The organism is Paenibacillus planticolens (genome assembly GCF_013141725.1).
Lineage (GTDB): Bacteria > Bacillota > Bacilli > Paenibacillales > NBRC-103111 > Paenibacillus_E > Paenibacillus_E planticolens.
Window position 1 is genome coordinate 1 of the sequence record NZ_WHNZ01000062.1, and the last position, 57,671, is coordinate 57,671.

At 47.0% G+C, this 57,671-nt stretch carries 43 protein-coding genes; 8 read left to right on the forward strand and 35 right to left on the reverse strand.

Features of this window, described 5'->3' with window-relative positions; all coding sequences use genetic code 11:
• Both GC097_RS27050 and GC097_RS27055 read right to left on the reverse strand, forming a co-directional pair.
• On the reverse strand, positions 1–4,010 hold a 4,010-nt coding region (locus tag GC097_RS27050), incomplete at its 3' end, for an NPCBM/NEW2 domain-containing protein (protein ID WP_171686400.1).
• 475 nt (positions 4,011–4,485) lie between these two features.
• Positions 4,486–8,958 (reverse strand): NPCBM/NEW2 domain-containing protein, encoded by a 4,473-nt coding sequence (locus GC097_RS27055; protein ID WP_171686401.1) that lies wholly within the window; start codon positions 8,956–8,958, stop codon positions 4,486–4,488.
• Positions 8,959–9,012: 54 nt separating this feature from the next.
• Here GC097_RS27055 and GC097_RS27060 point away from each other — a divergent pair, with 54 nt between their 5' ends.
• Positions 9,013–9,180 (forward strand): hypothetical protein, encoded by a 168-nt coding sequence (locus tag GC097_RS27060; RefSeq protein ID WP_171686402.1) that lies wholly within the window; start codon positions 9,013–9,015, stop codon positions 9,178–9,180.
• 48 nt (positions 9,181–9,228) lie between these two features.
• Here the strand turns inward: GC097_RS27060 and GC097_RS27065 are convergent, their stop codons facing one another.
• From GC097_RS27065 to GC097_RS27155, 19 genes are all read right to left on the reverse strand, one after another.
• On the reverse strand, positions 9,229–11,022 hold the full coding sequence (locus tag GC097_RS27065) for an S-layer homology domain-containing protein (RefSeq protein ID WP_171686403.1): 1,794 nt from the start codon (positions 11,020–11,022) through the stop codon (positions 9,229–9,231).
• A 79-nt stretch (positions 11,023–11,101) separates the two neighbouring features.
• Complete coding sequence (locus GC097_RS27070) at positions 11,102–17,401, reverse strand: discoidin domain-containing protein (protein WP_171686404.1); 6,300 nt, start codon at positions 17,399–17,401, stop codon at positions 11,102–11,104.
• A gap of 157 nt (positions 17,402–17,558) precedes the next feature.
• Entirely contained in the window at positions 17,559–18,866 is a 1,308-nt protein-coding gene (locus GC097_RS27075) for an ABC transporter substrate-binding protein (protein WP_171686405.1), read from the reverse strand.
• A 115-nt stretch (positions 18,867–18,981) separates the two neighbouring features.
• Entirely contained in the window at positions 18,982–20,622 is a 1,641-nt protein-coding gene (locus GC097_RS27080; RefSeq protein ID WP_171686406.1) for a response regulator transcription factor, read from the reverse strand.
• Positions 20,623–20,659: 37 nt separating this feature from the next.
• Entirely contained in the window at positions 20,660–20,911 is a 252-nt protein-coding gene (locus GC097_RS27085) for a hypothetical protein (protein ID WP_171686407.1), read from the reverse strand.
• 38 nt (positions 20,912–20,949) lie between these two features.
• Positions 20,950–22,746 (reverse strand): sensor histidine kinase, encoded by a 1,797-nt coding sequence (locus GC097_RS27090; protein WP_171686408.1) that lies wholly within the window; start codon positions 22,744–22,746, stop codon positions 20,950–20,952.
• A 262-nt stretch (positions 22,747–23,008) separates the two neighbouring features.
• The gene (locus GC097_RS27095; RefSeq protein WP_171686409.1) at positions 23,009–25,039 is read right to left on the reverse strand and encodes a beta-galactosidase; all 2,031 of its coding nucleotides are present in this window, start codon (positions 25,037–25,039) and stop codon (positions 23,009–23,011) included.
• 35 nt (positions 25,040–25,074) lie between these two features.
• Complete coding sequence (locus GC097_RS27100; RefSeq protein WP_171686410.1) at positions 25,075–25,956, reverse strand: carbohydrate ABC transporter permease; 882 nt, start codon at positions 25,954–25,956, stop codon at positions 25,075–25,077.
• Positions 25,953–26,837 carry a carbohydrate ABC transporter permease gene (locus GC097_RS27105; RefSeq protein ID WP_171686411.1) on the reverse strand — a complete coding sequence of 295 codons (885 nt, stop codon included), beginning with the start codon at positions 26,835–26,837 and terminating at the stop codon, positions 25,953–25,955. The genes GC097_RS27100 and GC097_RS27105 overlap by 4 nt, the downstream gene beginning before the upstream one ends.
• Before the next feature lie 207 nt (positions 26,838–27,044).
• The gene (locus tag GC097_RS27110) at positions 27,045–27,716 is read right to left on the reverse strand and encodes an HAD family hydrolase (RefSeq protein WP_171686412.1); all 672 of its coding nucleotides are present in this window, start codon (positions 27,714–27,716) and stop codon (positions 27,045–27,047) included.
• A gap of 24 nt (positions 27,717–27,740) precedes the next feature.
• Positions 27,741–28,337 (reverse strand): DUF1349 domain-containing protein, encoded by a 597-nt coding sequence (locus GC097_RS27115; RefSeq protein WP_171686413.1) that lies wholly within the window; start codon positions 28,335–28,337, stop codon positions 27,741–27,743.
• On the reverse strand, positions 28,334–29,590 hold the full coding sequence (locus tag GC097_RS27120) for an MFS transporter (RefSeq protein ID WP_171686414.1): 1,257 nt from the start codon (positions 29,588–29,590) through the stop codon (positions 28,334–28,336). The genes GC097_RS27115 and GC097_RS27120 overlap by 4 nt, the downstream gene beginning before the upstream one ends.
• A 9-nt stretch (positions 29,591–29,599) precedes the next feature.
• Positions 29,600–30,631, reverse strand: coding sequence for a zinc-dependent alcohol dehydrogenase (locus GC097_RS27125; protein ID WP_171686415.1), 1,032 nt, complete (start codon positions 30,629–30,631; stop codon positions 29,600–29,602).
• A gap of 14 nt (positions 30,632–30,645) precedes the next feature.
• Complete coding sequence (locus GC097_RS27130; protein WP_246294471.1) at positions 30,646–31,905, reverse strand: aminotransferase class III-fold pyridoxal phosphate-dependent enzyme; 1,260 nt, start codon at positions 31,903–31,905, stop codon at positions 30,646–30,648.
• A gap of 15 nt (positions 31,906–31,920) precedes the next feature.
• Positions 31,921–33,075 (reverse strand): glycosyltransferase family 2 protein, encoded by a 1,155-nt coding sequence (locus GC097_RS27135; protein ID WP_171686417.1) that lies wholly within the window; start codon positions 33,073–33,075, stop codon positions 31,921–31,923.
• Positions 33,076–33,719: 644 nt separating this feature from the next.
• The gene (locus tag GC097_RS27140; RefSeq protein WP_171686418.1) at positions 33,720–34,193 is read right to left on the reverse strand and encodes a PCYCGC motif-containing (lipo)protein; all 474 of its coding nucleotides are present in this window, start codon (positions 34,191–34,193) and stop codon (positions 33,720–33,722) included.
• A 100-nt stretch (positions 34,194–34,293) separates the two neighbouring features.
• Positions 34,294–35,250, reverse strand: a complete 957-nt coding sequence (locus GC097_RS27145; RefSeq protein ID WP_171686419.1) for an MBL fold metallo-hydrolase — start codon at positions 35,248–35,250, stop codon at positions 34,294–34,296.
• 27 nt (positions 35,251–35,277) lie between these two features.
• Positions 35,278–36,222 carry an alpha/beta hydrolase gene (locus tag GC097_RS27150; RefSeq protein ID WP_171686420.1) on the reverse strand — a complete coding sequence of 315 codons (945 nt, stop codon included), beginning with the start codon at positions 36,220–36,222 and terminating at the stop codon, positions 35,278–35,280.
• Positions 36,223–36,246: 24 nt separating this feature from the next.
• A complete protein-coding gene (locus GC097_RS27155; protein WP_171686421.1) occupies positions 36,247–37,095 on the reverse strand; it encodes an SDR family oxidoreductase in 849 nt (282 codons plus the stop codon).
• Between the two features lie 195 nt (positions 37,096–37,290).
• On the opposite strand from GC097_RS27155, the gene GC097_RS27160 reads away from it, so the two are divergent.
• A complete protein-coding gene (locus GC097_RS27160; RefSeq protein ID WP_246294472.1) occupies positions 37,291–37,656 on the forward strand; it encodes a MerR family transcriptional regulator in 366 nt (121 codons plus the stop codon).
• 170 nt (positions 37,657–37,826) lie between these two features.
• Here GC097_RS27160 and GC097_RS27165 read toward each other — a convergent pair whose 3' ends face one another.
• From GC097_RS27165 to coxB, 8 genes are all read right to left on the reverse strand, one after another.
• A complete protein-coding gene (locus GC097_RS27165; RefSeq protein ID WP_171686423.1) occupies positions 37,827–39,113 on the reverse strand; it encodes an ABC transporter permease in 1,287 nt (428 codons plus the stop codon).
• Positions 39,106–40,011 (reverse strand): ABC transporter ATP-binding protein, encoded by a 906-nt coding sequence (locus GC097_RS27170; RefSeq protein ID WP_171686424.1) that lies wholly within the window; start codon positions 40,009–40,011, stop codon positions 39,106–39,108. The genes GC097_RS27165 and GC097_RS27170 overlap by 8 nt, the downstream gene beginning before the upstream one ends.
• A gap of 166 nt (positions 40,012–40,177) precedes the next feature.
• On the reverse strand, positions 40,178–40,633 hold the full coding sequence (locus tag GC097_RS27175; protein WP_171686425.1) for a DUF420 domain-containing protein: 456 nt from the start codon (positions 40,631–40,633) through the stop codon (positions 40,178–40,180).
• A gap of 18 nt (positions 40,634–40,651) precedes the next feature.
• Complete coding sequence (locus tag GC097_RS27180; RefSeq protein WP_171686426.1) at positions 40,652–41,503, reverse strand: cytochrome c oxidase assembly protein; 852 nt, start codon at positions 41,501–41,503, stop codon at positions 40,652–40,654.
• An 81-nt stretch (positions 41,504–41,584) separates the two neighbouring features.
• On the reverse strand, positions 41,585–41,902 hold the full coding sequence (locus tag GC097_RS27185) for a cytochrome C oxidase subunit IV family protein (RefSeq protein ID WP_171686427.1): 318 nt from the start codon (positions 41,900–41,902) through the stop codon (positions 41,585–41,587).
• 1 nt (position 41,903) lies between these two features.
• Positions 41,904–42,518 (reverse strand): cytochrome (ubi)quinol oxidase subunit III, encoded by a 615-nt coding sequence (locus GC097_RS27190; protein ID WP_171686428.1) that lies wholly within the window; start codon positions 42,516–42,518, stop codon positions 41,904–41,906.
• Positions 42,515–44,347 (reverse strand): cytochrome c oxidase subunit I, encoded by a 1,833-nt coding sequence (gene ctaD, locus GC097_RS27195; RefSeq protein ID WP_171686442.1) that lies wholly within the window; start codon positions 44,345–44,347, stop codon positions 42,515–42,517. The genes GC097_RS27190 and ctaD overlap by 4 nt, the downstream gene beginning before the upstream one ends.
• A 66-nt stretch (positions 44,348–44,413) precedes the next feature.
• Positions 44,414–45,430, reverse strand: coding sequence for a cytochrome c oxidase subunit II (gene coxB, locus GC097_RS27200; protein WP_171686429.1), 1,017 nt, complete (start codon positions 45,428–45,430; stop codon positions 44,414–44,416).
• A 279-nt stretch (positions 45,431–45,709) separates the two neighbouring features.
• Here coxB and GC097_RS27205 point away from each other — a divergent pair, with 279 nt between their 5' ends.
• The 4 genes from GC097_RS27205 (at position 45,710) to GC097_RS27220 (ending at position 50,440) form a co-directional block, all read left to right on the forward strand.
• Positions 45,710–46,396 carry a YhcN/YlaJ family sporulation lipoprotein gene (locus GC097_RS27205; protein WP_171686430.1) on the forward strand — a complete coding sequence of 229 codons (687 nt, stop codon included), beginning with the start codon at positions 45,710–45,712 and terminating at the stop codon, positions 46,394–46,396.
• Positions 46,397–46,577: 181 nt separating this feature from the next.
• Positions 46,578–48,467 (forward strand): DEAD/DEAH box helicase, encoded by a 1,890-nt coding sequence (locus tag GC097_RS27210; RefSeq protein ID WP_171686431.1) that lies wholly within the window; start codon positions 46,578–46,580, stop codon positions 48,465–48,467.
• Positions 48,468–48,627: 160 nt separating this feature from the next.
• Positions 48,628–49,215, forward strand: a complete 588-nt coding sequence (locus tag GC097_RS27215; protein WP_171686432.1) for a guanylate kinase — start codon at positions 48,628–48,630, stop codon at positions 49,213–49,215.
• 79 nt (positions 49,216–49,294) lie between these two features.
• The gene (locus tag GC097_RS27220) at positions 49,295–50,440 is read left to right on the forward strand and encodes a virulence factor (protein ID WP_171686433.1); all 1,146 of its coding nucleotides are present in this window, start codon (positions 49,295–49,297) and stop codon (positions 50,438–50,440) included.
• A 511-nt stretch (positions 50,441–50,951) separates the two neighbouring features.
• Here GC097_RS27220 and GC097_RS27225 read toward each other — a convergent pair.
• Both GC097_RS27225 and GC097_RS27230 read right to left on the reverse strand, forming a co-directional pair.
• Positions 50,952–52,199 (reverse strand): M48 family metallopeptidase, encoded by a 1,248-nt coding sequence (locus GC097_RS27225; RefSeq protein WP_171686434.1) that lies wholly within the window; start codon positions 52,197–52,199, stop codon positions 50,952–50,954.
• A complete protein-coding gene (locus GC097_RS27230; protein ID WP_171686435.1) occupies positions 52,196–52,702 on the reverse strand; it encodes a hypothetical protein in 507 nt (168 codons plus the stop codon). The genes GC097_RS27225 and GC097_RS27230 overlap by 4 nt, the downstream gene beginning before the upstream one ends.
• A gap of 242 nt (positions 52,703–52,944) precedes the next feature.
• On the opposite strand from GC097_RS27230, the gene GC097_RS27235 reads away from it, so the two are divergent.
• Positions 52,945–53,727, forward strand: a complete 783-nt coding sequence (locus GC097_RS27235) for a C39 family peptidase (RefSeq protein WP_171686436.1) — start codon at positions 52,945–52,947, stop codon at positions 53,725–53,727.
• 354 nt (positions 53,728–54,081) lie between these two features.
• Here the strand turns inward: GC097_RS27235 and infC are convergent, their stop codons facing one another.
• Entirely contained in the window at positions 54,082–54,567 is a 486-nt protein-coding gene (gene infC, locus GC097_RS27240; protein ID WP_171686437.1) for a translation initiation factor IF-3, read from the reverse strand.
• Positions 54,568–54,651: 84 nt separating this feature from the next.
• Here infC and yxiS point away from each other — a divergent pair, with 84 nt between their 5' ends.
• Positions 54,652–54,960: a protein YxiS gene (gene yxiS, locus GC097_RS27245; protein WP_171686438.1), complete on the forward strand. Its 309-nt coding sequence runs from the start codon at positions 54,652–54,654 to the stop codon at positions 54,958–54,960.
• Here yxiS and GC097_RS27250 read toward each other — a convergent pair.
• The 3 genes from GC097_RS27250 to GC097_RS27260 form a co-directional block, all read right to left on the reverse strand.
• Positions 54,957–55,967, reverse strand: a complete 1,011-nt coding sequence (locus GC097_RS27250) for an LLM class flavin-dependent oxidoreductase (RefSeq protein WP_171686439.1) — start codon at positions 55,965–55,967, stop codon at positions 54,957–54,959. The genes yxiS and GC097_RS27250 overlap by 4 nt on opposite strands.
• A gap of 197 nt (positions 55,968–56,164) precedes the next feature.
• Positions 56,165–56,857, reverse strand: coding sequence for a phosphatase PAP2 family protein (locus GC097_RS27255; RefSeq protein WP_171686440.1), 693 nt, complete (start codon positions 56,855–56,857; stop codon positions 56,165–56,167).
• A gap of 42 nt (positions 56,858–56,899) precedes the next feature.
• Positions 56,900–57,565 (reverse strand): TVP38/TMEM64 family protein, encoded by a 666-nt coding sequence (locus tag GC097_RS27260; protein WP_171686441.1) that lies wholly within the window; start codon positions 57,563–57,565, stop codon positions 56,900–56,902.
• Positions 57,566–57,671: the final 106 nt, after the last annotated feature.

Here is a 57,671-nt window from a genome sequence, read left to right on the forward strand (position 1 = left end):
GTCTCACCCGAAACTGTCGTATATTTCAGCGTACCTGCTTTAAGACGCTTGCCGTTTGCTGGCGTTACGGTCACATTCACTTGTTGCCCAGGTAACGGGGATACGACATCAACGGCTACAGTCCCGCCCGTAATGCCGTTGTCAATCGAAATCGAATACATATCGGCGCTAAATTTGGCATCGGCCCAATCCGCATGGTCAGATGAATTCCCATTTCCATTATCTGTGACCTTCAACTCAATTGTGCTTGCGCCTTTAACGTCAACAGATACCGATTTTGCAACCGTGCTTCCTGTCACGACGCCGCTTGAATATTTCTGAACGCCATCTACGAGTACTAAAAATTGAACCGAACCATTTGTGCCCACTTCTTGATCTGTGCCTACAACTGCTGAGAATGTCTTGAAATTTTTCTCGGCCAAGTTATATACGACGGAAGAATTGGCATGTGTCCCAAGTCCTCTTGTATAAACAGCCGTACCGGAACTCGCATCTGATCTTAATGTTAATGGAGTCATCTCAATGCTTCTATTTTTTTGAACCGAGAACCAACCTGATGTTCCGCTTGACCATGCCATGCTGTCCGCATACGTATCCATCATACTTGGCGTGCCGTAATCCGCGCTCGGAATTGTAAACTTTGCGTCTCCCCAGGCTGCATGATCTTCAGCATTCGAACATGGGCATTGTGCGCCGTCTGTAACTCGCAATTCAATCTTTTTCTTGTTGCGTACATCAACATCGACTTGCTTAGCTACAGTCGACGGCGTCATCTGACCGCTAGCATAAACTTGTACATCATCGACCCATACTTGGAATTCAACAGAGGACAATGTCCAGGAGTTATTTTGATCAGTACCAACCGCAGCCATAAATCTGTCGAATTTCTTACCTCTCAAATCGTATACGATGGATGAATTGGCATGAACGCCAAGTCCCTTCGCATAAGTGACAATTCCACTGGCTCCTTTGAGCTTGATTGGATTCCCTTGATCGGTAGCGTCTTTCATAACTTTGCCATAGCCGGCTGAACCGCTTACCCAATTCAAATCACTGACATATTGGTCTGTTTGTGAGATGTTGAGACTATATTCTTTACTGGTCTGACCATCGGCTGAAGTTGCTTTCACTTTCTTAATATTCGGATTGGTGCTATCTGTGGCGATTTCGATCACGACATCGTTAGCAACCTTATCCACATTAATAACTGGCTCAATCGAGCCAGCGCTCCTAACAACCGTCATGCTATAGTTTGTAACTTCTGAACTGAAACTGCTTAAATTTGTTTCGTTAACTTTAATGCCGCGAATTAAAGGTGGACTGCTGGCCAAACCGACTGGACGACCATCGAGATTCCAACCGGAATCAATTGGGATTCCGAGGAAAGTTAAAGCAGTTACGACGACATCCGGTTGAATAATCCCTGTCAACGTTGTGTTAGGTGTAGTTGTATTACTCGGATATGGCGTTGAAGGAGGATTGATAACCCCTCTTGCTGCATCAGGCCCGCTTACAATCAAAAACACCTTCCGCTCTGTTTCGGAGGAACCCCCGTGCGAACCCCCGCTTCCGTTTCCGGCTACCCCGCCATGATCAGTCGTAACAATGATGAGCCAATCTTCTTGCGAGTAGGTACTTCGCGCTTTAACGGCATTCATGATTCTGCCGATTTCAGCATCTGTCTTCTCTATTGCTGACATATATTTGTCATTCTGCGGGGTAAACCCTGTAGAATGTCCGGCTGCGTCAATTTCATCAAAGTGGACGAAAGTCACATCAGGATTATCAAACTGCAGATGCTGCACAGCTTTGTTTGTTACGATATCATCCGTCTCACCTCTAAACTCCAGATCGATACCATCGATAAGATTGTCATTGATCGGCGCCCATTGCACGATAGAAGAAATATATAAATTTGGATTAACCTGTTTGGCACGCTTTAAAAGATTAGGGAAAACCGTAAAATTATTTCCGGAAAACGTGTTATTGGTAACGCCATGTTTCGCTTTCCATACACCGGTAAAAATGGATGACCACCCCGTACCGCTCCATGTGTCGCTTGCATTAGCCCACGCTGAGAAATACGAAGCACCGTCTTGAACTAATCCATCTATGTTGGGGGTATTTGCTTCCTGCAAAGCATCCTGACGTGTACCGTCCAATCCAAGTATAAGCACCTTCCTTTTCTTTGAAGCAGAGAATCCGACAGTCTGGAAAGCAGCTACTGAATTTTCCAGCTGGGCGACCATGGCATACTTGTCTGAAAGGGAAGCCGCATCAATGCCGCTTTTAAACGAAGCAAGATCCTGCTCCAGCTTGCCATAGGCGCTTGCGGGATAATCGATATGACTGTTTCGCGCATCGTTCATTACTTTTTCAGCTTTGGCAATCGTCAGTTTTGGAAGACCCGTCATATACAGTTTGTCCATTTCCGTCTGATCAATTACCCCCTTGTATACCCGAAATTCGTCAAGCTTGGCATCCTTCAGGGAAAAATCAAGATTTTTATTGCCGTCAGCCCCAATGACAAAATTAAGCGCATCAATGCTTGCATCCTTATGAGAACTGATGTCAAGTTCGCTGATTTTCACGTTATTTTGATACACTTTCAACATACCGCTTCTGTCATAAGTGTAGGTCATGAACGTCCAGCCTCTATTAGCCACAGTAGGCACCGAATATCCATCAAGTCTTGCCTTGCCCGCTGCTGTGAAATTTACTTTATCAGTCCCAACTTTCTCCCACCATGGCGTAATCGCAAATCCGGTATTTGATCCCGTCGACCAATTCTTGTTAGAAACAATATTGGAATTGGATGTATCTTTATTATCGATCCAAAAAGCAATGGAAAAGTTGGTACTGGTTCCAAATTGCAGTGTAGTCGGCTTGCCCATATCGATATATGAATTGCCTTTAAAATAGATCGCTTTTCCAAGGATCCCTTCTATAAAGGTTGGCGACCCGTATAGCATACCTGAATTTCCCTTGCCCGAACGATCTGTTACTGTATTATCATCAAAATTTAAATACAGCACGTTGGAAAACCCCGCAGCCTGAAATGCCGCCAACGATTTCTCCAGCTGAGCTACCATCGCATATTTGTCTGAAGTAGACGCCGCATCAATACCGCTTTTAAAAGAAGCAAGATCCAACTGCAGCTTGTCAAATGCACTTACCGGAAATTCTATATCGCTGTTACGCGCATCGCTCATCGCTTGTTCAACTTTGTTAATCGTTAATTTCGAAAGACCTACGATGTACAGTTTATCCATCTCCGCCTGATCGATTAGTCCCTTATATACCCGAAATTCGTCCAGTTTGGCATCCTTTAAGGAAAAACTAGTATTTTTATTTCCATCGGCCCCAATGACAAAATTAAGAGCGTCGATGCTTGCACCACTGTGGGAACTAATATTCAATTCACCGATTTTTACATTGTTTTGATACACCGTCAGCATACCATTTCTGTCATAGGTGTAGGCCATGAACGTCCAGCCTTTACTTGCCATGGAAGGCGATGCATAGTAATCAAGCCTGGTTTTGCCCGCTGCCGTGAAATTTAATTTATCCTTGCTGGCTTGATCCCACCACGGCGTAATCGCAAAACCGGTGTTTGCACCCGTAGACCAGTTCTTGTTCGAAACAATATTGGAATTGGTCGTATCTTTATTATCAATCCAGAAGGCGATGGAGAAATTAGTATTGGTGCCGAATTGCAACGCAGACGGCTTGCCCATATCAATATATGAATTACCTTTGAAATAAATTGCTTTCCCGGATATACCTTCCACAAAGCTTGGCGTGCCCGTCAAGGTGCCCGCAAGGTGCTTATCTGAGCTATCCGTGATCGTGCTATCGTCAAAATTCAAATACAATGCAAGTTCGTATGCCGCAGCTGCAGCAACTGTCCGTGTTATACCACCGATGCTCGTCAACAGCATCATCATGGCACAAAGTAAAGCAGCCACCTTTTGGAGTCTGGCCATCGTTTTATGTCTGTTCTGCCTCATGAACACTCACTCCCCATTTATCTTTTCTCCTGTTACTCCTCGAACCGCCGACTTGCTCAACATACACTTTATTTGACAATGGTCTTCTCTTCCTCTAAAGAAACTTAAAGTCGCACTACGTTTTTTATTGTTTTCCGCTGCCTCCCCCAAAATTTGTTAACGCTTTCATTTATTGAACTTAATTTAACTTCTGTGACTAGCTTTTAGCTCATTTACACAGTGTTTGTTTCAAATTACCCCTTTCTATCTCAACATTGAATGATAAATATTGTGATTTTGATTGATATAATTTGTGTTTCCGAATAAATTTGCCTAGGAAAAACTGTATAGCAACAAACCAAAAAACTTGTACCGGGTTATCAATTAGCCTTGTTCACCGTCTCTGATGGAGCTGTGATCCCTTCGTTTATGAATCACTGACCGTGTAAATGGAAGGAGAAAGGATTCACCTATCTCCTCCATTTCCGGTTATTTATTATTGCAGGATCAGCTTCGCGATACCAACGATATCCACAATGTTAATCTTGCCGTCACGATTGAAATCTGCACTTTTCGCCTCATTCCAATCGCTGCTAGCCGAAGTCTTCCCGTAATGCACGGCTGCTTTGCCTAAGTCTCCAATATCGATGGCGTTATCCTCATTGACATCTCCTGGCGCATATTCCGTAAGGATCTGCCCGCTAAAAGCTTGCAACGCCTGGTTCAACGTATTGGCCGCTTCACCCAGCTGCTGCTCCGTAGCCGCAGGATTTGATTGAATGGCAGAAGCAGCTTGGATCGCGGATAATAGCACCGCTGTAGAGCCGGCCTTATATTGTCCGACCTTGGTTCCTTCAACCGCATGATCATAAATGGACTGTGCCTGTTGGATGACCGTCTGCAGCGATGTCTTGTCTGCCGCCGTAATCGAAACCGTTAGATTAGCTGGTGTAGCATCCAACTTCTGCCCCAACCCATTGGAGACAGCTACTTGAGTCAGCACCAGGTTCGTTGTCGTGGACCGGTGATTCGGCTTCGCGATCCAATTGAATTTGAATACATCCCCGCTTGCCGTTATCGCCCCCGCATTCCCTTGGCTCACAGCGATAATCCGTATTTGACCCGGTACGTCGGTTTTGGTTTGAACCTTCGTGAATCCGGCTATTAACGGATCTATGGATACAAAATCGATGGCGCCGGCATCAAAAGTTAATGTGATATCCGCTGCATAAACCGCCGAATATACGCTGGCTGTGACGTTGTTTAAGCCGAACTGCGTCGAGAACGCAGCACCTGCTTGAACGACTGCCGGGCCCGTAAGCGTTGCCTGCGGCACTTCTGTCGGCATCTGCGTCTGACCGGTAATTACGACATAACTCGAGCCTTGAATACCGCTGCCATCCGTAGCTGTTGCTACCACTTTTACAATCCCGTTCTTCTTGGCCGTAAGCACGCCATTTGTATGGATGGTTGCTTTATCTGTTAGGTTTACGCCATCTGTTTCATAGACCGCCCATGTCAAAGACTTGTTCGTAGCATTGGCAGGGAGTACCGAAGCTTGCAATTGCAGGCTTCCGTCCTTCTCGGTAATCTTCGTCGTCGAACTTGTGACAGCGATCGACTGTACGTTCACCTGTTGGATCTTAGTAACCGTAACGTTCGCTACAGCGGGTATGACTGTGCCATCTACAGCACCATTCACGATAAAACTGCCAGCTATTGCATACTTTGACGAATCTATCGGATCCCACTGAACCGACTTATTGGCAGTTGTCCCATTGTTATACACAACTGTGACACTCGCAGGCAGAACCGGCGGAACATTCGTAGCCGTAACCACGTTTACTGGCGTAACTCCCGAAATCACTGGTGTCGCTTCAACAGTCAGCTTAGTCAGCTTCGCATCCGCCCAATCGCCGTGATCCTCGCTGTTTCCATTGCCGGAATCCGTAACTTCCAATATTAGCTCTTTATAACCTTTAACATTCACCTTCACAAATTTGGCGTTTTGCGACTCCCACATTGTGCTTCCGGAGTAAAGCGATTCAATCGTGCCATCGTTCTTCACTCCTGACACTTTAAACTGTACCGAGCCGCTGTAGCTTCCGCCGCTCACTTCCTTATCTACGCCGATAAAGGCGGAGAAGGTTTCATAATCAGCTCCAGTAAGATCATACTTAATCGTTGAATTGGCATGAGTCCCAAGACCTTTGGTAAAGGAGAGATTCTGGTCCCCATTTTTCAATACGATCGCATTGCCGTCGATGCTCTTGTCTTTCTTAACATCAGACCAGCCCGAGGTTGCGCTTAACCAGTTCAGATCGCTCAAATAGTCAACTTTAGGCAATTCTTCCTTCAGTTCGGATTTGCCTTCCGCAACTCTAAACGTTGCATTGGCCCAGCTTGCATGATCCTCGCTATTATCGTTATCGCTCTGCGTAACAACAAGTTCCACGATGCTTGCGCCAGCTACACGGACATCGACCGGTTTAGCCACGTCGGCAACCTTCATGACACCGCTCGCAAATTTCTCTACGCCGTCTACAAGCACCTTGAATTCCACATCGGCGTAAGATGGCGATTTGGCCATTTCTTGGTCGACTCCGACAAGAGCAGTGAAGGACTCATAATTTTTATCGGAAATGTCAAATATAATTCTTGAATCCGCATGTACGCCAAAGCCTTTCCCGTAAGTTACAGCGCCATTGCTGCCCATTAGCCTTATCGCATTTCCGTCCAGGCTCTTGTCTTTCTTAACCGTAGACCAGCCCGAGGATGCGCTTAACCAGTTCAGATCGCTCGCATAACGGTCCACCAGCTCAAAGTTCAGCGTGTAGACTTCTTGCGACGCTCCGCCGTTAGCTGTAGCTGTGATGGTCGTCGAGCCTGGCAAGCTGTCAGCTGGGTCGATGACCAACTGCACGTCTTCAGATGCTTTGTCCACTGTAACGGTTGGCACTTCCAGGTTTTTTTCTCTCAAAACTGTCAACGTCGCCGTCCGATTGTCGGAATTAAGGCCTTTGACCGGCACTCCGTTCACTTTCACATTCTTAATCAGAGTAGGCATGCTTTCCACTTTCCATAATTGACTGTCGCTTCCGGTATACGTGTTTTGAACAACCGGATTTCCGTCAGCGGTAGAACCGTTGCTATTTTCCAATGCCAACTGGCTGTTTACGTTGGTAATTTTGAAATAGCCGTTGCCCACATTGGAGATGGCCCACTGCTGGTTGATGGCGGAAGGAGCTGCAGCCGTTTCAGAATCTGTCCATTGAATGACTGGCTTCGCAGGCGATTTACTGGCGCCTGGAACATCCATAACCTGTCCGCTTTGCTTATTGGCAATCTTATATTTGCCCAGACCTAGATCGTCGATCACCCATTGCTGATCCAGCGCACCAGATTGGGTCCGCCCGGCAACAGCCGCACCATTCGCTGGCGAATTGCCAACGCCCAGTGCTTTGCCTGTCGCTTTATTGACGATGCGATACAACGTGTTGGCATCAAAGGAGTCAATCCCCGTCCGAGTTGGAATTGCATTGGTGTAAGATCCGACCTCCAACTCACCTGCAGCAGCGAAGCCGCCTACGGCCGAATTCACTACCATTTTGACATAGCGTGCTGTTTGGGATGGGAAGGTCACACGTTTCATGGTCTTGTCCCCGTCCCATGTGCCACTGGTAACCGAAGTGAAGTTTGTTCCATCCTCGCTCACATACAACGTATAGGATGTAATCATACCTTGTGATAAATTTTGCGAAGGCAAGTAATTCAACATATTAATGTTGTTGTACGTGTAGCCCAAATCTAGTGTAATGGATTGAGGCAGAGATGTGTTGGTTTGCCAAACAGTCTCAGAGTAAGTGCCTACATAATCCATAAGTCCATCAATCGCATTGCTCGCATTCCCGCTTGTAGCCGTTGCTGAATTAGCTGTAATCGGGTGCTCCATCACGATTGGCTGTTGCGGCAATGGAGGACGGGATTCATTCGGCGACCAAGCTTTTCCGATATCCGCCAATCGATTTACTACGTTGTTATCCAGCTCCCCATCCGGGTTCGGTGAAACGTTGAGCAAAAAGTTTGTATAACGCGGTTCCAAATAACCGAGATGATCCTGCACAATATTCTTAACGCTTGCCGGCTCTGTATTCTTCATCCAATCGTGCCAGAACCATTGACTGGAAACAAGCGGCATGCCCTGATTAGCAGCATACGAATTGTTGGAAGGTGCCCAAACACCCTTAGGTTCTTCGAAATAAATGATGTCCTCATCCCATGGCTGCGTTTGTCCATTGTGATCCACAATAAGAATATTAGGCTGCAGGCGCTTTACCAATTCACGAATTTCTTGGTATGGAACTTCATTATGACCCATCTCCCAGGCCCAGCCATCGATAATCAAAACCGGAATTTCGCCGTAATTCGTCAGCAGCTCTGTTAATTGCCCTTTAATAAATTCGATATCCGCTCTGCTGACGGATCCTTTTTGAATACCTTGCTGACGATCCCAGATGGAGAAGTATAGCCCCGGCAAAATTCCTTGAGCGCGCATGGAATCTACATATTGCCTTACGATATCTTTCTTGTAGGAGCTGTCCATCACGTTGTAATTGCCATATTTGGTTGGCCACAGGGCAAATCCGTCATGGTGCTTAGTCGTTAGAACGGTATATTTAATGCCTGCGGATTTGGCGGCTTGCGCCCATTGGTCCGTATTCACCTGCTTAGGATTAAAAGATAGCGGATCTTGTCCTGGCGTCACCCATTCCTGATCGTGATAGGTCCCCATGTTATAGTGGATAAACATACCGAACCTGAGATCCACGTAGTTTTTCTGATTCGTGTAACTATCACTTACAACGGGGCTTGTTGTGTTTTGATTATTTGTGGTCGCAAAAACGGGGGCCACTGAGACAAAAAACAGCATAAATATAAGTCCTACGCATGTTGAAATCTTCTTATACAATTAATTCCCCTCCTTTTGAGGACTTCTTCGTTTAACTCAATATCTGCTCAATATATGAATCTGCTATTACTGCTTACTTACTTGCTCTTGCTGTCGTCTGCGCTACGTCGCCAATACCATTCCTCCCATGTAACCGTTACCAATTATTGGCAGCTCCTCGTTTACAAAGCAGTTGGAAGAAGCAAGCCTGCTGACAGCAGGCTTACCATGATTTTGACGTAGACTTTTAAAAAGGGGCATATTCGATTGCTTCGTTTTCGCTTGGAGCAATTATTTATTGATCAAATTCGCATATTGCAGCACTCGTTTGATGATGACAGCCGCTTCAGCGCGAGTGGCTACATCTTGCGGAGCGAAGTCAGTTTCCGTTTTGCCCTGGATCAATCCTTGGGCAGCTGCTGCGGCTACGCTATTTCGCGCATAGTCCGATATCATAGCTTGATCAGCGAATGAGATATTCATCGAGCTAGCGTTAGATGTTGATGTTCCTTGAACGAGCCCAATCGCTTTCATCATCATCACGACCATTTGCTCTCTTGTAATCTGTGCATCCGGGTTGAATTGACCCTCCGCAACACCTTGAACCAAGCCGTACTTCGCCGCTGTATTCACTTCCGATGCATACCATTGGGTGGCTGCGACATCTGTAAACACATTCAATCCGGCCTCCTCAGGCAGTCCCAGTCCTCTTACAAGCAAGGCGGCAAACTGGGCGCGGGTGACTTGCATCTCAGGCGTATACGTACGATCCGATGTCCCGGCGATAATCAATTTGGAAGCTAATTGCTCTACATCTTGTTTCGCCCAGTGACCGATCATATCGTCGAACGTTTTCTTGTTTTGAACGATCGCGTACAAACTGTTCGTATTCCGGATGACCTTCACTTCGGTTTTGCCGTCTTTGGCGGTAAACACGGAAGGCACGAATTTCATTTCTCCTGTAGCCGGGTCATACACAACCGCAGTCGCAGCCGACGGATCTTGTATCGCTGCATCTACATGGATAACGCGTGTCACAAAGCTGCTGCCGAAGCTATGAATTTCCTCTTCTTTGTCCTTGGTCTTAAGAATGATTTTATAATCGATCATACCGCTCACACGTACCATACCCTTATCGGAGATGGATTGATCGAATTTCGTTTCGTGCAGTGACTTGGCCTTATCGATACGAATGATCAGCGTCGCTCCCTCTACGCCAGCCATGCCCGCGAAATCTGCCTGGTTCAGTATCGACATCGGAAGATCGTAAATGCCCAAGTGGCTTCGTACGCTTAGAATTGTATCTTTGTGATCCTTCAGGCTGCTGAGCAACGTTGGCAGCGGTAACTCCAAGGCATTCAAGTCACGCTCACCAGGAATCTCAAAGCTCAAAACGGTGCTGCCGCTCGTTGCTTTCAGATCTGCTAATTTCTGCTCCAGACGTTTACTGTCGATAACCGCCGTTACAGAGGTTTGACCATCTTGTCCAGCTTCTATTCGGAGCTCGGATTCTTTTAGCACATAGAGATTCGGATCTTCTTTCGTTGGCGGAGTTATCGAGCCGCCTCCTCCTCCACCGCCAGGACCAGGAACCGTCCCGTCAATTTTAACGGCAGCTTGTGCATTTACATTCCAAATAGACGGGAGCGATTGCGATGTCACTGTTGTCATCTGTTTCAATGTTACGTTAGCTTGTCCGCTCTTCTTAGCCTTGAAAATCAGCGTACAAATAGCTAGATCTCCATTTTCCCCTGTTTTATTTCCCATTTTCGAATAGGCAAATGTGATTTGATTCCCCGAATCTTGTACGATCTTATACCCTTCGAATGAGCCATACGATTTAGTGTTATCGTCTTTATTGAATTCCAGCCGATCTGTATCATAGGTTAAAACAGCTTCGTACCCATATAAATCCGTCACATTGTTACCATAGACCGTAACGACCACATTGTCGCCGACAGTTACTTGAGAAGCTTTCAGATTAACCTTGAATGAAGGGATTCCGGCACCTACAGCCGTGCCGATTGGGATAACGGTGAATAAGAGCATCATAACCGTTAAAAATAACCCTGTTTTGCGTAACATGGGGTTCACTCCTTTTGAGTATCATCCGAATATGGAAAGAGAAAGGGCTGGCCTTTCTCTTCCATTTCTGATTGATTGGTTATTGCAGGATCAGTTTAGCGATTCCTACTACATCGATAATGTCAATCTTGCCGTCATGATTGAAGTCGGCATCTTTGATTTTATTCCAATCACTGCTTGCGGACGTCTTGCCATAATTCACCGCTACTTGTCCCAAGTCTCCGATATTAATGCGTGTATCTTTATTGACATCTCCTGGCGCATAGATCGTGATGAACTGCTGGTTGAACGTTTGGATTGCTTGGTTTAACACGCTGGCTGCGTCGTCCAGCTGCTGCTGACTAGCCGCCGGGGCCGTGTTGACGGCAGCGGCTACTTGAATCGCAGCTAGCAGCACCGCTTTGGAACCAACTGAAAATTGCCCGACTTGCGTTCCTTCTACCGCACGATCATAGATGGACTGTGCCAAATTGAGGACCGTTTGCAGCGTTGTCTTATCTATAGCTACAGCCGCTGTAACAGAAACCGTTAGATTAGACAGAGACGCATCCATTTTTTGACTTAATCCATTGGAAACGGCTGCCTTGGTTAGACTCAGGTTGGTTGTCGTGGATGAAGTCAGCGGCTTCGCCTTCCAATTGATCTTTAATACATCTCCGCTTGCGGTAATAGCCCCCGCTTCTCCTTCGCTGATCGCCATAATCCGGACTTGCCCCGGTACATTCGTTATTGGCTCAACCACTGTAAAGCCGGATTTCAATGAATCCACGGATACAAATTCAATCGCATTCGCATCAAAGCTTAGTAGTATGTCTATCGCATACACGCTGGAAGATGCGTTATTCGTTACGTTCGTTAATCCGAAATTGGTCGCGAACGCAGCTCCTGCTTGAACCGTGCCCGCCCCCGTTAGCGTAGTGTGCGGCACGTCGGTCGGCGTCGGTTTCTGACCGCTGATCACAACATAATTGGAGCCTTGAACGCCGCTGCCGTCAACGGCTGTCGCCACAACTTTCACGATTCCGTCATTTTTCGCTGCGAGCAGTCCGCTAGCGTTAATCGTTGCTTTATTGGTCATCGTGATACCATCGGCTTCCCAAACGCTCCATATGACTTGACCGTTTGCACTGGAAGGCAGTACTATGGCTTGCATTTGCAGCGTGCCGCCTTGAGCCGTAATCTTATTCATGCCGCCTGCGCCGCTCACAGAAATCGATTGAACAGGGTACACATTATCGGTTACGGTCACATTCGCAACAGCAGGTATCGCTGTGCCGTCTACAACGCCGTTCACGCTAAAGCTGCCGGCTGCCGCATATTGGGACGAATGAACCGCATTCCACTGCACGGACTTCTGCGCCGTCGAATTATCGTTGTAAATAACGGATACATTGGCAGGCAATATCGGTGCGGTATAGGTAATTGTTGTCACAGTCACTGGCAATACACCGCTAATTACGGGTACAACTTGCGTCCACTTGGCATACAGCGTGATATCCGTTGCCGGGATCGTATTCAAGCCGAAATCCCAAGCTGTCGTCAACGCTTCATCTTGATACCAGCCGGCAAACGTATTTCCGAGCTTCGTCGGAGCCTCAGGCGCTGCAATCTTCGAACCAGGTACAGCTCCGTACACCGAACGAACCTCACTGCCGCCGCCACTGTTGAAGTTTACTGTCGTGCCTGTTTTAAAGTAAGAGAAATCCCACTCATCATGCCACCAGAATCCAATTGTTCTGTCTTGCGAGTTCAAATCGATCGGCAGCCATACATATCTGGAATCTTTCAGATTCGAGGCATCCCAACGATCCCCCATAAAAATGAACTTATTCGGAACGATACTTCCATTTGCATCCCTATACGGAAGCGCAAAAGTACTTTGACTGTAGAATGTCTTGTCGTTATTCCAACCCCTAGCCGGGTTGTCTTTATCTTCCCATGGACCTAAAATATTGGTCGCTGTATGATATTTGGCTGCGACTGGATTCCAGCCGTCAGTACCTGACGTAATCATATAATACACGCCGTCTTGCTTGAAGATCGCCGGAGCCTCTCGACTATGCCAGATAGCTTTAGCCCAGTGAACGCCCTCTAGCGACTGGTTATTCTCGTTCTTCGCAGGTCCGGTATAGTCATCATTCAACTGCATAACAATCTCTGTTTGGTTACCTTCGGATGCGTAGATCAGGTATGCTTTGTCGTCATCGTCGACGAACAACGTCATATCGCGCAGCATGCCCTCGCCTTCGCCACCGCCCCATCCATTATTCGGCATTCTGGATATACCCAAATATTTGAATGGCCCCGTCGGCGAATCGCTGATCGCAACGCCGCCTTCCGCCGCCCAATAAGCACCGGCGATCGGTCCGTCTTGATGCCACCACATCACATATTTGTCCGTTTTCTTGTTGTAGACGACCTTCGGACGCTCGACAACTTTATCCCAGTTGAAATCTTTATACATCGCTTGCTTCTCTGCATTCGTTTTGTCCGCATACAAGGCATTTAGCTCAGCTATGCGTTCAGGCGAATTATGTTTGCTTAACGAATTGACCGGCGATTTCATCGAACCTGTATAATCGCCATTTCGATCCGTGATATGGACAACTCGATTCGGATCGAATGGAACTCCGCTGTTCTTGTAAGTCTCAGAATTCTCATCCAAGTACATTGGCAGATTACCGCCTGGCAATACAGCTTCGCCAAGTTGCGGGTTGTTGAATACCGGCAATACAATCCCTTCGTTTTTCCAGTTGTACAAATCTTTAGAAGAGTACGCGTGAACGCCTGTTACTGGTACATAACCGGAGCCAACATTATCTTCCGATTTGTCTTCGCCATACCAGTAGTACGTTTTGTTCTTCTCGTTGTACAGAATTCCTCCGCCATGAGCCTGGATTGGAACGCCGTCTCCATCCAGCCACACTTGACCGCTTTTAATGGAATCTGTTTTACCTATGGTCTGATATAAATTGTATAAGTCCTGCAGAATTCTAGTGTAGTAAGGAATGCTTTCCTCCGTTAAGTCGCTGAGCGTACCGATCGATGCAACTTTACCTTCAATCGCCGCTGCTACTTTCGGACTAATGCTAGACGCTGTCCGCAATTGCGTAATGGCATTTTCCAAGCTTAACGTATCGAAGCCAGTGGATTTTTTCTGGCTAACAGCAATCTCTGCGGCAGTTAGCGTATTACCGTCACCGCCTGTAGAAATAGCCTGAATCGCTACATATCTGGCTTTATGCGATTTGAATGTTGCCGATTGCATGCTGGAGCTGGATGTGTCCCAAGCGCCATTCGCTGCAAAAGTGAAATTCTGGTCCAAATAAGCTTGCGTCCCATCCGCAGGTTTATTTGTTAAATCCGTCTCGCTATAGTAAACCTTAAATTGCCCAATTCTTCCGTTAGCCTTGTCCTGCCTTGGCGTAACCATCACTTTTCCAACGTCCGGCCTGTTCTGACCCAGATCCACAATGATGTAATCGCCAGATCTGTATTTTCTTCCGTTCGATGCCCAGTTGGATTCATAGAACGTTGAGTTGTTGTTATCCAGCATGAGACTGGAAGGATTTGATGCATAAGCTTCCGGTACGTAGAAGAGACTAATTCCGTCAGCCTGCTGTTCATTGCTTTGGATTTTCGCGATTTCGGCAGTGAGTCCGTTTGCCAATTTCACCATCTCTTCCTGGGTCGCCGTACTGCTGTTCAGCAGTGTTGTAGCTTGCGTGCGCAATGTTTTCAAATCATCCAAATAGGCAGGATCACTCGAAAAACCGTTAATGAACGTAGTCGCAGCAGCTATCGCACTGTTGAGTTTGGACGTATCCAAGGTAAATCCAGTCTTGCTAAAAATATTGATTTCAGCAGCAGATGCATACTGCTTGCCTGCATCGCTTTTCGAAGCAAGCGCTGTAAATTTCACATACGAAGCGCCGCGTGCGTTAAAGGTTGCCGACTTCTCCAGCTTGTCCGCATCCCATGTTCCTTCGGCAACTTTCGTGAAAGCGATACCATCGGAGCTGACGGAAATTTCAAATTTGGTCACAACACCGTTCCAATCCACATCCTGCCGTGGCACGTAGCTAAGCTTGTACACTCCGTCATACGCCTTGTTAAATTTGTAGGTTATGGAGTGTGGAAGCGGTGTATAGGAACTGTCATAGGCCGTATGCCATTTCGTGCCGGTGTCCCCATCCAACGTTTTCGCTGGTCCTTCGCCGGATGCGTAACTGGTTGAAGATGCCGTCATTTGGCTTTGCGGGATGCGTCCCGCCGAATTAAATTGTGTATTGTACTCAGCGGTAATTTTGCCTGCGATGTTAGTGATAGCTTCTTGTGTGACATAAGCGGTATCCCGAACTGCCTTGCCCTCGTTAACTAGCGATTGCAATGCCGTCAAACCGGCGTTTGCAGTCAGCAAAGCCTCTGCACTGGCAATTGTCTGGTTCAGCGTATCCTTATCTACGGTAAAACCTGGCTTTCTCAAAATTTTGATCTCGGCAGCCGAACCGAATTGTGTGCCTGATCCGTTATTCGATTGCGTCACCGTAAACTTCACATTTGTAGCGCTTACAGCAGAGAATGTAGCCGTCTTCTCCGTCTTGTCGTTGTTCCACGTTCCTTCGGCCACCTTATTGAAATTCGTGCCATCCGTGCTGACAGCGATTTCATACTTAGTCGCAACACCATTGTAGCTGCTATCCTGTCTAGGCAAGTATTTCAATTGGTACACATCGTTATAAGAGTTGCCCAAGCTGTAGGTAATGGAGTGCGGGGCAGGCGCTGGCGTGCCGGACCAAGCGGAATGCCAATTGGTTCCTGTATTGCCGTCCAACGTCTTCTCAGGTCCTTCGCCTGAGGCGGAGCTGGTTGCGGTAGCCGTCATTCCGCTTTGCGGAATCACCGTATTGCTCGTATAAGATGCTCCGTCAATCACAAACGTTGTAATTGATTTCGGGCCAACTGTCGTATTTAATGTTTTATTCATAATCGGAACATTCGCCTTCTGGGCTACATTTTCAGCAGCCGAGGAAACATATGGCGTTGCAGTCCCAGTGACAGCGTCAAACTGTGACATGTCTAATGCAATATCTTGGCTAGTGGTGTTAGCATTTCTATATACGACATAGATTTTATTCTTGGAAGGATCATAAGCGGCTAACGTGCTATCATTGTTATCTGCGATGAATCTGGAGCCTTGCGGGATAAATTTACTGAATTGTTGCATCGCATAGTACTTCTTCGTGTACCACCACTCTTGCGTATCGAAATCTGCATGAAGGAGACCCCAGTTCATGTTCTCTTTATCCTTCTGCATGTTTTTCTCGCTCTCAATCGCCTGCCACAGTACCCAACCCTTCGGTTCAAGCCATGTGATGTCCGTCATAATTCTTTCCGCTAAGGCGAGTGCCGGTTCAAAATCATCGTGATTGTGAGCAATGCCCGATGGACCAAGATCTACTTCAGACATCCATAGCGGCTTGCCGGCAGCTTTGGCTGCATCTCTGATGCCGGCACGATTATTTCCGCCATAGGAGTGGGTATTCATTTTCCCGATATTCGCTTTCGTTGCTGCATCGTACGAATTCCAATTAGTTAAAAAGGTATCCAGTATAGATTCATCCATTGCCGCAATTTTAACGGATTGAAGGCCTGCTGCATCTAGCTTCGCGCGGGTTTTGTTAATGATCTTCATTTGTGAGGCAACGTCATAGTGAGAACCTTCTTGTCCGCCGCCGAATCCCCAGTAATTCGTACTAGGTTCGTTAACCGGGGAAAGATAATTGAAATCAATATTCCAATTCTCTTTAAAATGCTTCACAACTTCCGCCATATAGGCAGCGAAATTATCATATTCGCCGGGTTTCAAGTTGTCTTTCCCAGAATCCCTATTCCCAGTTGTACTTCCGCTGACCGTCATATAGTACGGAGCAGAATTGGAGAACGCTTCCAATTGATTAGCGCCTCTTGCTTTCGCGGCTTGAAGCCACCAACGCTGGTTGGCATCCTGAGACCAATCGAACACGCCAGGGGATGGCGAGTATCCAGGAACTGCACCGCCTTGACGCATGGTATTATAGGCAGGATTCTCACCGCCACCAATATTATATCTGGCAATATTGAAATTCAATCCTTGAGGCGAATAGAGCGCATCAGCCAAAGCATTTCTCGTTGCATCGTTCCAGCCGCCTGTTATATTACCGAACCAGGCCAGCGATGTTCCCCATCCGTCCCACGATTGCTGCATATTGCTTGGATCTAATTTAATCGCAGTCGTAGCGGCACTCGCCTTGTCAGCGGTCAACCCGTAAAACGCAGGTGAAACTAATGAGAAAGCAAGGCAAGAAGCAAATATCTTTCGTCCAACTGTTGTAGACATCAAAACAACCTCCTTCTAAGATGGCATGACCACCAAAAATCATTATTTGGAACCGCTTACCAGTGCTTTCAAAAAAAACGGAAACTGATTGACATCAATTTCCTAAGATGAGGAGAGGGGATGACGAGCATCCCGCTCCTATTTTCATGCATAAACCTTACTTGCTAGCTCTTGCTTTCGTCCATTTATCATTCAGATCGTTAGCAATTTTATCAAGCGGCGTTCCGCCCATCATTTCTTGACCAAGCTTTTTCCAATCCAATTGGATGGCGTTTACATATTTGTTGAAGTTCTCTCCGCCTGGCAGAAAGCTGAACTCTTCCACTTTGTTTGCTTTGTAGAAATCATTCAAGAAAGGAACATCGGCTTTAACGCCCTCCATGACAGAGTTCGCTTGCTTCTTGTTCACATAGAAGGAGTAAGCATCCGAACTGAACATCCACTCTTGGAATTTCTTAGCTGCCTCTACATTTTTGGATTTGTTGTTAATACCAAAGAAGTTGTCCGTAAAAGTCATCACTTTCAGCGGCTCCGTCTCCGAATGACGAGTTGGCAGTGCGAATGCTGCTAAGTCATCAATGTTGCCAACTTTCGATTTGTATTGCGGCAAGTACCAAAGTCCAGCAGCAATCACCGCTGCCTTTTTCGCTTCAAACAATCCAGTCGCTTGGTCATTGCTTAAGCCAAGCGGATCAGCGCCCATTACTTTGGCATCATAGAGGGTTTGAATATCCGTGTAAGCTTTGTAGAAAGGCGTACCTTTATCAAAAGGTTTGTCCATTCCGGCAATTTTGTCGTAGTAGTTTGCGTCGCCGGATGCCAATATCGGCATGAATTCATTAAACGGATAATTCGGCCAGGAATCCTTGCCGCCCATAGCATAAGGCTGATATTTGCCGCTCTTTTTAATCTCTGTTAATACGCTTACAAACTGCTCCCAAGTTGTTGGAACGCTTAACCCTAACTCTTTAAATACACTCGGATGATAGTAAACAAGTTCAGGGAATGAGATAACAGGCAAGGCTAGAATTTTACCATCTACAGCATATTGCTTGGCTTTCGTATTTTTAGCTGTAACACTCAGGTCATTAAGTGGAAGAAGTTCCGCTTTGAAATCATTGATGAAACCAGGCTTCAATTCGATAATATCCGGAAGTTCGTTAGCCGCTAGTCTTACCTTCATCGCTTGCAAATAATCGCCATCACTTTTGAACGTTTCGACTTCCATTTTCACGTTCGGCATAACCGTTGAAAACTCTTTAACCTTTTTAGTCCAGCTATCCAGGAATTCGCTGTCGCTATCCCACATCGCGAGTTTTAATGTAACCGCATTCTCTTTCGCGCCGCTTGCTGCAGTAGGCGCAGGCGAAGAACTGTTGTTCGTAGTTGCCGTATTGGTGCTGCAACCTGCTAATCCAAACGTCAAGGCAATTGAAAGTACAGATGTTACTAATCTTTTTTTCATAGTCTTTCTTAACCCCCTCAGGAATACGTAACTTGTTATTTACACCCTTATCTTACATAAATACAGAATACGCTTTCATTGATATATTTAGTGATTCGCTTGATATATTTTGGGGTTATTCTTTTTTCTTTGAATAATTGTCCCGATATTTCTGAGGGCTCATTCCTCTGTATTTTTTAAAAACGCGGCTGAAGTGTTCCGGGTTTTCATACCCTACTCTGACACCAATTTCGTACATTTTCATGTCCGTTTCGATCAGCCTGGTGGCTTCATTGATCCGCAGCTTTGTCACATATTCAATAAAATGCTCACCCGTTTCTTTGACAAACTGTTTGCTTAAATGACTCTCGGTCACTTGCGCCCATTCACTAACCTGACCCAGTGTAATTGCATTGCAATAATTTTTCTCTACATAACGTTTGACTCTTTCAACGAGCCGCTGCGGATTCTCCTCACGAAATTTATCGGGATGCAGTAAATCGGCGAGGCGAAAAACAAGCTTTTCAATCCACTCGTGTAAATCCTCTCGAAAATTGAATTGTTCCACAATCTCATAGGGTCTGCGCCGCGTTTCAATCACATGTGTCCAGTTCATTCCTTTGGTATGCAGCAATGCGCCGATATTCCATATCAGTTCTTCATAAATCGGGAGAGAGCTTTCCAAAGTTACATTCGGCATTTCACTCAAATGAGTTAATCCTGCGGATAATTGCTGCTGCCACTGGTTGTCTCCCTTTTCCATATGAAACATCATCACGGAATAATCCCACGGTATATTCTGTTGTCTCTCTGTTACACTTACTGTTTCCGGATAATAGACCCGTCCGGGTCCTTCGGAGAACCTCATACTAGCCAAACCTTTGGCTTGATTGTACCTCAGATGCCAGGCTTTCCAGTCTGCGCACGACTCCGACACGCCGATAGACAGCGAGACATTCAGAAAGTTTTTAATCGTATTGCGCAAAGAATCCAACAGTTCCATCACGCGTCCGCGTAAATTTAAATAACTGGTCGAAGACTCCACGCACAGCATAAGCGAATACTCATCTTCTTGCGTTTGCACGAACTCATAGGGAAGTTTGACGATTTCCATTCCTTGTTTAATGATTTTGACGAGATGATCATGATGTTCGGGATCGGGTTGCGCCGTCTTGCTTCCTTCAGGAGACCGTCTATCCGGGAGCAGCGTTATAATGACATGCTGATAATTCGCATACTGGGCAACCCATTTCTGAAAAGAATCGTCCTGGGTCAAGTTAAGACTATAGATATAATCTTTATCGCATAGCAAGCCTCGGAACCACACCTCGCGCTGCTTCATATCCGCATCGTGATTCATTTTTTGCAAGGTTAGAGAAGAATCCGTTCTTTCTTTCAACTGATTGAGGGCTTTTTCAATTACCGGAACGATATGTTTGGGATCGAGGTCCGCTTTCATGATGTAATCTACGGCACCTAGCAAAAAAGCTTTACGCACAAAATTAAAATCTGAGTAGGCACTTAAAACAATACTAAGCGGCGAGTTCGTCAGATTGGCTTCTTGCAGCTTGGATAACAGCGTATTGGCATCCATAATCGGCATGCTCATATCGACGATCATTAAATCAATGTCCTGATGAATCGATATCCGCTCCCATGCTTCATGGCCATCCGCTGCTTCGGCTACTACCTCGCATCCCAAGTCTTGCCACGGAATAATCGCACCCATGGCTAGCCTTACAAGCGGTTCATCGTCGACGATCATAACTCTAAACATTTTTTCATCTCCATTCAGCTGCAAGCTGATCATCGTTCTAATCCTGAACAATCACTTGATCAAATTTGGGCTCGATAATGCCCGGAACTTCATACAGCAAATAGAAACGGCCGCTAACTTCTCCGCGAAACGATATTGGAAAAGACAAATACTCTTTCTTGGACATAATCGGAAGCACCGCGATATCAACAGACAGTCCGAATTTGTCCTTCAACGATACAGCTGTCACAAAGTCTTTTTCAATCAGGATGACCCGGTCATATTTGGTATCGTATAAGCAAAATTTCATAGAATACGACCCCCCTGTCTATTTCTCTATAAAAAAAATTAGATCGTATGCTTATCAGGATTAATCGGTAGAAACGGCAATGTCACAATGACTTCAGTACCGATCCCCGGTTCGCTATGAATTTCCAACCCGTAAGCCTCTCCGTAATTTAAGCGAATTCGATCGTTGACATTGGCAATGCCTATACCGCATAACGATTCCACTTTGTTCTCCTGCAGCAAAGCTTCCATCGTCCGCTGTTCCATTCCTTTGCCATTGTCCGTAATCGTAATGATGAGTTGATCCTCTTGTTTTTCACCTTTAATTTTGATAATCCCCATCGATTCTTTCGCATAAAATCCGTGAATGATCGCATTCTCCAAAATTGGCTGCAAGAGCAGCTTGAGAATGTAAGCATTCATTATATTTTCCTCAAAAGCATACTCCACTTTAAAACGGTCGCCATAACGGACTTTCATAATATGAATATATTTCTCTAAGCTCTGCATTTCATCAAAAACCTGGAGGTAAGATCCGCCGCGATGAAACGTTGAAGATAACAATTTGATAAGAGAATCCGTCATTTCAACCAGGTTGGTTGCTTTCGACAGCATCGCCATGATTTTGATCGCATTTAGCGTGTTCACCAAAAAATGAGGATTAATTTGAGATTGCAGCGCATCGATTTCCGCGCGGTTTTTTAGCTTTTCTTGTTCCTGCTTCTCGATGATAAGTTCCTTAATGCGTACAATCATGCTTTGAAACGTTTTTCCTAATGAATACACCTCCAGAGGGCCTGAAAGTTCCAGATCCACATTTAAAGAACCGCTTTTCATCTTATTCATTTGATAGATTAAAGATTTGATAGGACCGACGATGCTTCTTACAAGGAAGAAGGACACAATTAAAAATAGGGCCAGCCCTGCCGCCGATACGTTCATAATGAATCTATAAATTTGTCTAACCTCGGCCGTCATCTGATCATATTCCGTCATGTAGACGATTTTCCAATCCGTTCGATCCATTGTGAGAAAGGTAACAAACATCTCCTCACCGTTAACATTCGTTTTAAAGTTGCCGTTTTTCTTATCCCGGACTTGCTGGATGGTTTGTTTTTCGATGTTTTTATTTTTATCTTTGCTTGTGTCAAGCATAATGCTTCCGTTTCCGTCCAGAATAATAAAGCTTCCGATTTGGTTGGAAGTAGACTCTGCCAGGTTCTCAAACGATTTGGCTTGTATGACAAAATAGATCATTTCTACATCGCTGAATGACCTTTCATACTGAGGAGCTATCGCTGCGGATAAAATAAATTTATCATTCGATTCGATCAGCGCATTCTCTTCAGAACCAAACAAAAGTACCCGCCCTTGATTCTGCAGGGCTTTCTGGTAAAGAGGCGTTCGCTTTAATAAATCTTCGTTGATCCGTGTGTCAATGTTATGAAAATGAGTTCCCTCGAAAAAGTAGGCGCCCCCGTTGCGGTAGACGAACATCGCCGAAACGACGTCAGGCATATCGTGCAAATAATTTTTCAATTGATTTTCCAGTTGGAAAGAGTTGTAGAATAGGTCTTTGGATTCTGTGCTGCGGTGATAGGAAGTGGCAAGGGATATTAGATTGTTATCCGTGGCAATGGCGGCAATGGTTCTTATGTATCTGCTTTTTTCCTGATCAATGGAATAAGAGACTTGTTCCAAGGTTTGCATGGTGCGCGAGGTAATGTTAGCCAGCAAAATATCTGTGTAAGCTCTCAAAGACAAGGAAGCAACCAACACAATGGGCATGACAATGACAAAAAAGAACATGCCGTACAGGATCGAAGTAATTGGCCATCTTTTTTTGAAAATCCTCATTGTAATGCCCCCCACTCTCATAATGAGATGCTACATTCGCCTATCTGATGGAGAAACTGGGGCACAAGGAAATTTGTGTCAAAGTAGTTGCGCTTTCATCAAATGCAGCTCGTTATTTTGCAAGATTCGACATAATCTAACGCCATTGTAAAGTTAAAATTTGACTTCGTCAATCAGCCAAAACATACCATCCATGAGTGCCACGGATGTTCATGACGAGAGAAGGCATCTCTGCCTTCCCCCAAAGGTTGCTGCCTAATCGTTATGCTTGCACTTTATCCAAAACTTCCAAAATAGCTACCCCATGCGGCTCCAGCACCAACGTACGCTCACAGACTCGATTAGACAATAAATCCCCATAGGATCCCTCATCTAATAGAATCGCTGATTCGTAAGCATTATGATTCAAGACAAAAGTGTACCTTTTGCCGCCTTTCTGTCTGCTCCTGATCTCCACCCCGTAAGGAGCCTGATGAGCAGGGGTCAAATTCAGCCGCTCACACAGCGTTTGGCCGAACTCCTCCAAAAATCTCGAATCAGGGTCTGTTGCCACATAATACGCTTCCCCTTGTCCGTATTTATTCAGGGTGACTGCAGGCATGCCGGCGTAAAAATCGCGTCCATAGACGCCAAGCGCCTCTGCTCCCTCTAGGTGCAGCAAATCACATAATAGTCCGCATTCGTATTCGCCCTGGAGCTTCCCGAACGATTCATGCATGATAATGGCATTGGTCATTTCCGGCTGAAGCGAATCTATTTCCTCAACCCAAATACCTAGCAGATCGCGCAGCTCACCCGGATAGCCGCCAAGCGTCACAAGATCGTTCTCATTCACAATCCCGCTGAAGAACGAAGTGACGAACGTCCCCCCTTGCTTCACAAACGACTTCAGTCGTTCGCTCACTCCGGGTTTCATCATATACATGACAGGCGCGATTACTAATTCATACTTGGAAAAATCACTAAGCGGGCTAATGACGTCTATACTAACGTTGAGATCGTAGAATGCTTTGTAGTATTTCTGAGCTTGCTTGAGATAATCGAGATCAACGTTCGGCCCGCTGGTCATTTCCACGGCATTCCATGTATCAATATCAAAAAGCAGCGCTACTTTGGACTCAGTTACGGAATCCAGAAGCGTATCTCCCAACGACAGCAGCTCTTGCCCCAGTTGTGTACACTCTTTAAAAACCCTGGTGTGCTCATGACCCGCGTGAGCGATCAAAGCGCCGTGGTACTTTTCGCATGCGCCGACAGAACGGCGCAATTGGAAAAACATCACCGTATCCGCTCCGTGAGCGATTGCCTGGTAACTCCAAAGACGCATAACCCCCGGCCTTTTGAGGCTATTGTAGGGCTGCCAGTTTTGCTGGCTTGGCGTTTGCTCCATCAGCATGAAAGGTTGTCCGTCCTTTAGTCCTCTCATGTAATCGTGCCGCATCGCCACATTGCTCATCGGCTCGTTCATTTGAGGATAACTGTCCCATGAAACAACATCCATGTGCTCGGCCCATTTCTTTAAATCCAGACCGTTAAATAGCCCCCATATATTCGATGTGATTTTGATATCCGGCGTAATCGCTTTAATCGTGTCATGCTCGCCTTGGTAACACGCCAAGATAGAATCCGACATAAATCTCTTATAATCCAGCGCGATACCTTGAAAGCATTTATTGTTTCCGTTCAAATTCGTAGGCGGTACGATATCCTCCCACTCATAAACCGTATGAGACCAGAAACTCATATTCCATACATGATTCACGACTTCCAGGGTGCCGTATTTATTTTGCAGCCAAGCTCGGAAGGCCGAAGCACAAGTGTCGCAATAGCAATGCGGTCCGTATTCGTTGCCGATATGCCAAACAAGCAATGACGGGTGATGCCCGTAGCGCTCCGCCAATTTTGCCGCCAAACGCTGAGCGAACATCCGGTAAACGCTGCTGTTCGGACAGAAGTTGACGCGGGAGCCGTGCGTTCGCTTCCTCCCGTCAATATCGACGGGAAGCACTTCAGGATACAGTCGCGACATCCAGGCAGGCTGGGCCGCAGTTGATGTAGCCAAGCACAGAAATATGCCTTCCTTAGAGACTGTGTCAATGATTTTATCCAGCCATTCAAAATCGTAAGTGTCTTCCGAGGGCTGCAGCTTCGCCCAACTGAAAACGGGCAGCGTCACGATATTAATGCCTGCCAATTTGAACAGTCTCATATCTTCTTGCCACACTTCTTCAGGCCATTGGTCAGGATTATAATCGCCGCCATAATAAATGTATGGCAGTTTGTCATTGATCATTGGATTTACCCCCATGTTTGAATAATCGAACAGATCTACTCTTTCATCGCTCCGTCCATTAATCCGGCAAAAATAAATTTACGCAAAACCAAATAGATCAAAATGGTCGGAAGCATGACCAAAATAATAGCGGCTGCCAGCTCATTCCAATAGGTCGCCCGTTCGCCTACAAACGTCATCAAAGCGGTTGATAGCGTGCTTAGCTTCTTAGATGGCATGTATAGATAAGGAATGTACATATCATTCATAATATCAACGGCTTTGATAATCGCCAGCGTAGCCGTAGCCGGAAGCAAGAGCGGGAAAAGAATCGAGCGGAAAATCCGGAAATACGAGGCGCCATCGAGCAGCGCGCTTTCATCCAATTGCTTGGATATTTTCTCAATGAACTGCAAGTAAATGAAAATTTGCATCAAATCCGTACCGGCATAAATGATGAGCGGCGCGAAAAGCGTGTTATACAACCCTAATGACTTAATGGTCTGGAAACGGGCTACTTCCGTGGTGTACGCAGGTACGACGGATGCCACAATGAATAAAAGAAAGATCGTTTTCTTGAAGCGGAAATTAAATCGATTCAGTACGAATGCTGTCATAGCTCCAAGAATCGCATTAATGATTACGCTGGACACCGTAACGCTAAGCGAGTTAATGAGTCCTACCAGCATGTTCGCTTTCTCAAATGCGACCGCGAAATTGTGGAACGACCAGCTCTTCGGAAGCGCAAACGGCGATGTAGCCGCGAGCTCCGGCGATGTTTTGAAAGCTGCGAAAACAACGACAAACAGCGGCACGAAAATAATTAACGTAACGATCGTTAGAATGACATAATAAAGCGTTTTACCGAGGAAGGAGAGAACTCCTGCCTTTTCCAGCTTGCTCGGTTTGATGGCAATCTCTGCTTGGGACAGGCTCATGATGATTTTTCTCCCTTCTCACGGATCAATAAGTTTTGAATGAAACTGAATGCGATGATCATCACCATCAGAATAATAGCCATTGCCGATGCCAGACCGTAACTATTGAACTTAAATGCTGTATTGATCGTGAAAATCGTAAACGTACTGCTTGAAGTTCCCGGACCGCCTTGTGTAACCAGAAATGGAATATCAAATACTTGGAGGGCTCCCCGAATATTCAGGAACAAAATAATTTCAATGACACGGCGAATGCCCGGCAGAACGATATATCGAACCTGCTGCATTTTATTTGCACCGTCAATGGTTGCGGCTTCATACAAATCGTTCGGAATGGACTGGACACCGGCCAGGAATAAGATGATATGAAAACCTGCAAATCGCCATAGCGAGATAGCAACAAGCGAATAGTTCACAATTTTCACATCGCTTAGCCAGTTATGAATCCAACTTTCCAAGCCGACGGCTGTTAACAGCTCGTTGATCGGACCGTTCACCGGGTTGTACAAATAGCTGAAAATGTAAGCGACAGCTACGCCATTAATGATGTAAGGCAAAAGAATGATAGAGCGGAAAAATTCGCTTGCTCTCATTTTGGCATTCAACATAACCGCTAATAAAATCTCAAACGGAATCAGCAAGGCATGGATGATAAAATAAAGCCAGTTGTTCGAAAGCGATTGCCAAACTTGCGACATTTTGAGCGCTTTCAAATAATTGTCGAAACCTACAAAATGAAGCTCCCTGCTGATCCCATTCCAATCAGTCAAACTGTATTCAAACAGCTTCACTGTAGGGTAAATCAGAAACAACAGCAGTAATCCGACCGGCAACGCCAGAAAAGAAAAAACAAGCACTCTCTTTTGCATCATGTTACTCATGTGCTACCCTCATTCCTTGATCTATGATGTTGTAATGACTAGGTATACCCCTTAGATCATTCTTTTGTAAGCCTAATTCTAGAGAGATTGGACACGCTTTCACATGACAATTTTTGTGCTTTCCATTGATAATTTTTGTTGAGGCAGAAAAAAACAACCCGGAAGAATCGGTATTAGGATTCGCCCAGGTGTGTGATATACATGCGATTAAGCCGGATCGGACAGCCCGTTTTCGAACAAGAATTGATCGATATCGAATTCGAGCAGGGAATTAAGCCTTCTCTCATAAGGCGGGAAATCCAGGTCTTTCGTGACTTCATTCGGTACGATGATGCATCGGATACCTGCCGCATTGGCGGCCTTTAAGCCATTTGGCGAATCTTCAAAGGCGATCGTTTCAAATGCATTTACGCCTAATTTGTGCATCGCCAGCTTATATAACTCGGGGTCTGGCTTCACTTTCTTCACATCGTCCGCTGTAACCACCTCATCGAAAAGCGAGTACATCCCGAACGATTTCAAATAACCGCTCACCCAGTCATGAGTCGAGCTGGATGCAACGGCGATCTTCATGCCGCACTCACGCGTCTTATGCAAAATCTTCAGTACGCCTGGTCTCAACTGGGCATTCTCCATGCGAAGCTCATATCTCATTTGCAAAAGAGACTTAATTTGCTCAAGGTCAACCGGATCCTTCGCATGCTCTTTCAAATATTCGTAAGGATTAAATGTTTCAAAAGAAGTGCCGACATGGCGAGCCCATAGCGCCAGCGGCAGGTCCAAGGCATACGAGGCGTACACTTCTTTGAAAACGCGGTACCACGGTGTTTCCGTATCTAGCAGCAAGCCATCGAAATCAAATATAGCGGCTTTCAACATGTCATGCCCCCTTTCCGTCATCGTTTAGAATCGGCTTTCGGTATGTGCTGCTTTATACGCCAAATATTCGAACTCAACCGGACAGCCTGCTCCTTGCGGCGACTGCGCCACAACTCCCGCCCGGCATTCCGCGGAATTCTGCATGCCGAAGTATCGAACGAGCGTCCAATTGGCGCCGTCCGGCGAATAGGAAAAAGTGATGCATTCGTTTTGTTTGATAACGCGCAAGTAAGGATTCTCAACGACGACACGCTCCGAATTGCAATCGTCGGATATGCCATCTCTCGTAACGACAGAAACAATAATCGCATACTGACCGTTGAATTCGAAACACAGCTTGGCCCAGTTCCGCTCGTCCACCATAATCATTAAACAACCGGAATCATAGATATGCCGCATATCGACACGCAGCCTGGTCATTAGCTCAAAGGAATCTCCCGCAGACCAATACAAGAACGGCGCTGAATCGGCATAGTGTTTGCCAGCCGGATCTTGAAAAAAGTCAGATTTGGACGGAGCTTCAACAGCCAGTCTGCCCTCCTCTGTAAACCTATATTGTTCTGGAGGATTGAGCCATTCAAGTTTCTGTCTTGTTTCTTCCCCAAATAAATTTGAAATCATCGTTCTTCTCCCATCGTTAATGATTGCTTAGTAGGCTTGCCGGTCCCTTTGCCTATGGGATATGCCAAGGCGAATAGGCTGGCATAGCCGATAAAAATAATAACGAACAGCAAGGAAGGCTTGAAGTTATAAACGAGCCCCGAAATATACCCCCATGGAATCGCTACAATGGACATAACGACCTGGATGGAGGAATATAAATCCGCTTTGTCGTAATGACCAAGTTTGTTCATGAGAAGGGAGTCCCTGAACGTTAGGAGCAGAAAAGTTCCTGCCGCGAGCACGGTTGTGACAATAATGAGCATTAGCGAGCTGCCGGCGGGAATAGACAGAAACAGCAAAGCCCCAACTGCACATACGGCTAACGACAGCTTGACATACGATGCTTCATTTCGTTCTTTCAATCGCGGCATGACTGCGCTATACACAAGTATCGTCGTTACTGCCGTAATAAAAGGGATCCATGAGATCATCCTGTCACCGAAACCAAGCTGTTCTTTCAAATAAATAACCTGAAAAAAGTTCAGCTGCAGGACGATATTTGAAATAACCGTTATCAGAATGATCGGCAGCATCTGTCGATTGCGCAGCGACTGACCGAATAAGCGGAAACTTTGCATAACTCCGCGAACGATATGGGTATCGCTATGCGTCTGAATCATCACTTTTCCGGCCTCGGTCTCTTTCGTCAAGTAATTCCGTACGACGAACAACACCGTCATACTGATGCCGCCAATGAAATAAACGACACTTATCGTCGGCATAATGCCATATTTGTGAATGACTCCTCCCGCGAGAGGAGCCAGTACGCCTGCCGAAATAATAATCATATTCATAATGGCAAATACAAGAGAGCGCTGCTTCTCATCCACATCCTCTATGATCAGCAGGTTGAACGCGACCGTGACGAATTTGGAGCTTGCGTTCAGCAAGTACGCAATAAGGAACAGCCAGAAATTGTTTGAAAATGCCCAAATAAACATGGGGATACTCCAAGATATCAGGTCAAACAAAAGTGTCGTCCGTTTTCTGCCCCATTTGTTCGTGACAGCTCCCGCAAACATCTGGAACACAAAAGAGAAGTACAAATTAACCGAGTTGAGGATCCCGATCTGAATGTCGCTCAAGCCGGCCCCCTTCATATACAAGGGGGCGTAGAACAAAACAATCGTGCCAGGAATCGCCCACAACGGCTCCAACCAAATGGAATACCGCGGATTGTCGGGGAGCTGGCGAAACTTTGCAAAGTTCATAGATTCACCTTAACATACTAGAATTGTTTTAACGGAGCTCATGGGACGCGGTTCGCCCGTGCGCATGTGGTAGCCCATCGTTTCGTTGAAGGCATGCTCATATTGCTCCAACGCCACCCTGGACGTGATCATTCGTTCCAGCTCGGGCATACTTTGGGCGAACTGAAGTGCCATGCCTACAATTTGATGAACGGCAACTTGACCGATCACGTTCACCCCGTTATTGATGAAATCCGTAGGACGAATAGAAACCTCATATTGCTCGTTGTAGCCCATGGGGATGATCCGTCCGCCTTTTCCGATGTACGCAAGCGCCGTATGCAGTTGATTGCCCACGGCATCAACGACGATATCAAACTTGCGGTGATTGTTCATAGCCAGGACCGATTCAACGGACATCTCCTCTGGATGGAACACATGATCGGCAATCCCGCTTGCAAAGCTGCGGCGGTAATCATCCGGCTCTGTCCCGACTGTCAGACGGCCCAGACGTTTACTGACAAGCTGACACAATGATCCGATAGCTCCGGAACCGAGGACGAGCACCGCGTCGCTAGGCTTGATATTGGCTTTAAGAAACGTATTGAGCACACAGCCAAGCGGTTCGATCAGCATAGCCGTTTCCCAGCTCATCGTATCCGGTATTTTGTACATGTATTTCTCTTCTCCGACGTAATATTCAGCGAAAGTGCCGTGAATCGTCATCCCTACCTGATGCTCTTCAAAATTTTCACAATAGCAAAATTGACTCAATCGGCAAAAGTGGCATACACCGCATGCTTGCGTCGGATCAATGATCACGCGGTCGCCTACGCGAACACTCCGCACCCGTTCGCCTACCTCAACCACCGTGCCCACACCTTCATGCCCGATAACCGTTCCTGCATTCGCAAAAATTTTTCCCTTTATTACGTTTAAATCCGTACCGCAAATGCCTGAACCGTAAATCTTTACTTTCACCTGTGTCGCTGATTGAATGACAGGCTGATCCATCTCGATCAGCTCTACGGTTTTGGGAGCTGTATATACCAGTGCCTTCATCCTTCCTGCCTCCTTTAATCATTCATTAGAGCGACATTCCCTTCGCTCCATAATCGCAATGCAGACTCAATGGACATTTGGACACGGTCCAGATCGTCTTTCGTATGGCAGTCGGAAAACACGAAATAACCTTTGCTAAAAATCCCATCTGCCGCCAGATGTTTGACCAAAAACTCGCGAAACGGATCCTGGTAAAAATGAGGAACGTTTAGCTGACGTATGCAAAAGCTTGCGTAAGTCCCTTGCAGCTCGAGATCATGCAATCCGAGCGACACGATCAGCTCTTTCAGCCGCTTGATCATGAAACCTGTGTTGTCTCGCCAGCTCGGCCAGACGGGAGCCTGCTCCATTAATTGCTCGCAAGCGATAAGCGCGGCAAAAGCAATCGCTTCGCTGGCATGGGCAGAGCTGAACTTTACGTCTGCAAGCAAGGGCATCCACGGATCACCGCCCATAATGACAGCCAGAGGCAGTCCGTTCGCCATTCCTTTGGACAGGCAGAGAATATCGGGCCAAATATCGTATTCGCCTGCGGTTGCCTGTTTCCCCATTCGTATACCCGAAGTGACTTCATCAAAGATGACGGTTACCTTCCGATGACGGCAGTCTGCTACAACCTTTCGCAGCTCTTCCTTCACCCACTCGTTCGGACACAGCACGATACAGGCAATATCTTCGGCTTCCGAAGCCAATACATCCATGATGGCGTCTGCGCCGCTATTCACCCAGTTTGTCGTGCCACGAATCGAAAACGGTATTCCCAGCACTGCGGCATTTTGCCCGTAATATCCATATGCCGACCAATCGTGCCAACCATGATATGCCGTTGCAATAGCCTTTGACTTGCCGTTATAGGCTCTGGCAGCACGTACTGCGGCACTAACGACGTCTGCTCCTCCCTTCGCAAACTTCAAAGACTTGTAGCGTCCCCCAAATCGCTTCAACAACCTCTTAGCCGCTTCCAGTTCCAAATCTGACGCTGTCGAGAAGCTCGTTCCTTTGGCCAATTGCCTAATAATTGCATCATTAACTTCTTCCCGGGCATGACCCCAAGACACCGTCCCCATTGCCATCTCGCAATCCAACCATACATGACCATCCAGATCCGTAAATCGCGAACCCTTCGCTTCCGCACAGCTTATTGCCGTATAACCCGGAAACAACCGGTCAGGACTTTTGGCAAGCGTGCTGCAGCCTCCGGGAATAATAGCAGAAGCTTCTTCCAGCCAATCCAGACTCTTGGTAAAGTTCATCTGTCGTGCAGACTCTTTCATCATTCACCCCCCTGACTATCGAACCTTCGTTCCTGGCCAGCAGCTCTCATAGATTTGGTTGATCATAACTACATTGCCATATAAATCAATGATCAGATCCTCAGACGAGACATTGCGTCGTATCTCGATCCAATATCGGTTGTCGAGTAAACGAGTGAAATTATCCACTAGAAACAACAGTCTTGACGAAGAATGAATCAGCTCCTTGCCCAATACTTGCGGAAGCCAGATCGCTCCGTTGGACTGAAAACGGCTTGAATAATCGTACACATCCGTCAATGAGACCAGCCCCGATTTGCGCAGATGATCCCAGAATGCATCCGCATCGCTGCGCACCTCTGCCAAGTCAATTCCAGTGAAGGTCAATCCCTGTTTTAATTTGTTGGAGGAAAGCCGGCTTTTCAAATTCGAAAACGTAAAGTCCCAGATATCGCTTTGTATGTCATTTCCCCACTTTTTCCAAAATCTCGCCAAGTTGTTCTTGCGATTGAAACTTCGATGAATGCCGCTGCTTCTTTCCCAATGATAAGCGCGAATCTCAGGATTAATCACGGTGGAATAACCGGCCGCTTTCGCCCTCATCTGGTAATCGAAATCTTCATAGCCGTTGAAAAACTTCTCGTCCAGGTAACCGACTTTCTCAAAAACTTCTCGCTTCATCGCGAACATCGCAAATACAACCATCTGTACGTTGAATATCTCCTGCGGGATATCTTCCAACGTTGCATTCAAGAACAAATGCCGTCCGATCGTATCCGCAAATGTAATGCCACAGTGCTGAATGCCTCCCGTCTGCGGGTAGAGCAGCACACCGCCGGCCATCCCTATCGTAGGGCTGCTGTTAAGCGTTGCCTCCATCTGTTCTTGGAATTTCAGATTAAGAATAATATCGGAATCTAGAAAATAAATATAGTCGCCAGTTACGGTGGACAACGCTTCGTTAATTGAAACCGCACACCCCCTTGGATATTCATGACGAATAATTTCGACCGCTACCCCAGCTGGCGCTTCCCGCTGCAATCGTTCCAAAAGCTCTTGAACCTTTTGCCCGGAACCATCGTTAATGAAAATAATTTGAGTCGAAGGACAAACACTCTTCATAAGAGATTCCGTAAATAAAGTTAGAATGTTAAAATCCTGATTGACCGGAACAACGATAGAATGCTTCATAATCATCTTCCTCCCATTTCTTGATACGAATTTCAACAGTTACTTTGAAAATTGACCGCAAGAAAATAATTAGGCGACTAGAAACAGACTGTAAAAAATTGCAAGGCAAAGGACTAAACTGGCATGTGTGTGCGGTTCTTGACTGACTTGCGGAGGATGAGCATCTTGATGCGGGGAAAAATGAACGTTCTTTAAACTTCTTTATTTGGAATTTATTTCAATTTCATCTTACACTAGAGAGAGATCCCTTTTCATTGATATTTTTGGGGTTATTACTTACTCGCATGACAAAAATGTTCATGGATTTGGGACATGGAGGTTAAAAAACCTAACATTTCATTATCTCAAAGGATGGATGCGATGGATTTGTAATGACCTGATTGCACGAATGGGAACTATGATCCGTTATATTCAGTAAAAACAGCCATTTGGAAAATCAATGGGAACTATGGTCCGCTATCCCTCCGATTTTAAGCTAAATGCAGCCCATCAGGAGTAAATAAGGCCCTGTAGTTCCACTCAGAATCTGAAAACCATCTGTTCAGCAAAAATATCACCCTTTAGTTCCTCATCATGGGGGGAATCCAGCAATGGCGCCTCTACAAATAAAAGCCCCCATCACAAAATGATGGAGGCTCCTTATTCTAAGCAGGCATTGGCGTCTTTGTCGGATTTGCATAACCTTTTTTATAAGCATTATCAATCGTTTCACGAATTTCTTTTAACGTTTTACCTTCCTGCTTCATTTTGATCGACTGAACGGCAATTTGCAAGCATACTCCGCAACGGGTACCATGGTCATCCCACACGACGGAACCATCTGTATTTACTTCCTTTATAAAACAGTTCATATTGCTGGTATGTCCGGCGCTTTCACCACACCCACAGTAACATGGCATCCATTTTAAGATTTCCGTTGCCTTCCCTGCTGCTTCATACACCAAACGTATTTGCTCATTTTGCGATTTTAAGAATGCAGGCAGAACATCTACTGATTTTGTTTTCTCTTGAATATCGCCATTTACATGATGATCATTAGCCGGGGTATTCCTATGTGAAGCTTCTTTTGGCGAACCACAAGCAGAAAGCACAGTTGCTATAGAAAGCATAACGATCATTTGTTTTAACGAATTTCTCACTCGATCACCTACTGCCAACCCATAATTTACTACTCATTATAACAGAAATCATGTCTTTTAATGAATCCCACAACATGATCTATTTTCTCCACCAAGCGTTCGACGGAATTTCCTTAGCAGCTATCACAACAGTTTCGCCGATTTTTGGAGTTGCGATCTTTACCTTTTGTTCTGTTGCTGCTTTCGTGACCCGTTCTATGGGATCGGTCCATAAGTGAAAGGCTAGCGTGAACGCTCCCCAATGAATAGGAATCAAGAGCTGTCCTCTAAGATCAAGATGAGCTTGCACGGTTTCTTCAGGCTTCATATGAATCAAAAACCTTTCGTCGTATTGCCCACACTCCATCATTGTCAAGTCAAACGGTCCGTAGGTATCACCGATTTCCTTAAAGTGAGGACCATAGCCGCTATCTCCGCTGAAGTAAACCCTCGTCTCACGTCCGACGATTACCCATGAACACCACAGTGTAGAATTACGGTTAAATAGCCCTCTTCCGGAGAAATGCCTCGCCGGCATACAAGCCAACGTAAGATCCTCGATCACTAGCTCTTCATACCATTGGTGCTCGGAAATTTTTTCTGAAGCGACTCCCCATTTGATCAAATGCCGACCTACTCCTAATGGCACGATAAATCGATTAGCTTTGTCCTTTAGTTTACGAATTGAAGAATAGTCCAAATGATCATAGTGGTCATGGGATAAAATTATCGCATCAATCGCGGGAAAATCCTCTGGCTGGAGAGGCAGATTCTTACTGTATCTTTTCGCACCAACCCAAGGAATTCGTGTGCCTAGCATTGGATCAAAGAGAAGTCTTTTACCCTCTATTTCAAGTAGAAAAGCCGAATGGCCAAACCACGTTACACGTGTACCATTCGGAACAGTAATTTCGTCAGCTAACCGAAAAGTCTCTACATCAATATTAGCTGCAGGTTTTAGTTTCGCAGTTTTAAATAGAGTATCCCTTAGTAAGCTGAATATTGTTGTTAAACCCATTCTCATATCGGTCGGAATCTGATTTTCATATTTTTCCATGGTTATCCTCTTTCGTTCATTCACCGATCATTTGTGTAAGGCACGCTTTAAAGCCGTATTATATCCTTGTACAATTCTCTGGCTGATTTCAGCAGCAGGAAAGTATTCTTCGAATCCGTGAAAACATCCGGGATATAAATGAAACTCTGTTGGCACACCCGCCTGCGTTAACCTTAATACATAATCGATTGTTTCATCACGAAATGGATCTAAGTCACCAACACATGTGTATGTCGGTGGAAGTCCTGACAAATCGGTTGCACGTGCTGGAGCAGCATATTGGGATACTTCACCTATTTCCCCTAAATACATTTTCCACCCAAATTGGTTTTTTTCATTATTCCATACTCTTCTATCTGTTATTTCATTACTGGACTTAGTAATGTTCCGATCATCAATCATTGGGTAGAGAGGCATTTGGAATACTATTGAAGGTCCCTTTCGATCTCTGGCCAAAAGGGAGAGGGCAGCCGTTAAACCGCCTCCGGCACTTGGACCAACTACTGCGATTCTAGATGAGTCAACTCCCAGTTCTTCAGCATTTTCAGAGAACCATTTGAGTGCAGCATAGCAATCTTCGAGTGGGGCCGGAAAAGGATGTTCTGGCGCAAGTCGATAATCCACTGAAACGATGACGCAATTGAGTTCGGATACTAGTTGCTGCAAAGCAGGGTCCATCATATCAGCAGATCCAAGGATAAAGCCACCACCATGAATATATAGAACACCTGGAAGGGTTTCATTCTTCACTCTTGGTTCATACATTTTGATCCGAACAGCTGGATTCCCTTCTGCTCCTGGAACATGTTTCTCTGATGTTAAAACTGCATCATTAACGGGCAGCGATGCAGCTATACCAGCAAACATCTCGTTCATCTCGTTCCTTTTGGCACCTAAATTCTCTTGGGTATAAATGACTTCTGGTATAAAAGAAAACATTTCTTTCATTTCCGGGTTTATTTTATTTTCCATAATCCAACCATCCTTCGTTTATAGTTACTTTCCTTGACTATTTCTCCATGCTGTTTGCCCCAACAGTTCCCGCAAGGTAGTCATGTACGTTTCTTCCGACGTGGTCCATCTCAGTCTGGCAGTTTCTTGCGCATCCGGACCTGCAAGAAAACGTAGTTGGTCAGACTCATCGTTAACAGCCGCGTAAATATGACCGGCAACTTGGTTCTCATCTGACTGACCAAATGGAAAGTTCATCATGCATTGCATCATGTGATCAAAATAAGACTTGTACGATTCTGGAACAGACGCATCTTGGGATGTGGACATGGTGTTCGACCCGAAGCTCGTCGAAAGCATGGCACCTGGCTCCACCAGTTTGAGTGAGATATTTTGCGATTCAAGCTCGTAGGCTAGCGATTCCGACAATCCTTCAACTGCATGCTTTGACGCGGTATAGACCGAAAATAGCGGGACTGATGTAAAGCCTATGTTCGAAGTGACATTTATAATAGTTCCGCCACCTTGCCCGCGGAAATAAGGCGTAATCGCTTGAATGACGTTCATCGTACCGAAGACATTGGTCTCAAAAACCCCGCGGATAGCATCCATTGGTGTTGATTCAAACACCGAGATGATACTGACTCCAGCGTTGTTCACAACCGCGTCTATCTGGCCAAACCTGGCGATTCCTGCCGCAATCGCGGCCTCGATGCTGGCAGGATTAGTAATATCGAGCGCCGTTACAAAAATCCGTTCGGGATATTCCGTTGCCAAGCTCTGGTCCGGTTTGCGCATCGTCGCAACCACGTTCCATCCCTCATAAGCAAACTTCCTTGCTGTCGTATTTCCTAATCCCGTCGAACACCCCGTGATCAATACCGTTTTTGTCATATAACTATCTCCTTCGAATCATTTTTTGTTGTTTCTTTCTTAGCTTACCGGGTTGGAGTGCCTCTAAGTCAATTCCATATCTCTACTCCTTATTGGTAAAGGATTGTATTTGACTCGATGTAAGTTCTGATAATAAAATAAGCTTGAGTAACTCTAACCAAAACAGGCGGTGATTGATATCTTATGGGTTATTCTATGAAGGAAATTTCAGAAAAAATGGGCATTTCTCCATATACACTTCGTTTCTATGAGAAAGAAGGCGTGTTGCCTATTGTTGACCGAGATGCGAATGGGGTACGCATGTTTAGTGAACACTACATCGACTGTATTGAGACGGTACAAGCCCTGCGCTCAACAGGTTTACCACTAGCAGAAATAAAACAATATGTGGAGCTTTATAAGAGCGGGGATCGTACATTGCAAGAAAGGAAAAAGCTGCTGGTACACCAAAAAAGCAAAGTTGAGGAACAGATAGCACTTTTATTTAAAACCATGGAAAAGATCAATTACAAGTTGGCGTTAATCGATGTCCAAGATAATAAATTTGAAAAACTGCCGTAATCCTTAAAATCTAATAGATTAACGTTTGCAAAAACAAAAAAGCTAGATAAATCAACGAACTGATTCATCTAGCTCCATTATTAAGTTTCAAACATGTACCGCTATTTGCCTCATTTGTCGACCAGATCAGTCTCAACTATGACCATTACTCACTGTTCTGCTCTAGTCGTTTAAACTTTATACGCCCGCATCGCCTTGCGCAGCTCCCGCCATGATGGCCGTTTGCCATACATAAGCACGCCTGTGCGGTAGATTTTCGCTGCAACCCAAGACATTGCGCCAATAGAAGCCAATTGAATGGTGATCGACAACCATATTTCCCATATCGCCGGAGAACTCATACCGATGCGCAGGAACATGATGAGCGGTGAAAAGAAAGGGATGAACGACATGGTGACGACGAATCCGGCAGTCGGGTTGTTCAAACCGAAGATCGCGATCATAAAAGCGGCTACGATCAGCATCGTCACAGGCATAATAGCCTGCCCTACTTCCTCCGTTCTGCTCACTAGCGAGCCTACGGCCGCAAAAACGGTAGCGTATATGAAGAAGCCTAAGAGATAGAAAATCAAAAAATAAACGATGAGGGAAACCTGAAGGTCCTCCCATTTGAGATTTAGCTGCGAGACAAGCTTACTGCTGCTCGATAAACTTAAATTAACGGCACCGACAGCAATGGTGAGTGCGATCTGTGTCAGCGCCAGCAAACAAATGCCAACGATTTTGCCGAACATCTGCTTAAGCGGCGAAATGCTTGTGATGAGCAGCTCCATCACGCGAGAGCTCTTCTCGGCGGTTATTTCCATAGCTACCATATTGCCGAAGCCAATAACGCCCATATACAGCATAAACAGCATGACATATACGAGCGCATAGGACATCACCATTTGTGATTCGGTTTTACCCGCAGTTCCTTCATTGTTCATCAAAATTTGAACCGTTTCTAAGGATACGGGAGCTTGCATGTTGGCCTTTTGCTCGGGCGCGATTCCGGCTCCTTGCAGCGCTACATCGGTTTTGACCAGCTGCAGGGCGGTCTGAAGCTTGTTTTTGAGCGAAAACTCCATTGTTCCTTCGGATTTGTAGACCGCTTTGGGGAATCCGGCAACGTTATTATCCGTGAACTCCAGGTAGCCCTTAATTTTCTTCTCCGCAATTAGCTGCTTCGCAAGCGTCTCATTCGCAGCGGCGCTTCCTGCGTCTTGTAAAGGAATGATCGAAATATCCGGGTTCTGCTGAGTATTATAAAAGGTGGCCAGCTTGCCGGCTACTTCCGCTTGCTTCCCAGCGAACACACCAATTTTCGTCGCTTCATGCGAGGATACTTTATCTATAATGGTTGGCAGATGTATAAGAACGGATAAGAGTACAATCAAAATCAGACTCATTACGCGAAATGATTTGGAACGAAAGCGGCTCAAATAGGTAAACTTGATAACGGTCAGCGTACTATTCATGTGTCTTCCCCACCTTTTGAATAAAGATTTCGTTCAGCGTGGGTTCCATGATTTGAAACCGCTGTATATTGGACTGCTCCATCGCATGTTTCAAAATAAGCTGCGCATCTGCCGAAGAGTCTATGCGAATTTGATAGCCGTTTCGCAGTTCCTCTACTGAAGTGACGCCTGGGAGTCGCTCCAAGCCCTCAATACGCTGCTCGGTTTGCAGCGTGATTCTCTCTTTTGGAAACTCCGATTTTATCTGCTTCAGGCTCCCTTGTAAAATCGTATTCGAGCGATGCAGAATGCAAATATTCTCGCAGAGCTCCTCGACATGATCCATGCGATGGCTTGAAAATAAAATCGTTTTTCCCTCGTCGCGCAAGCTTTTCACCGTCGTTTTCAGAAGCTCCGCATTTACCGGATCAAGCCCGCTGAAAGCCTCATCGAGAATTAAAATTTCAGGATTATGTATAACGGCAGCGATAAATTGGATCTTCTGCTGATTCCCCTTGGACAGCTCCTCAACTTTCTTATTGTAGTACTCCGGCACTTCGAATCGATCCAGCCAAGATTTAAGAGCTGCATCCGCCTGCTTGCGGCTTAGGCCGCGCAGTTCTGCTAAATATATGATTTGTTCGCTCACTTTAATTTTGGGATATAAGCCGCGCTCTTCCGGCAAGTAGCCCATAAGCCTCTTCAGTTCCTCACGATACCCTTGCCCTTTCCACAAAATGTTCCCTTCATCGGGATAAATGAGGCCTAGCACCATTCGCATCGTGGTCGTTTTCCCTGCCCCATTGGCACCTAGCAGACCATAAATCTCCCCCTGTTGTACACGAAAATGAATAGCGTTCACAGCTGTCTTCTCACCGTACTGCTTCGTAACGTTTTCTACCGAAAGCGGGTATGTCATGTCCTGAACCTGCCTTTCTTACAAAAGTTGCTTGCTTATCTTGCTTATAAGACCATCTTACATCATGTTGGAAAACAAAGGAAATTTAAAAAACCAAAAAAGCTGCTCAGCCACTGACAAAATGCCAGAAAGCAGAACAGCTTCGAAAGAAAAGACGTCACTCTTTTTATAGACCAAAAATAGCATCAATAACAGGCTTCGTCGTTCCGCCCGGGTACATCAAGTAGAGCAGTACATAAACCAATACACCGGTTGGTGCGGTAAGGAGCCATATAATTGCCGCTACTCGACCAATTTTCTTATGCTTAAGAAATTTGTTTTTGTAGGCCAGCCAAAGTGTCACTAATCCGAGGACACCGCCAACCGTTGCCAAAGCAATATGGAAAAATAGGAATAAATGATAGGGCAGCTTCAAACTTTCAGGTCCGCCGAATGCCGTGTTGCCTTCAAACAGCGTGCGTGACATATAAATGATGAAGAACGCCAATGCGAAAATGGCTCCAAGAACCATCAGTTTTTGATGGGTTTCCCGGTTCCCTTTTACAATATGATACCAGCCGAAGCCGACAAAAATGGCGCTGATTACGATAAACATCGTGGAAATCGTTGGTAAAATGTGCATCTCCCTTAATCCTTTCTCCTAAGCGTGATTCCAATTCCCGCCATGATTGTTGGGGATCTCTTGTGTTTCCAAAAGCTCCACATCGTCTTCTTCCCTGCGCTCTCTGCGATACCACCGGAAGAAAATATACGCGAGCGTTGCTCCATAAACAACTTCCTGGATAATCTTCATAAGAACACCACCCAGTTGTTGATCATCAAGAGTAGATAAATGGTTGAAAGGCACAGTGACATTCGCGTACATGTCATAAATGACCGTATCTGCGAAAATAATAAGCGCACAAGCTGGTGTCAGCAGTATCCCGTTACCAAAGATGTAAGCCATCTTCTTCAAATCATTCAAGCGGTTCAATTCAGGCAGTGGACAAAAGACTGGGAACCACATCATAAAAGCTGTAAACAGCAGCACCGTATGATAACCGAAGAGTGACAAATCATTCTTCATTAAGTAATCCATAATCAAAGGCATATGATAGATAGAGAAGAGCATGTTAAACAGGAACAGGGCAATCAACGGTCGGGTAAAAAATGTGAGTATGACGCGGAACACGATATTTTTCATGAACGAGCGCATGATCCACTCCGGTGTTCCAACCCATATGCAAATCGGTACGATTAAATACAAGATGGTTTGCTGCAGCATATGCATACTGAACAAGTAGTGATGGCCGATATAATTGATCGGACTTCCTTGGCCAATATAGAATAAGGCAAGACCAATGAAGAAAGAGGCCTGCTTCGAAACCGAAACTGGTTCTGCGGTTCTCCCATTCCCCATAGCGACAAAGCGACGATATACATATCCGACAACGACGATCACCAACAGTAATACCGGACTCCAAAGTTCGAAAAATCCACCAATTTGGCTCATAGCTGATCTCTTTCTCCTTTCAACTCATGGTAAAAAAAGAGGAGGCACTTTGCCTAGACAAAGTTGCCTCTTCCTAGTGGCTTACCACCAAACCCAATATACGGCCATAATCACGCAAGTCAGAGCTACGAAAGCTCCTCCCCCTAGAAAGATCAACGGGAATAAGTGGCCTCTTTCTTTGGCGTGCATCCAGAAGAACAACTGGATAGTCGCTTGCACAAGACCCAAAGTGACGATGAAGATCAAAATAAACGAACGATCCAGGTCTCCGTAGAGAACGACTGCGAATGCAAGCATTGTCAGCAAGATCGAAATAATGTAAGACAAATAGTGGTTCAATGGAGATTCATGCTTTACTCGTTTGCTAGGTGCGTGTGTATCATGAGAATTGCTGCTCATCTTAATGACCCACCTTCCCCATCAGATAAACGACTGTGAAGATAAATACCCAGACTAAGTCAATAAAGTGCCAGTACAACGCTGCTACGTAAAACTTAGGTGCTGTAACAACGGTAAGACCTTTTTTGAGTCCTTGTAGAATCAACAGGGTAATCCAGCAAATACCGAATGCAACGTGCGCTCCGTGGAAACCAACCAACGTATAGAAGGAAGTTGAGAAAGCACTTGTCGTGAATTTATGTCCTTCGTGAACATACTCAACGAACTCATAAATCTCAAGACCCAAGAACGAAAGACCAAACAATACCGTGATCAGAAGCCAGAATAACAATTGGCCCAGCTTCTGTTTGTGCATGGCGATGATCGCGAACACACTTGTCAAACTACTTGTTAAGAGGATAAAAGTTGACCAACCCACTGTAGTGAGCTTGAAGATTTCTTCAGCTGTCGGACCGTCCGGAACAGAGTTCCGAAGTGCGATGTAAGTTGCGAATAAGCAACCGAACAAGACAACCTCGGCACCAAGAAATAACCAGAATCCGAGTACCTTATTTTTCCCTTCGAGGGTAGCCGTTTCCGGATTAGCAGGCAGTGCGCCCGTATGATGAGTACTCATGCCTTTACCCCCTTGTCATCTTCAAGTTCTTCCGGTTCAATATGCCAACCGTGGTCGTCGTATACCGAACGCAAGAACATAGCTATTAATGTAACTGCAAGACCAGCGCCTGCCACGTAAAAGTTTTTGTACATAAAACCAAAACCGGCTATGAACAATCCAACAGACATTACTAGAGGCAATATGGATGCTGAAGGCATATGAATCGAACCAACCGGTTCTGCCGGAGTCATTTGTTTATTGCCAGCCATTTTTTCTTTCCAAAGTGCATCATATCCGCGAACAAGCGGAGTTTGTTTGAAGTTATACTCAGGTGCAGGTGAAGGAATCGACCATTCCAATGTACGGCCATCCCATGGATCTGCTAGAGCCGTAGCCGGTTTTCTTGATGTTGCGATAATGTTGATAAGGAAAACGATTGTACCGATCCCCATGAAGAAGGCACCAACGGTCGAAACTAAGTTACCTACTTCTAAATCATGCCCAGGTTGGTACGTAAATACCCGGCGCGGCATCCCCATAAGACCCAAGAAATGCTGCGGGAAGAATGTTAAATGGAAACCGATGAAGAACAACCAGAAATGTAACTTACCCAGTCCTTCGCTCAACGCGCGGCCAAACATTTTCGGCCACCAGTAGTACAGACCTGCGAATAAGCCAAGAATCAGACCACCAACGATGACATAGTGAAAGTGAGCAACTACGAAATACGTATCGTGGTATTGGAAGTCTGCAGCCGGAATCGCGAGCATAACCCCTGTTGTTCCACCCATTACGAAAGTTGGGATGAAAGCCGTTGCGAATATGTTTGCTGTTGTGAAACGGATTTGCCCGCCCCAAAGGGTGAACAACCAGTTAAAGATTTTAACGCCTGTAGGAACGGCAATCGCCATCGTTGCAATCGAGAAGATCGAGTTAGCAACCGGGCCCAAGCCTGCTGTAAACATATGGTGAACCCAAACCATGAAGCCCAAGAAACCGATTAACACAGTTGCGAAGACCATGGAGCTGTATCCGAAAAGACGTTTTCTGGAGAACGTTGAAACGATCTCAGAAATGATACCGAATGCAGGAAGAATCAGAATGTAAACTTCGGGGTGCCCGAAAATCCAGAAAAGATGTTCCCATAATACGTTGTTACCGCCTCTGGCTGCATCGAAGAATGCTCCGCCAAAGACACGGTCAAACATAAGTTCAACTAGCCCAACCGTAATTGCAGGGAATGCAAGAACGATCAAACCGGAAGTAATGAAAGCTGCCCATGTGAACATTGGCATACGCATATACGTAAGACCAGGTGCACGCATGTTGATGATCGTAACGAGGAAGTTAATCCCCCCGATAAGTGTACCGATACCTGCAATTTGCAAACCTAGTACATAGAAGTCTGTACCTTGCAAGTTATTTTGGAGCGTCTGCCCCCAACTGCTGTCTGTAATCGTGGACAATGGTGCATACCCGGTCCAACCGGCATTCGGTGCGCCGCCCAAGAACCAACTTGTATTCATTAATATGCCGCCCGAGAAGAACAGCCAGAATCCAAGTGAGTTAACGAATGGGAACGCAACGTCCCTGGCACCAATTTGCAGAGGAACGATGGCATTCATGAAAGCGAAGATAATCGGCATCGCCGCAAAGAAAATCATCGTTGTTCCGTGCATTGTTGTTAATTGGTTAAATGAATCGCCGATGAAAATGTGTTGATCGGGATAAGCGAGCTGAATCCGGATCAGCATGGCTTCAAGTCCTCCTACGAGGAAGAAGAACCCGCCCGCAAGTAAGTACAGGATACCGATTTTCTTATGATCGACTGTTGTAAGCCAATCCATAAGTCCGGTATGTTTTTTTACTGGATGAGAGTGAGCCAACGTATTAACCTCCTTTACCTGAGAAGTTTATTTCAAAGTCTGTAAGTACTGAACGATATCGTTAATTTGGGCGTCATCAAGCTTGCCGCCTGCAGTTTTGCCAAATGCCGGCATTTTGTTGCCTGGTTTCTGTTCTTGCGGATTATGTATCCACTGTGCCATTTTCTCAGGAGTATGTTCCAGAATACCAGCAAGCGTATCGCGGTCTGCGAAGCCTTTGAGGTTCGGAGCCACACCAGGGCCGTTAGCCGTAACAGCGTGACAGGACATACAATTTTCTTTGAAAAGCTCTTCGCCCTTCTGAGCGGTAGCCGGTACAGTTGCTGGTGTTTTCATATTCGCTACCCAAGCGTCGAAATCGGCTTCACTCTTCGATTCAACCGTGAAGTTCATCAAGGCGTGAGAAGCTCCGCAAAGCTCTGCACATCTGCCTTGGAACGTGGAGATTTCATCAGCTTGCAGGTAAAGCGTGTTAGCGATTCCAGGGTTCGTATCCACTTTACCGCCCAAAGACGGTACCCAGAATGCGTGAGAAACGTCTGCAGAGATAACCTCAAATGCAATGATTTTATCCTTAGGTATGACAAGCTTTTGGGCTGTTGCGATACCTAGATCCGGATATTCAAACTGCCACCAGAATTGATGAGCAGTAACTTTAACGTGAACGGCGGCTTTGTCCTGCGTGTAATTCTTGGAATGTTTGAACGTGTAGGATACTGTTGGCACCGCAAGCACTAACAGTAAGAGAATCGGAACGACGGTCCAGATAATCTCAAGCACGTGGCTTCCTTCCACTTGTTTCGGTATGCTGTTATCGCCTTCACGTTTCCTAAAGCGAATCAAAACATACACATAAATTGCAAATACGACAATTACGACAAAAACCATGATAAAGAGACTTAATTTCATCAAAAACAGCTGCTCTGCTGCAACAGGACCTTTCGGCTGTAAAGCGGACAGAGTTGGGTCTCCACACCCGGTTAGCAAGAACGTCATTACCGCTAAAAGGGGTAGCAGACGCCATAACTTTTTCAATCGACTCATTGTATCAACCCCACTTTTAAAACATTATTTTTACCACGATGGCCATGCCCATGTCAATTCACTTTATTAACTATAAATTCGTGAAAAGTTTTTGTCAATCGTTGGAGGGAAGTTCACAAATTGTTCTTAAACCGCTCTGTAGCGATATATTTTCCCTCCTTGGTTATTTCCATACACCCACCTCTTTATGCACAAAAGCGTATATTTGTGAACACGAATAAAAGCAGAGAAACATCCCATCCTATAGTCATTACACTCTATATTGGGAGGTCATTTGTGATGCTCAGTAAGTTAGGTTTTCCGATTTATGGAATGCTATTCCTTATGCTGTCTTTATCTGGCTGCTCGGAAGGCGGAAGGGAGTACGGCAAAAGCCCGGACCATACCAATTTTGGCTCTGCCTCCAACAAATCGACAGAATCCGAAAGAGCCTACCAAACGCAGCAGCTCTATGGTCCGGTTACGCACAACAATACAAGTCTCGAATTCAATCAATTTCTTTCGAATCAACTCAATGCCATGAATGGTGTAAATACGGCCATCGTTATGACAACAGACAAAAATGCCTATGTTGCTCTTATGATTGACAGCAGCGCCATAGGTACCAAAGGATCGACAAAGGAAACAAACAACCAAGGAACCGTCAAAGGCTTTTACAATGACCATGCCCCTTTCGACGATTATTTGCCTTCCAATGAGTTAAACAACGGGTTTAACAGTTATGAAACAGCCATTCATCATGACTTGCTCTCCCATCGTTTTAAACAAACGATGGCGGAAAAAATCCGTTTATTGCAGCCAAGTGTTATGGATGTCTACATTTCGGCCAATCGGGATTTCCTCAATAAGATGAACGGTTATGCGCAAGAAACTTGGAAAGGCAACTCCCTCATGCCGCATTTGACGGATTTTAACCAGACGGTGGAGCGCGTTTTCGGGACCGCACAAGTTTTGCCGGATAAATAGGAGTCGCTTTTAAATCCATTTCTACTATATAAAGTAGATATTTACTGCTTGTTGGCCTGCTCCTGTTTTCATTTGTCTGGCATTCCTGTACAATGGGGGAATCGTCTTTAACAAGGAGAGACTTTGGTCTACCACCAAAGATCCCTATCAATAGTAGGAAAAAGGGAGCTGGCCAATTACCATGTCAAGTGGATTTGCCTCATTAGGAATCAGAGAAAGACTTGTAGGGGTCTTGCAAGCATCAGGCGTTATCGAACCGACCCCCATTCAAAAAGAAGCCATACCTGTTTTATTGAAAGGCACGGATGTTATTGCACAAGCACAGACAGGCACAGGTAAAACCCTTGCCTTTGTACTTCCAATATTAGAAACAATCGATGTAGAAAGCTCAGATGTGCAAGCGCTGATCCTGACGCCTACACGCGAATTAGCCATTCAAATTTCAAATGAGTTGAAAACCCTTGTCCCTGTAACCGGTGCAAAGGTGCTCGCAGCTTATGGCGGCCAAGATGTAGAAAAGCAGCTTAGAAAACTTCAGGGGAACATACATATAGTAGTAGGAACTCCGGGAAGATTGCTTGATCACCTTCGCCGCGGTTCGATCAATTTCTATAAATTGAAAATACTCGTATTGGATGAAGCCGATCAAATGCTGCATATGGGCTTCCTTCATGAAGTGAAGGATATTATCGCGCAAACGTCTCCTTATCGCCAAACGCTTCTCTTCTCAGCCACTATGCCTGAGCAAGTCATGAATCTGTCCAAAGCTTATATGAAGGAAGCAAAAGAAATTAAAATTCAAAGCAAGCAGGTCACTTTGACTGAAATCGAGCAGGTTCTCGTTCCAACGACTGACCGCCAGAAGCAAGATGCTTTGATAGCCGCTATTAAACAATACAAACCTTACCTCGCGATGATTTTTTGCCGCACGAAAGCCAGAGCCATCGCATTAAATGAAGCTTTGCAGGAACTGGGCCTTATGTCCGACGAGCTGCACGGAGATTTATCACAAGCCAAACGCGAGCAAGTCATGAAACGATTCCGCGACGGCCGCATCGAGTTGTTGGTTGCTACCGATATCGCTGCGCGCGGATTAGACGTTGAAGGGGTCACGCATGTCTTCAATTACGATGTGCCGCAAGACGCCGAAAGCTATATTCATCGCATCGGACGGACCGGGCGTGCCGGAGATACAGGCGTTGCCGTAACTTTCGCTACACAGCGGGATATGCCGACAATCGAACTTATCGAAAAAGGCATCAAAATGTCCTTGCGAGGATCATCCGAGCCTCAAGGACGCCGCATTCGTTCCAGCTCCGAGGATCACTTCGAGCAAGAAGGCAGAGGATCCGGCCGCCGAAATGGCGGAGCCTCACGCAGCGGCCGCGGTCGTACAGCGGAACCGCGCGGTCAACAGAGCCGCGGAAGATCCGGAGCACGCGAAGACAGATCCGGCATGCAGTACGGCACGGGTCGTTCCGCCTCCAAAGGCGATAAATTCGGAGCGCGCAGCGATGCGCCAAGAGGACAACGTCCGGCCAAAGTAAATTCCGAGCGGAATCCGAATACATGGGGACGCGCGGAGAGCAAAGAGCCGTTGAACGCAGCGCCAAGCCGCAGCGGTAACATGAACGCTGCAAAAGCGCGAGTCACGAATTCATGGGGACACGGCGAGTCCGCCGAGCGCGCTCCTCGCGCAGCAGCAGGACGTGCCGAAGGCAAGCGCTCTGCTCCTCATGGCGATAAATCTTACTCGCCATACAACAAATACGCCGGCACGGGCCGTGACGATGCAGCAAGCGCATCACGCGCGATTCGCGGCGGCAAAGGCCGTGGCGACAGCGCGGAGCGCGGAGCAGGACGCAGCGACAGCTTCGGGGCACGCGGCGGCGCATCTTCACGCGGTGACCGACCTGGCGCGGCGCGCGGCTACCAAGCCGGCGGTGAGCGCAGCGGTTCGACGCGCGGACGCAGCGACAGCTCCGGATCCCGCAGCGGGGCGCCTCGCGGCGATAGAGGCGGCTCACCTCGCGGCAATGCGCCAAGAGGAGGCCGCGGAGGAAAACGCTAGTCAGAAAAGCGTTTCCATCGCTAGACCTTTACCGAATAACCCGAACCATGTAAAATATAAATACGGCTGCAAATAATCCTACTTGGACAAAAATCGTTTCATACCGTTGCACGCACGTAGGATTTACCCCTCACTTTTCGCAAATAAGGAGGTATGTTCCATGTACGCATTAAAGGATAAGGAAATGATTTTTGTATTCACTGGTCCTCACGGAGCTGGCCGTAAGACAGTTGCTGAAATGTCTGGTTCTACGCTGGGCATGAAGCAGGTCATCTCTTACACCACGAGACCTCCGAGAGCAACCGAAGAAGACGGTCAAGATTACCACTTTATCTCCCCTGCTCAATTTGTTCAGGCGCAGGCAAACGGTGAATTCATGGAGGTTGGCACCGTCAATGATCATCTATATGGGATTAAAAGTGCTGATATTGAACGGATGTTCGAGCACAGCGGCAGCATTTATTTAATTTTGAACCGCTCCGGCGCCGAAACGCTCAAAAAGCTTTACGGCGAACACGTCGTGCTGGTCTTCATTTATGCTCAGCGGGATACGCTCGAAGAGCGGATGAGAGAGAGCGGCGACTCCGAGGAGATTATTCAGAAGTACCTCTCTTACTATGAAGAGGAACTGGCTTTCCGTGATCAATGCGATCATGTCTTTGAAAACGTGGATTTGGCACATACCGTGTTCGATCTAACCAAAACGCTTGATAAATATTTAAACCGCAACCTTGTTGATCTGGATTAAAATGAAATGCCTATACAGGCCTGGACGTTCTTACGTCCGGGTCTTTTCATGTAACAACCGACTGGAAGGAGTGTCAAATATGAAAATTGTATCGATCGAGCCTACCCCCTCCCCAAATTCCATGAAACTTAATATGGATGAATCGCTGCCGACAGGCGTGCGCAGAACATATACGAAGGAAAACAGCACTGAGGCGCCCGACAGCATTCAGCAATTGCTCGCTGTCCAAGGTGTGATCAGTGTGTTTCACGCTGCCGATTTCATTGCCCTGGATCGCACTTCCAAGGGAGACTGGCAATTCATCTTGGCCAAAGCCCGCGAGATTTTTGGCGAGGCACAGGGCTCTGACAGCGGCGGCGACGCGCCCCCTGTGCAGCCTCAGGCTGAAGCGGCTTTCGGAGAGGCACAAGTCCTCGTGCAGATGTTCCGCGGCATCCCGCTCCAGGTGAGGGTACGCGCCGGCAACGAAGAAGCGCGCGTAGCCATGCCGGAGCGCTTCACACAGGCCGCGGTCCGCGCAGGCACGGCTTCGCCGAACCTGATCAAGGAGCGGAAGCTCGAGGAACTCGGCGTGCGCTACGGCGAGCTGAAGGACATCGCGGGCGAAGTCGTCCAGGAGCTGGACGCTTCTTACGACGACGCCCGCGTCGAAAGCCTGGTCTCCAGCGCCATGCAGGAGACCCCGGTTTCAGCTTCGGAAGAGGCCGAAGCCGAAGATTCAGGCGCCGTGCTGGAGCAGCTGCGCCACAGCGATTGGAAGCTGCGCTACGCCGCGCTTCAAAAGATCCAGCCGTCGCTAACGACGCTGCCGCTTCTCGTCCATGCCCTGCAGGACGAGAACACGTCGATTCGGCGACTGGCCACGGTGTACCTCGGGGATATTAAGGAGCCCGAGGTACTGCCCTTCCTGTATCGCGCCCTCGAGGACGATACGCCTTCTGTGCGCCGGACGGCAGGCGATACGCTGTCCGACCTCGGCGACCCTGCCGCCATGCCGGCCATGGCGAAGGCGCTGAAGGACCGCAACAAGCTGGTCCGTTGGCGCGCGGCGCGATTCCTGTACGAGGTCGGAGACAGCTCCGTGCTGCAGGACCTGCAGCACGCGGCGGACGACCCTGAGTTCGAGGTCCGCATGCAGGTCAAAATTGCGCTGGAGCGCATCGAAGGCGGGCATGCAGCCGAGGGCTCTGTCTGGCAGCAAATGACGCGCAGGAACGAGCAGTAAGCTTCCCTTTCGTCTAGAGTCCACAAAAGGACCGATTAGGCACAAATGTGCCCAATCGGTCCTTTTTGCTCGTGGCCCTAAGGTTTCGGCCATTGCCACGCACTTCCAAGATCTTTAGCAGCTGGCTGCTCTAAATTAATAACAGGATAAACTCCTGTTAATCTCGCTGTATCCTCGGCTGTTAGGTATTTAACTGGAAAATATCCCGTTAAATCGCTCGGAATTCCCTTCCGGCGGGTGAAACCGCTGATTTAACAGGAGAAATTCCAGATAATTGGTCTCGTCCCCTTATGAAATGGGAGATTAACAGGAAAAACTCCTGTTAATGAGCATGCCAGGCGCACGCTTCTTCAACTCCCACCACTATCGTCCCTTCATACGGTCCTACTGAGCTAGCTACTCCAAGTAATCATTTCTTTTCCCAGCCACACAGACACTCGAAGCACACTCTGATCGTAGAAGCTCTCTTACAGCAATTCTTCAACACCCACCATTGATTCACCTGTATTTTTTAACGATCAAACTGTTTAAAATACATAATCCGATCCATGATCGCCGGATGCGAGCCGCGGAACCATTGCACCAGCTTCGGCTGAGTGACCGGGCTCAAATTTTCTTTGGCAATTTGCTGAAAAGCGCGGATAGCGGCGCCGCCGTCTCCGGTCATTTTCATCGCATACACATCAGCCCGATGCTCGATCACCCGGGAAAACGCATTTTGCGCGGGCGCGGAGACAAAGCTCATGAACGTAATAAGCAGCAGCAGAATGGGCAGCGCGGCTAGATCATTCTCTCCCCTAATGCCCCACCTGGAGCCCCAGCGTTTCAGGAAATAGCGGTAAGCGTGAAAAGCCAGCCAGAAACCAACAAAACTGAGTCCGACTCCGTAGGCAATGCCGAGATAAATATGTTTCTCTACGTAATGTCCCATTTCATGCGCCATCACAGTCAAAATCTCATCGGGCTGCAGCTTTTTGAGCGTCGTATCCCACAACACGATGCGAGCGTTGCCGCCGATTCCATTGACATAAGCGTTAATCGCGTTGGTCCTCTCGGACATATTGACCTCATAAACCTGCTTGGCAGGAATATGCGATTGTGCAGCCAGCTGAAGAATTTGCGCTTTGAGCTCTTGATCCTGAAGCGGCTTGAAATCATTATACAAGGGGTCAAGCACAACGGGTTGAATAAAGGTGACGAACAGAATCAGCGGAACGGACAGCAGCCAGAACCAGAACCACCACCGGTCAGGGCTCCATTTTAGCACCAGTCTGAATACCCAGACCATCACAATCGTCCCTACGGCATTAAGCAGAAAATCTTTCCCATGATCCCCCCAAAAGATAGCCATCGTCTCGGTAGAAACCCCATAGGCTTGGTCGACTTTAAACAGAAAAAAATCCACCGGCAGGAACAGCACGTCCATCAGCAGGATGAACAACAGCACAAAAACGACCATTTGCAAGAAGGAAGCCCGAAACAACTTTTCTGCCCAGCTTCGAATGGTGACAGCGACGCCCAGGAGCAGCAGGATTAACCCGATTTGCAGCGGAGAACTTAGGAAATAAGCTAAAGACCGGATGCGGGATAAAGATTCGGCTTTATTTATCTCCTGTGCGGTCATGAACGTGTGCGGGTCTGCGCTTGTGCCGACCAATGCACTCGGGATCGCGAATAGATCTCCTTTTAACAAATACACAATCATAATGAGGGCATATACGCCAAAAGCTGCGCCAAGCCCTACATAAAGACGCTTCATTTCATCCCTCCGCTGCCAACTTCATATAGATTAATCAATAACCAATCCGGTGTGAAATCCCTGGACAACAGCCATACTTGCGTGAACCGTCCGCTAGGCGAAACCAGCTTATGTTTGAAGCTGAGAACATCCGACATCCCGAACAACAGCGATACATTGCGTATAAGCAGCATACAAGGATAATCATGGGAATAATCTTGAAACTTCTGTTCCTTGCTGACAATCCGGTCATTAATGACCTTAATAAATGTGTCCAGCACTTCTGCGCCGGGCTTCGTAAGCTCGGATCGCGACATCATCAGCCTGGCTTCCTCCATATCATAAAACAAATGCGTCACTTCAAGTCCAATCCGCCCGCCGCCCGCATCCTCCAGCAGCGCATCTGGCTTCTCCTGCTGGCGAACCATCTGCAGCGCAACTCCGTTATTAATATTATATAACTCCAGAAAAATATCGATAGCCGCTTGCTCTAACGCCTTTTTCTCATCTTCGTGCTTATTCATAAACGTCCCTCATGTCCGTAAATCGGGTATTTTATATCATTTTACCCTATTGTATGAGCTTATGCCTCCCCTGGTCATCCTTAACCGTTATTTCATATCTTAAAATGATGCCAATGCAGCGCTTCTAAAGGCTGTCCGCTTTCCTAGACTATGCAGCACGGTCACTTTTATATGTCTCTACCGCTCCATATTGCTTTTCCGGGTTCCCCATGTTGTAATAAAAAGATCGATCAGGATCGGAAGTGATTTCGCTGAAAAAAATATTGTGCCTCCTCCTGGCATTAGGAATCTTCATATGTCTGGCATTGGCCAAGCCCACTGCGCCTGCTGTCGAACAGGCCGTTACTGCTTCGTCTGTCCCCGTGTTTGAGATCGCGGAGCCGCGACTGAATGCGCCAGATAGACAGCCGTCCGCTGATGCCTCTCCCCCTTCGGAGCACCATTATCAGGTGGAGGATGCCGCTGCCATTTCACAGCTGCCGGAGCTGCCCAACGGGTGTGAGGCCGTAGCTGCCACGATGCTGCTGAATTGGGCGGGGCTGCCTGTCACGAAGGAGGAAGTTGCCGACGCGCTTCCCAGAGGCGAGATGCCAACTGAGAATGAAGACGGGGCTTTCGTTGGCGGCAATCCGGAGGACGTGTTTGTCGGGAACCCTTACGATGCGGGATACGGCATTTATCATAAGCCCGTCTTTTTCACACTGAACAGCTTGCTGCCGGGTCGTCTCACAGATATCACCGGTACTTCCTTCGAAAATTTGCTCAGCGTGATTGCGGCCGGCAAACCGGCCATGATATGGGCTACCGAGCATATGGATACGCCTTATCTGGATCTGGAATGGCAGGATGATGAGGACCGGCTCGTGGAGTGGTATCAGCCTGAGCATGCCTTACTTTTAACCGGCTGGGACGACGATTACGCCTATATGAACGATCCTATGACCGGGCAGCAGGAAGCCTATGCTTTAAGCGATTTCAAACATGTCTGGGAGCTGATGGGCTCGCAGGCCATAACCGTGAATTAGGGGGATGCCGCTGCGCTTGCTTTCTCCGCAGGTCAGGTGCCCACTCTCACACTGATAAGAGTCCCAAGGGGCTTCTATTCCGCTCAAAATCTGTTAAATAGCCGAAATAGCAGTCTCTATGAACTCTTATATGCTCAAAAAATACTAATATGGGGTAATTTTCATCATTTAAGAGTCTCCAAAGACTTCTATTCATGAAAAATTACCATATTTGGCGCAAATAGGAGTTCCCAAAGACTCTTATTGCTTCGTGTGGGGGTGTTTTCGGAACTCTTCCTCTTCCCTCCCCCATGGGAGAAAAAAAAGCATGAACGTCTTCTCCCCTCTAGAAGCGGAGTCGCGTTCATGCTTTTCTTATAACGGATCCAACTGTACGGAAGCTTGCTTTCCGCTAAGCTGAATGCCGGTCTGTTTACGCCCATGGGCGCTTAAATCCTTCACTAAGGATTCAAGCAAAGCTTTGGCCTGCGCGCCTTCCTTGCCTGTAATCTTTACAACCAGCTGCACGGCATCGCCGCCTTGCAGCATCCGCTCGGCCTGCTGGCGCTTCGTGTCCAGGTCATGATCCTCGATGTGCGGCGTTAGACGCAGCTCCTTGATTTTTGGCGCTTGCTCGCGTTTGCGGGCTTGCTGTTTTTCCTGCAGTGCTTCCTGCTTGGCCTGACCCGCTCCGATCAGCTTGCATGGCGGCGGACTGCTCATGAGCGAGGTACAAACCAAATCGACCTTCAACTGCTTCGCCAGCTCCAGCGCTTCCTTCGTTGGCATTACCCCCAGGTCCTCCCCGTGAATACCGGTAAGATGAACCTCGGAGGCTTTGATTTTCTCATTCTTAATCATTGTGAACGCACCCAATCTTTCGCTATAATGAACCCATCCGCCCAATAAAGTGGAATAGGCAGTTTAAGGAGATGTTACCCGCGTATGAACAAAAAACAATTAGAAGAACAGATGATCGAAAACTATAAACGCGAAGAGCATATGATGATTCTCGTTTTTGCCCAGTGGTGCATTAATCATGATCTGGACCCGTCTGTGCTTTATCATGCCGCTTACCCGGACCAACCTAATAATGCCGCTCTCCAGCAAGCCCTCGATTTAACGGTTTCCAAAGAGGAGGCCGGCGAGGTCGCAGATGGCACCGTTTTAGGCGTGCTGTCTCTCTTCGGCAACGAGGAGCTTGCTTTCATCGTGACACAGGAAATCAATAAGAGGAACAAGCGAAATCGTTAAGCGAGCCTGAACGCGTCCGCTAACAGTTCAATGGTCCGCAGCCTCGTCTCAGGTAGATAACCGCCGGCAACCACCATGACTTCATCGACTCGGTAGCTGTCAGCCAGATTCAGCATCTGCTCCCTGACTTGCCCCGGATCGCCGACAATCATCCGGGACCGATTATCCCTGACCCGGGTGTAGTCCCAATCCGAGTAACCATACCGAGCCGCTTCTGCGGGCGATTTCACTCCGGTGAATTCGCCCTTTTCCATTTGCAGAATGCGCAAATCGATGGAAGCGGCCTGCTCCTCCGCCTCTGCCTGCGTATCGGCGCAGAGCACATAAATGCAAACCGTCGCCTGCGGCACGACATTGAGCGCGGACGGTCTGAACGAGCTGCGGTAGCTGCGCACCGCATGCTGTCCGCCCGCTCCGTTAATGAAGTGCGCGAAGCAGAACGCTGCGCCTGCCTGCGAGGCGTACACCCCGCTCTGCCCGGTGGAGCCGAGCAGCCACACCTGGGGCACTCCAGTCACCAAAGGGGTGGCGCGGATGCCCTCGAACACATGCCCGGGTTCCACTGAATCGGTGATGAACCTGAGCAGATCCGTGACTTGCGCCGGGAACCGCTCAAGTCCTTCGAACAGATCCGCGCCGACGCCTCGCAGCGCTTTGGCCGTATGCGGCGTGCCTCCGGGCGCACGCCCGATGCCGAGGTCGATGCGTCCTGGATAGAGCGCCTCGAGCATGCGAAAATTTTCAGCGACTTTGTAGGCGCTGTAATGCGGCAACAGCACGCCTCCGGAGCCGAGCCTAATGCGGCTTGTGCGCGCCGCCAGCGTCGACAGCAGCACCTCCGGCGAGGAACCGGCGAGACCCTGCGAGTTATGATGCTCCGACACCCAGAATCTCGTGTAGCCGAGACGGTCCGCCAACTGCGCCATCCGAATGGTCTGCTGCAGCGCTTCGCTATGCGTAAAACCGGTAGAAACCGGTGACTGATCAAGAATACTTAATTTCAGCATAGTCATCCCTTCTTTCTGAGTCATCTGCCGATGATTTTGATTATACAACGTCCTGGATGCAAAAGAAAAAGGACGAACCCCTTGAAGGCGTTGTCCCCGATTATAACGATGTCTTTAGTGAGCCTCTTACTTACTAAAAGTGTATGACTTTGGCAAAACTTTATGCCTTCCTTTTTGGGAATGACACCACATTTCAGTTACCCGGAGATGTTGCGGTTAGGCTGACTTGGCCGTTGTATGCTCGTTTTCCGGTGCCTGATGCGTTGAATCGCCGCCATGCATCCGATGAGTCCAGCGCCGCCTGCAGCAAAGCCGGCCAGCACATCGCTCGGATAATGAACGCCTAAATAGATACGGCTTAGACCAATGCAAAAGATGAGTACAGCCGCAATAACCGGTATCAGCCAAGCCGTCCTCCATTTATCGCGTACATTGACCCACAATAAATAGCCGACTAGTCCGTAAAATACAATCGACACCATAGCATGTCCGCTTGGAAAGCTGAAGCCTGTCTCTTCAATCAGCCACGTTCCCGCAGGACGATCACGCTCGATCACGCCTTTTAACACGTTGTTCAACCCCCATGCCGTCAAAACTCCTAATAGCAGCACAAGCGTCTCCCATTTCTGCTTAAACCTAACTAACAAGACCGCAGCAACCACAACGAAGATTATGCTCTCCGCTTTTGCTTTTCCGAGCAAAGTAATCCATATCACAACAGGCGTTAGTCCATCGCTTCGAAGCGACTGGACAGCGCTGCTGATCCCTTCATCAAATGATTGCAGCCAACCGCTCGTTAAGCTCTGCGACAAGAAGACAAAACCAATTAACAGCACGCACGCCGCCCCGATGCTCCAGCTTGCTTTTTTGTACAATCGTTTCCCCTGCATGACTCGTATCTCCTCCAATGTTCAACTAGTTTCCCATTTTGTTCAAGCTCTGTTTCGGTCCTTTACAGCTTGTCTTCGTTTAAAGAACAGCGGAATTAATGCGAAAAGGATATACATCCCGACAGCTCCATAAAACTTCCCCGATCCAATGTCATGCAGCGATGCGCCAAACACATTATAAACGACAGCCCCCGGAATAATACCGATCAGCGTTCCCCACGTGTAGTCCCAAAAACGGATTTTGGACAGCCCTGCCCCGTAACTCACACCATCAAAAGGAAAGAACGGCATCAAGCGCATGTACAAAACGACCATGAACCCTTTCTCCTCCGCCTTTTGATCGAAGGATTGCAGCTTCTTACTGCGCAAAATCCGCTGAAAGCCATTTCTGCCCCATTTTCGCGTTATATAGAATGACAGCAGCGCCCCGGCACCAGCCCCTATGATATCGTAAACCGTTCCCCAGAAGGCGCCAAACACATAGCCGCCATACAGCGTCAACGGCGTCGCCGGAAACAAGACCAACGGGCGCAGCGTGTAAACGATAATGTACAAAAGCCCGCCAAACGGACCTAACTGACGAAGCCATTCCGTCACCCGGCTCAAATCCAATTCAGCCCATACACCGGTCCATTGCAGAACGAGCAAGCCGGCAACTGCGGCCAGAAACCAGCCCAGCAATAACCAAAACGACTTCGAACGCCCCATGAGTATTCTCCTTTCCGGCAAACCTCATCTGCTTTCCATCTTACAAAACCATTGAGGCAATATCAACAATTTGGCAATTTCGCCTATTACGCGTCTATGGAATGGG

Bases quoted from the DNA above. Each gene is read 5' to 3' on its own strand.
- GC097_RS27125 (WP_171686415.1), bottom strand. From the start codon at position 30,631: ATGAAGGCACTGGTATATACAGCTCCCAAAACCGTAGAGCTGATCGAG.
- GC097_RS27150 (WP_171686420.1), bottom strand. From the start codon at position 36,222: ATGGAAAATAAAATAAACCCGGAAATGAAAGAAATGTTTTCTTTTATA.
- GC097_RS27090 (WP_171686408.1), bottom strand. From the start codon at position 22,746: ATGAGGATTTTCAAAAAAAGATGGCCAATTACTTCGATCCTGTACGGC.
- GC097_RS27255 (WP_171686440.1), bottom strand. From the start codon at position 56,857: ATGCAGGGGAAACGATTGTACAAAAAAGCAAGCTGGAGCATCGGGGCG.
- GC097_RS27160 (WP_246294472.1), top strand. From the start codon at position 37,291: ATGAAGGAAATTTCAGAAAAAATGGGCATTTCTCCATATACACTTCGT.
- GC097_RS27080 (WP_171686406.1), bottom strand. From the start codon at position 20,622: ATGTTTAGAGTTATGATCGTCGACGATGAACCGCTTGTAAGGCTAGCC.
- infC (WP_171686437.1), bottom strand. From the start codon at position 54,567: ATGATTAAGAATGAGAAAATCAAAGCCTCCGAGGTTCATCTTACCGGT.
- GC097_RS27225 (WP_171686434.1), bottom strand. From the start codon at position 52,199: ATGAAGCGTCTTTATGTAGGGCTTGGCGCAGCTTTTGGCGTATATGCC.
- GC097_RS27165 (WP_171686423.1), bottom strand. From the start codon at position 39,113: ATGAATAGTACGCTGACCGTTATCAAGTTTACCTATTTGAGCCGCTTT.
- GC097_RS27105 (WP_171686411.1), bottom strand. From the start codon at position 26,837: ATGAGTAACATGATGCAAAAGAGAGTGCTTGTTTTTTCTTTTCTGGCG.
- GC097_RS27135 (WP_171686417.1), bottom strand. From the start codon at position 33,075: ATGAAGCATTCTATCGTTGTTCCGGTCAATCAGGATTTTAACATTCTA.
- GC097_RS27230 (WP_171686435.1), bottom strand. From the start codon at position 52,702: ATGAATAAGCACGAAGATGAGAAAAAGGCGTTAGAGCAAGCGGCTATC.
- GC097_RS27175 (WP_171686425.1), bottom strand. From the start codon at position 40,633: ATGCACATTTTACCAACGATTTCCACGATGTTTATCGTAATCAGCGCC.
- GC097_RS27140 (WP_171686418.1), bottom strand. From the start codon at position 34,193: ATGATCGTTATGCTTTCTATAGCAACTGTGCTTTCTGCTTGTGGTTCG.
- GC097_RS27185 (WP_171686427.1), bottom strand. From the start codon at position 41,902: ATGAGCAGCAATTCTCATGATACACACGCACCTAGCAAACGAGTAAAG.
- GC097_RS27065 (WP_171686403.1), bottom strand. From the start codon at position 11,022: ATGTTACGCAAAACAGGGTTATTTTTAACGGTTATGATGCTCTTATTC.
- ctaD (WP_171686442.1), bottom strand. From the start codon at position 44,347: ATGGATTGGCTTACAACAGTCGATCATAAGAAAATCGGTATCCTGTAC.
- GC097_RS27180 (WP_171686426.1), bottom strand. From the start codon at position 41,503: ATGAGCCAAATTGGTGGATTTTTCGAACTTTGGAGTCCGGTATTACTG.
- GC097_RS27110 (WP_171686412.1), bottom strand. From the start codon at position 27,716: ATGTTGAAAGCCGCTATATTTGATTTCGATGGCTTGCTGCTAGATACG.
- GC097_RS27075 (WP_171686405.1), bottom strand. From the start codon at position 18,866: ATGAAAAAAAGATTAGTAACATCTGTACTTTCAATTGCCTTGACGTTT.
- GC097_RS27100 (WP_171686410.1), bottom strand. From the start codon at position 25,956: ATGAGCCTGTCCCAAGCAGAGATTGCCATCAAACCGAGCAAGCTGGAA.
- GC097_RS27220 (WP_171686433.1), top strand. From the start codon at position 49,295: ATGAAAATTGTATCGATCGAGCCTACCCCCTCCCCAAATTCCATGAAA.
- GC097_RS27085 (WP_171686407.1), bottom strand. From the start codon at position 20,911: ATGAAATTTTGCTTATACGATACCAAATATGACCGGGTCATCCTGATT.
- GC097_RS27215 (WP_171686432.1), top strand. From the start codon at position 48,628: ATGTACGCATTAAAGGATAAGGAAATGATTTTTGTATTCACTGGTCCT.
- GC097_RS27250 (WP_171686439.1), bottom strand. From the start codon at position 55,967: ATGCTGAAATTAAGTATTCTTGATCAGTCACCGGTTTCTACCGGTTTT.
- GC097_RS27120 (WP_171686414.1), bottom strand. From the start codon at position 29,590: ATGAACTTTGCAAAGTTTCGCCAGCTCCCCGACAATCCGCGGTATTCC.
- GC097_RS27155 (WP_171686421.1), bottom strand. From the start codon at position 37,095: ATGACAAAAACGGTATTGATCACGGGGTGTTCGACGGGATTAGGAAAT.
- GC097_RS27260 (WP_171686441.1), bottom strand. From the start codon at position 57,565: ATGGGGCGTTCGAAGTCGTTTTGGTTATTGCTGGGCTGGTTTCTGGCC.
- GC097_RS27095 (WP_171686409.1), bottom strand. From the start codon at position 25,039: ATGATCAATGACAAACTGCCATACATTTATTATGGCGGCGATTATAAT.
- GC097_RS27205 (WP_171686430.1), top strand. From the start codon at position 45,710: ATGCTCAGTAAGTTAGGTTTTCCGATTTATGGAATGCTATTCCTTATG.
- GC097_RS27115 (WP_171686413.1), bottom strand. From the start codon at position 28,337: ATGATTTCAAATTTATTTGGGGAAGAAACAAGACAGAAACTTGAATGG.
- coxB (WP_171686429.1), bottom strand. From the start codon at position 45,430: ATGAGTCGATTGAAAAAGTTATGGCGTCTGCTACCCCTTTTAGCGGTA.
- GC097_RS27170 (WP_171686424.1), bottom strand. From the start codon at position 40,011: ATGACATACCCGCTTTCGGTAGAAAACGTTACGAAGCAGTACGGTGAG.
- GC097_RS27070 (WP_171686404.1), bottom strand. From the start codon at position 17,401: ATGTCTACAACAGTTGGACGAAAGATATTTGCTTCTTGCCTTGCTTTC.
- GC097_RS27145 (WP_171686419.1), bottom strand. From the start codon at position 35,250: ATGGAAAAATATGAAAATCAGATTCCGACCGATATGAGAATGGGTTTA.
- GC097_RS27130 (WP_246294471.1), bottom strand. From the start codon at position 31,905: ATGAAAGAGTCTGCACGACAGATGAACTTTACCAAGAGTCTGGATTGG.
- GC097_RS27190 (WP_171686428.1), bottom strand. From the start codon at position 42,518: ATGAGTACTCATCATACGGGCGCACTGCCTGCTAATCCGGAAACGGCT.
- GC097_RS27060 (WP_171686402.1), top strand. From the start codon at position 9,013: ATGAATCTGCTATTACTGCTTACTTACTTGCTCTTGCTGTCGTCTGCG.
- GC097_RS27210 (WP_171686431.1), top strand. From the start codon at position 46,578: ATGTCAAGTGGATTTGCCTCATTAGGAATCAGAGAAAGACTTGTAGGG.
- yxiS (WP_171686438.1), top strand. From the start codon at position 54,652: ATGAACAAAAAACAATTAGAAGAACAGATGATCGAAAACTATAAACGC.